45 protein-coding genes and 1 CRISPR repeat array are annotated in these 53,376 nt (G+C 37.6%); of the genes, 30 read left to right on the forward strand and 15 right to left on the reverse strand.

What is annotated here, in order from left to right; translation table 11 throughout:
* Window positions 1-69 precede the first annotated feature (69 nt).
* The 5 genes from VB694_RS00395 to VB694_RS00415 form a co-directional block, all read right to left on the reverse strand.
* Window positions 70-651, reverse strand: coding sequence for a CPBP family intramembrane glutamic endopeptidase (locus tag VB694_RS00395; RefSeq protein ID WP_323358533.1), 582 nt, complete (start codon window positions 649-651; stop codon window positions 70-72).
* A gap of 164 nt (window positions 652-815) precedes the next feature.
* On the reverse strand, window positions 816-1,853 hold the full coding sequence (locus tag VB694_RS00400; protein ID WP_323358534.1) for a DUF3326 domain-containing protein: 1,038 nt from the start codon (window positions 1,851-1,853) through the stop codon (window positions 816-818).
* 163 nt (window positions 1,854-2,016) lie between these two features.
* Window positions 2,017-2,199 (reverse strand): hypothetical protein, encoded by a 183-nt coding sequence (locus VB694_RS00405; protein ID WP_323358535.1) that lies wholly within the window; start codon window positions 2,197-2,199, stop codon window positions 2,017-2,019.
* Between the two features lie 239 nt (window positions 2,200-2,438).
* Window positions 2,439-2,756, reverse strand: coding sequence for a 2Fe-2S iron-sulfur cluster-binding protein (locus VB694_RS00410; RefSeq protein ID WP_323358333.1), 318 nt, complete (start codon window positions 2,754-2,756; stop codon window positions 2,439-2,441).
* Window positions 2,757-2,891: 135 nt separating this feature from the next.
* Entirely contained in the window at window positions 2,892-3,815 is a 924-nt protein-coding gene (locus VB694_RS00415; protein ID WP_323358334.1) for a hypothetical protein, read from the reverse strand.
* 436 nt (window positions 3,816-4,251) lie between these two features.
* Here VB694_RS00415 and VB694_RS00420 point away from each other — a divergent pair, with 436 nt between their 5' ends.
* A complete protein-coding gene (locus tag VB694_RS00420; RefSeq protein ID WP_323358335.1) occupies window positions 4,252-9,015 on the forward strand; it encodes a diguanylate cyclase domain-containing protein in 4,764 nt (1,587 codons plus the stop codon).
* Between the two features lie 50 nt (window positions 9,016-9,065).
* On the opposite strand, the gene VB694_RS00425 is transcribed toward VB694_RS00420, so the two are convergent.
* Entirely contained in the window at window positions 9,066-9,938 is an 873-nt protein-coding gene (locus tag VB694_RS00425; protein ID WP_323358336.1) for a WYL domain-containing protein, read from the reverse strand.
* Between the two features lie 144 nt (window positions 9,939-10,082).
* Between VB694_RS00425 and VB694_RS00430 the strand changes: the two genes are divergently transcribed.
* The 16 genes from VB694_RS00430 to VB694_RS00505 all read left to right on the forward strand — a co-directional run bounded on the left by VB694_RS00430 (window position 10,083) and on the right by VB694_RS00505 (window position 28,752).
* A complete protein-coding gene (locus tag VB694_RS00430; RefSeq protein WP_323358337.1) occupies window positions 10,083-10,334 on the forward strand; it encodes a DUF433 domain-containing protein in 252 nt (83 codons plus the stop codon).
* 55 nt (window positions 10,335-10,389) lie between these two features.
* Window positions 10,390-12,813, forward strand: a complete 2,424-nt coding sequence (cas10d, locus tag VB694_RS00435) for a type I-D CRISPR-associated protein Cas10d/Csc3 (protein WP_323358338.1) — start codon at window positions 10,390-10,392, stop codon at window positions 12,811-12,813.
* Complete coding sequence (locus tag VB694_RS00440; RefSeq protein WP_323358339.1) at window positions 12,810-13,232, forward strand: hypothetical protein; 423 nt, start codon at window positions 12,810-12,812, stop codon at window positions 13,230-13,232. Before cas10d ends, VB694_RS00440 begins: the two co-directional genes overlap by 4 nt.
* Window positions 13,229-14,182: a type I-D CRISPR-associated protein Cas7/Csc2 gene (cas7d, locus tag VB694_RS00445; protein ID WP_323358340.1), complete on the forward strand. Its 954-nt coding sequence runs from the start codon at window positions 13,229-13,231 to the stop codon at window positions 14,180-14,182. The genes VB694_RS00440 and cas7d overlap by 4 nt, the downstream gene beginning before the upstream one ends.
* A 3-nt stretch (window positions 14,183-14,185) precedes the next feature.
* Window positions 14,186-14,977 carry a type I-D CRISPR-associated protein Cas5/Csc1 gene (cas5d, locus tag VB694_RS00450; RefSeq protein WP_323358341.1) on the forward strand — a complete coding sequence of 264 codons (792 nt, stop codon included), beginning with the start codon at window positions 14,186-14,188 and terminating at the stop codon, window positions 14,975-14,977.
* Window positions 14,978-14,981: 4 nt separating this feature from the next.
* Complete coding sequence (gene cas3, locus VB694_RS00455) at window positions 14,982-17,396, forward strand: type I-D CRISPR-associated helicase Cas3' (RefSeq protein WP_323358342.1); 2,415 nt, start codon at window positions 14,982-14,984, stop codon at window positions 17,394-17,396.
* 80 nt (window positions 17,397-17,476) lie between these two features.
* A complete protein-coding gene (gene cas6 / locus VB694_RS00460; RefSeq protein WP_323358343.1) occupies window positions 17,477-18,295 on the forward strand; it encodes a CRISPR-associated endoribonuclease Cas6 in 819 nt (272 codons plus the stop codon).
* Window positions 18,296-18,403: 108 nt separating this feature from the next.
* Window positions 18,404-19,012: a CRISPR-associated protein Cas4 gene (cas4, locus tag VB694_RS00465; protein ID WP_323358344.1), complete on the forward strand. Its 609-nt coding sequence runs from the start codon at window positions 18,404-18,406 to the stop codon at window positions 19,010-19,012.
* Between the two features lie 90 nt (window positions 19,013-19,102).
* Window positions 19,103-20,107, forward strand: a complete 1,005-nt coding sequence (gene cas1d, locus VB694_RS00470) for a type I-D CRISPR-associated endonuclease Cas1d (protein WP_323358345.1) — start codon at window positions 19,103-19,105, stop codon at window positions 20,105-20,107.
* Between the two features lie 102 nt (window positions 20,108-20,209).
* Window positions 20,210-20,482, forward strand: coding sequence for a CRISPR-associated endonuclease Cas2 (gene cas2 / locus VB694_RS00475; RefSeq protein WP_323358346.1), 273 nt, complete (start codon window positions 20,210-20,212; stop codon window positions 20,480-20,482).
* Between the two features lie 227 nt (window positions 20,483-20,709).
* Window positions 20,710-23,389: a CRISPR direct-repeat array (repeat unit 37 nt; unit sequence ATTGCAATTTCTATTACTCCCTATTAGGGATTGAAAC).
* A 20-nt stretch (window positions 23,390-23,409) separates the two neighbouring features.
* Entirely contained in the window at window positions 23,410-23,766 is a 357-nt protein-coding gene (locus VB694_RS00480; protein ID WP_416233454.1) for a response regulator transcription factor, read from the forward strand.
* A gap of 277 nt (window positions 23,767-24,043) precedes the next feature.
* A complete protein-coding gene (locus VB694_RS00485) occupies window positions 24,044-24,829 on the forward strand; it encodes a hypothetical protein (protein WP_323358348.1) in 786 nt (261 codons plus the stop codon).
* A gap of 166 nt (window positions 24,830-24,995) precedes the next feature.
* Window positions 24,996-25,787, forward strand: a complete 792-nt coding sequence (locus tag VB694_RS00490) for an aminotransferase class IV (protein ID WP_323358349.1) — start codon at window positions 24,996-24,998, stop codon at window positions 25,785-25,787.
* A gap of 113 nt (window positions 25,788-25,900) precedes the next feature.
* Complete coding sequence (ftsH3, locus tag VB694_RS00495; protein WP_323358350.1) at window positions 25,901-27,742, forward strand: ATP-dependent zinc metalloprotease FtsH3; 1,842 nt, start codon at window positions 25,901-25,903, stop codon at window positions 27,740-27,742.
* Between the two features lie 118 nt (window positions 27,743-27,860).
* A complete protein-coding gene (locus tag VB694_RS00500) occupies window positions 27,861-28,106 on the forward strand; it encodes an AbrB/MazE/SpoVT family DNA-binding domain-containing protein (RefSeq protein WP_323358351.1) in 246 nt (81 codons plus the stop codon).
* 502 nt (window positions 28,107-28,608) lie between these two features.
* Window positions 28,609-28,752 carry a hypothetical protein gene (locus VB694_RS00505; protein WP_323358352.1) on the forward strand — a complete coding sequence of 48 codons (144 nt, stop codon included), beginning with the start codon at window positions 28,609-28,611 and terminating at the stop codon, window positions 28,750-28,752.
* Between the two features lie 105 nt (window positions 28,753-28,857).
* Here VB694_RS00505 and VB694_RS00510 read toward each other — a convergent pair whose 3' ends face one another.
* Entirely contained in the window at window positions 28,858-29,493 is a 636-nt protein-coding gene (locus VB694_RS00510) for a hypothetical protein (protein ID WP_323358353.1), read from the reverse strand.
* 312 nt (window positions 29,494-29,805) lie between these two features.
* Between VB694_RS00510 and VB694_RS00515 the strand changes: the two genes are divergently transcribed.
* Both VB694_RS00515 and secA read left to right on the forward strand, forming a co-directional pair.
* Window positions 29,806-30,348, forward strand: a complete 543-nt coding sequence (locus VB694_RS00515; protein ID WP_323358354.1) for a cytochrome C — start codon at window positions 29,806-29,808, stop codon at window positions 30,346-30,348.
* A gap of 282 nt (window positions 30,349-30,630) precedes the next feature.
* Complete coding sequence (secA, locus tag VB694_RS00520) at window positions 30,631-33,420, forward strand: preprotein translocase subunit SecA (protein WP_323358355.1); 2,790 nt, start codon at window positions 30,631-30,633, stop codon at window positions 33,418-33,420.
* Between the two features lie 124 nt (window positions 33,421-33,544).
* On the opposite strand, the gene VB694_RS00525 is transcribed toward secA, so the two are convergent.
* Together VB694_RS00525 and VB694_RS00530 are read right to left on the reverse strand one after the other, a co-directional pair.
* The gene (locus tag VB694_RS00525) at window positions 33,545-33,874 is read right to left on the reverse strand and encodes a type II toxin-antitoxin system PemK/MazF family toxin (RefSeq protein WP_323358356.1); all 330 of its coding nucleotides are present in this window, start codon (window positions 33,872-33,874) and stop codon (window positions 33,545-33,547) included.
* On the reverse strand, window positions 33,862-34,122 hold the full coding sequence (locus VB694_RS00530; protein ID WP_323358357.1) for an AbrB/MazE/SpoVT family DNA-binding domain-containing protein: 261 nt from the start codon (window positions 34,120-34,122) through the stop codon (window positions 33,862-33,864). The genes VB694_RS00525 and VB694_RS00530 overlap by 13 nt, the downstream gene beginning before the upstream one ends.
* 179 nt (window positions 34,123-34,301) lie before the next feature.
* On the opposite strand from VB694_RS00530, the gene VB694_RS00535 reads away from it, so the two are divergent.
* From VB694_RS00535 to VB694_RS00555, 5 genes are read left to right on the forward strand one after another with little or no spacing between them, the layout of a single operon-like run.
* Window positions 34,302-34,538, forward strand: coding sequence for a hypothetical protein (locus VB694_RS00535; protein ID WP_323358358.1), 237 nt, complete (start codon window positions 34,302-34,304; stop codon window positions 34,536-34,538).
* A gap of 30 nt (window positions 34,539-34,568) precedes the next feature.
* On the forward strand, window positions 34,569-34,757 hold the full coding sequence (locus VB694_RS00540; RefSeq protein ID WP_323358536.1) for a PIN domain-containing protein: 189 nt from the start codon (window positions 34,569-34,571) through the stop codon (window positions 34,755-34,757).
* Window positions 34,758-34,785: 28 nt separating this feature from the next.
* Complete coding sequence (locus VB694_RS00545; RefSeq protein WP_323358359.1) at window positions 34,786-35,103, forward strand: helix-turn-helix transcriptional regulator; 318 nt, start codon at window positions 34,786-34,788, stop codon at window positions 35,101-35,103.
* A 39-nt stretch (window positions 35,104-35,142) separates the two neighbouring features.
* Window positions 35,143-35,319: a hypothetical protein gene (locus VB694_RS00550; RefSeq protein WP_323358360.1), complete on the forward strand. Its 177-nt coding sequence runs from the start codon at window positions 35,143-35,145 to the stop codon at window positions 35,317-35,319.
* 17 nt (window positions 35,320-35,336) lie between these two features.
* On the forward strand, window positions 35,337-35,576 hold the full coding sequence (locus VB694_RS00555) for a UPF0175 family protein (RefSeq protein ID WP_323358361.1): 240 nt from the start codon (window positions 35,337-35,339) through the stop codon (window positions 35,574-35,576).
* Window positions 35,577-35,613: 37 nt separating this feature from the next.
* On the opposite strand, the gene murJ is transcribed toward VB694_RS00555, so the two are convergent.
* From murJ to VB694_RS00570, 3 genes are all read right to left on the reverse strand, one after another.
* Window positions 35,614-37,218: a murein biosynthesis integral membrane protein MurJ gene (murJ, locus tag VB694_RS00560; RefSeq protein ID WP_323358362.1), complete on the reverse strand. Its 1,605-nt coding sequence runs from the start codon at window positions 37,216-37,218 to the stop codon at window positions 35,614-35,616.
* Window positions 37,219-37,351: 133 nt separating this feature from the next.
* Window positions 37,352-37,858 carry a pentapeptide repeat-containing protein gene (locus VB694_RS00565; RefSeq protein WP_323358363.1) on the reverse strand — a complete coding sequence of 169 codons (507 nt, stop codon included), beginning with the start codon at window positions 37,856-37,858 and terminating at the stop codon, window positions 37,352-37,354.
* An 82-nt stretch (window positions 37,859-37,940) separates the two neighbouring features.
* Window positions 37,941-39,446 carry an LCP family protein gene (locus tag VB694_RS00570; protein ID WP_323358364.1) on the reverse strand — a complete coding sequence of 502 codons (1,506 nt, stop codon included), beginning with the start codon at window positions 39,444-39,446 and terminating at the stop codon, window positions 37,941-37,943.
* 425 nt (window positions 39,447-39,871) lie between these two features.
* On the opposite strand from VB694_RS00570, the gene VB694_RS00575 reads away from it, so the two are divergent.
* The 6 genes from VB694_RS00575 to VB694_RS00600 all read left to right on the forward strand — a co-directional run bounded on the left by VB694_RS00575 (window position 39,872) and on the right by VB694_RS00600 (window position 50,150).
* The gene (locus tag VB694_RS00575) at window positions 39,872-40,936 is read left to right on the forward strand and encodes a mannose-1-phosphate guanylyltransferase (RefSeq protein WP_323358365.1); all 1,065 of its coding nucleotides are present in this window, start codon (window positions 39,872-39,874) and stop codon (window positions 40,934-40,936) included.
* Between the two features lie 344 nt (window positions 40,937-41,280).
* Window positions 41,281-42,927 carry an AarF/ABC1/UbiB kinase family protein gene (locus tag VB694_RS00580; protein WP_323358366.1) on the forward strand — a complete coding sequence of 549 codons (1,647 nt, stop codon included), beginning with the start codon at window positions 41,281-41,283 and terminating at the stop codon, window positions 42,925-42,927.
* Between the two features lie 156 nt (window positions 42,928-43,083).
* Window positions 43,084-44,757 (forward strand): AAA-like domain-containing protein, encoded by a 1,674-nt coding sequence (locus VB694_RS00585; RefSeq protein ID WP_323358367.1) that lies wholly within the window; start codon window positions 43,084-43,086, stop codon window positions 44,755-44,757.
* Window positions 44,758-44,768: 11 nt separating this feature from the next.
* Window positions 44,769-48,290, forward strand: a complete 3,522-nt coding sequence (locus VB694_RS00590; protein ID WP_323358368.1) for an AAA-like domain-containing protein — start codon at window positions 44,769-44,771, stop codon at window positions 48,288-48,290.
* A gap of 48 nt (window positions 48,291-48,338) precedes the next feature.
* The gene (locus VB694_RS00595) at window positions 48,339-49,319 is read left to right on the forward strand and encodes an ATP-binding cassette domain-containing protein (RefSeq protein ID WP_323358369.1); all 981 of its coding nucleotides are present in this window, start codon (window positions 48,339-48,341) and stop codon (window positions 49,317-49,319) included.
* A gap of 42 nt (window positions 49,320-49,361) precedes the next feature.
* A complete protein-coding gene (locus tag VB694_RS00600; protein ID WP_323358370.1) occupies window positions 49,362-50,150 on the forward strand; it encodes an ABC transporter permease in 789 nt (262 codons plus the stop codon).
* An 11-nt stretch (window positions 50,151-50,161) separates the two neighbouring features.
* On the opposite strand, the gene VB694_RS00605 is transcribed toward VB694_RS00600, so the two are convergent.
* The 3 genes from VB694_RS00605 to VB694_RS00615 form a co-directional block, all read right to left on the reverse strand.
* Complete coding sequence (locus VB694_RS00605; RefSeq protein WP_323358371.1) at window positions 50,162-50,440, reverse strand: hypothetical protein; 279 nt, start codon at window positions 50,438-50,440, stop codon at window positions 50,162-50,164.
* 273 nt (window positions 50,441-50,713) lie between these two features.
* A complete protein-coding gene (locus VB694_RS00610) occupies window positions 50,714-51,580 on the reverse strand; it encodes an Rpn family recombination-promoting nuclease/putative transposase (protein WP_323358372.1) in 867 nt (288 codons plus the stop codon).
* 57 nt (window positions 51,581-51,637) lie between these two features.
* Window positions 51,638-53,344, reverse strand: coding sequence for a serine/threonine-protein kinase (locus VB694_RS00615; RefSeq protein ID WP_323358373.1), 1,707 nt, complete (start codon window positions 53,342-53,344; stop codon window positions 51,638-51,640).
* Window positions 53,345-53,376 lie beyond the last annotated feature (32 nt).

Here is a 53,376-nt window from a genome sequence, read left to right on the forward strand (position 1 = left end):
CAGGAGTCAGGAGGTAAATATTTATTTCTTCCCATCTCCCCATCTTTACTGTCACCTACTACACACCTACTACAATTGCCGAGTTTTCCACAAATAGCTAGATAACCAATTTGTGAGGATATGAGCTATTATTGGCACTAACAAGTTGCCACTCAATAGGGCGCTATATCCCAAGATGATCCCGATAATTGTTGCCCAAATTACATAAGGCCATTGTTCGGCACCACTGAGGTGTAAAACTCCAAAACAAAGGCTGGTAACAAGAACGGCTACATGATCCGCACCTAAAGCTGGTAGCATGACACCGCGAAATAACAATTCTTCACTTAACCCAGGTAATAACCCTAGCCAGATCAAATCTGGTAACACTAAAGGCTTGAGTACAAGTTCTAGGTAATAATCTGCGCTTTTACGATAGCGAGGGGAAAAGCGATAAGCTAAACCACTGAAAACAGTAATAATTATCCCTAATCCTACTCCTAAAAATAAATCTTGAGGATACCAATACAACTTAAACAGGGGAAAGTTACCAAAGCGCAACCACAGCTTGGCGGCTATCCATAAAATAATCGCTGTCGCACCCATAGCTACTAATACTTGAGTGCGTGAGAGTTGAGGAATTTCTGGTTCTTGTTTTTGTTGTTCAACCACAGGCGTTTCAATAATGGGGACTGGGGACTGGTGACTGGGGACTGGGGATTGGGGATTGGGGATTGGGGATTGGGGATTGGGGATTGGGGATTGGGGACTGGGGGCTGGGGATTGGGTAAAATTCATCAACTCCTGCCTTTTGCCTTTTGCCTTTTGCCTTTTGCCTATTCTCTGACTAATGACCAAGGATTAATACCTGCTTTGTGAGCGACTAATATACCTACTGCTTCTACATAAGAGTTTACCTGTATAGATTTGATTCCTAACGCTGGGGCTGGAACTTGGATTAAAGTTTTATTTTCTGCAACTGTAATTATTTGGCATTGCTTCTGGCTTAAACTCAATAAAGTGCTGCTACCACAAGCGTTTGCAGGTACTATAACAGCATCAACTTGATCTGCCCAGATATCTGCTGGTAAAGAATTGATCAATTCTCTGTTGACGATAAACTGGGGAGCGCGGCTTAAACCGACAAGGACGCATGGTAAAAAAGTATAACCTAATTCTTCGGCGGCGGAACGGGGGGATAAATGGGGATCTGGGGATGCTGCGGCCAGGGCGGGAGCATGGGCGCAAGGAATTTGAAAGTTTCGCACTAATAGATGGCTAATTACGGCTTCTGCACCTGCTAGGGGGTCTACTCCTTGACCATGACGGTAATTTTGCGTTGCTTGTTCATCTATATTATCGGGGAAACGGGCAACAACTGCGATCGCCTCTGCTTGCTCTTTTTTAATCAATATTTTCGCTGCTCGCAATAAACTATCTGGGTTGCCAATTGTTCCCCAACTTGCGCCAGATGATGACATACGTAATTCTACGTTTAATGGGGCATCGGTAATTACATGATTTGTAATATTTAATCCTAATGTGGCTCTGGCTGCATCTGCGGCTTGTAGGTGTCGCAGCATTAATTCTGGTTCTATTCCTTGGTCTAAAAGTAAACCTACTCGGTTACTATGCACAGGTCGTAAACCCCATTCCCCATCGGCAAATTTATCCAAACCATATCCTTCCACATAGAAGGAGTTAGGAATATTCCAGTATAAACTTGCTCCGTTGAGGACGTTGGGATGAGTAATTAGGCGATCGCATACTTGTGATATAACTCTAGCTACAGGTAATGCATCACCGGCATAACCGCCAATGGCTGCACCAATGCCGGTTGGGATAATTAAAATTGCTGTATATGGGCGTTGCATCATGGCAGTATAAATTATATTATGCCTACGGCACGCTGCACGTTAACGAAGTTCCTCTGAAAGAGGCACGCGCAAAGGCATAAAGTAGCAAAGGCGCAAAGTTGCAAATTTTTAATTTCTTTTATGCTCATTTAGCAACGCCTTAGTTTTGAGGATTTAGCAATTATTCAGCATTTCCTGTAGTTACTACAGCTTCTACTGTGGCTTTTTTCTGTGCTGTATCAACAGAAGTAACAGCCCAGCGCAGGGGTTCACCTTGTTTTTTCAGTTCAGCTTCAATGGCTTTTTGTAATTCTGTGGGTGTTTCTTGTAAGTCGATTTCGGCAGTAATAAAATGAGTAGTCATGATGGTAAAATCTATAGTATGGGTGATTTCTAGAATACAGCTATTTTTTGATAATTGGTAATTGGTGATTGAGAAAAATTGATTACCCATTACGTAAGTATTCAGCTATAGCAATCGTTCATACCCAGATCCCCGACTTCACCAGATCAATTTATCATTTATGGACACAATAAATAAAAGAAGTCGGGGATCTTAATGCCTTACCTGAATTCTTACCCCATTACCCATTAGCCAATTTACTAATCTTTACCAAATTGCTTCTGATAAACTATGTCTTCTTTTTCTGTCTCAACTTTTAAATCAGAACGGGGTTTAGCTACACAAAGTAAGACATAACCTTGTTTTTGCAATTCTGTACTTACACCCATACCATCAGTTTGGTCTACAGTTCCATAAATAAGCTGACCAGCACAAGTAGTACAAACACCAGCACCACAAGAAGTTGGCAAATCTAAACCAGCTTTTTGAGCAACTGAGAGGATAGTTTCGGTATCGGGAACTTGTAAGGTATAAGTTGTACCTTGGTGGTCAATTTCAACGGTGTAAGTGTTAGACATATATAACAGCAGAGTCTTCCAACGGATCAATTAAATGATTTATTTTATCTGATAATATACTATTTTTACAAACGATTATACAATTTTGGATCTTAACTTTTGGATTTCAAATCAGTTTCTAGGTCTAGATTGGTGTCAATTTATGATATTACTGTTGATTACAAATCCTGATGATGATGAGTCTTGACTCCTAAAAATCACCATTTCATTACCAACAACTGGACTACGTGCAATTAACCTATTTTGAGAATCAACAAGTTGTAAATGAGTGAAATCTAGTTCTTGAGAACGTTGTAATATATCCGCTGCTAATTGTTGTTGTTGAGATGATTCTAGAGTGTACCAATCATCACTAATTGTAATTATTAAATCACTGCTACGCAAATTGGCTTTAATAGATTTTATCAGGTTAGCAGAAATATTTTTATCTCCGTTAGACTTTAAGGGAACAGTAATTTCCCCCAGTTGATTTTCAATAGACGCAATTAAAGCTTGTTCTGGTGTTAGTTCTGGTTCTGGTGTGGGTATTGGTTGCGGTTCTGGGATTATTTCTGGTTCTGGTATTATTTCTGTTGTGGGTATTGGTTGCGGTTCTGGGATTATTTCTGGTTCTGGTGTGGGTATTGCTTCTGGTAGTGTAGTTAAACTGGGTGTAAGTATAGGAACTTCCTCCACTGGGGGAAGAATTGCTACCTCAATAGGTTTAGAAGTAAATATAAATGTAGATGTCCCAACTATTACCACTGCAACTACAACTAGAATTCCCGTTAAAACTGAATCTGATATATTATTAGAAACATTTGATGGTAAAAACAAGCGTAATGTCTGCAAAAATCTATCCCATCCCAATAAAAGCCTTTCTAAAAAATTAGGCTTTTTCTCAGTAGTAGGTGGTGGTGCTGTCTCTAGTTTGACTACAGTATTTTCTAAAACCCCAATTGTTCCCCGCAAAAATTGAATAATTGTTACTTTCCAAATTGGTGGAGTTTTCTGGTAGGGTGGTGGGGAAGGTGGCATTGTTTGCTCATTCTTTGGTTTCCGTCGTTTGTCTTGTGACATGGAACTTTTGCTCAGATTAATGAATCAATGTCAGGAGTCAGTAGAGGTGTTCCGGGGAACGTCTCTTGAGAATTCATAATGCTTTCTATTGTGCTATTTATTGAAGTTATTGATTTTTGAAACTTAACCACCATTAATTAAAATGTGATATGTAAGTATTCAGCTATAGCACTTGTTGATACCCATAACCCCGACTTCACCAGATCAATTTATCGTTTATGGAGATAATAAATAAAAAGAAGTCGGGGATTTTATCCTCACCTGAATTCTTGCTGTGCTATGACACTGCCTACCTTAATTTACTTAGATTATTATTATATTAATTGAATCATTTAACGTGAATTTTTTGTTACATTCAAGACTAAAAATAACAAATTAAAAATATAATTAAGAAAGAGTTAAGCCCTGAAACTGAGTAGAGTGGGTGGAAGAACAGATGAAAAATCAATTGCCTTCTCAACAAGCAGTGTATCAAGGCGACCTGCTCAGTCACATCACTGAGCGCATTTCTCAAACCTTAGAACTGCCAGATCTTTTAGCGACAACTGCGGCAGAAATACGTAGCTTTTTAAGTATAGATAGAGTTAAAATTTATCGTTTTGAAGTTGATGGTAGTGGTGAAGTAGTTGCCGAATCCATAAATGCAGACCGCCTACCTTCCTTACTAGGATTACACTTTCCCGCCAGCGATATTCCACCGCAAGCAAGAGAAATGTTAATTACAGCCCGTCAGCGGATAATTGTAGACGTGGCATCTGAGCGAAAAACCACCAGCCGGATCAAATCACCAGGATATCTAGAAATTCATAAACAGGAAGATATTCGCTACAAACCAGTAGATACTTGTCACCTGCAATATTTGAAAACAATGGGTGTGGCAGCTTCCCTATCCATGCCAATTTTGTACCAAAATCACCTGTGGGGTTTAATGGTAGCACACCATAGCCAGCCTAGACCCTTTACAGAACAAGAATTACAGATTACACAACTTTTAGTAGACCAATTATTAATTGCGATCGCTCAATCAAACCTATTTACACAAGCCCGACAACAAGCACTGCAAGAAACAGCTATTAGCCAAATTAAAAACTGGCTGGGTGCTTCCTTAGACAAAGAAGAAATCCGGCAATCAGTCCTCAAACACATTGTCACCACCTTGGGTGCTAATGGAGGTAGACTCTACATCAGAGCGGATATGGCTGAACGTCCAGCGCAGACATACATTTGGGGAGAACAACCAAATCATAACTTAATTGAAGAGAGCAATGTTTGGCAAAACTTAATGGGATGGCAGGGTGTACTAGCATTCAGTCATCGGCAACCTTCAGAAGTCATGAGAACCTGGGAAAAAACCGAGTGTTCCATCAATCAACCTGGTGCAGTCTATTCCTACAGCATCGCTGACTTCTACCAAGATACCCGACTCAAAGCCCTAGTTACTGCTTTTGAAAATACTCAAATCAAATCCTTGCTGATTGTACCCTTGCAATATCAGCAGCAGTATTTAGGTTGCTTAACACTTTTCCGCCCGGAGATTGAGACAGAAACCTTATGGGCAGGACGTTCTCACCCCGATGATCGCAATTTACGCCCCCGTGAGTCCTTTGCAGCTTGGCGAGAAATCAAAACCGGACAGGTACAACCTTGGAGTGCAAGCGAAATCAAATTAGCTCAATCCTTTGGACTACATTTGTATATTGCCGTCATGCAGCAACGGGTAGAAAATTTGCTGCGCCATCACACCTCCTGCGATCTCCTCACAGGCTTACCAAATCGGCTATTATTTGACGAACTGCTGGCTTTGTCACTGGTGAATATTCACCAACGGGGGGGAATGTTAGCAGTGCTATGTTTAGATTTGGATCGATTCAAAAGAATTAATGATAGTTTAGGTCATGCAGTAGGGGATTTGCTCTTGCAAACCGTAGCCGAACGCATCAAAACTTGTTTGCGACCAGAAGATACAGTAGCTCGTTGGGGAGATGACGAGTTTACCTTACTCCTACCACACATTAACTGTGCCGATGATGCTACCAAAATTGCTGAAAAGCTATTAGATGTCATTGCCCAACCCTTACAAATAGATAAACAAGAACTGCATATCAGCGCCAGTATTGGTATTGCCCTAGCACCCTACGACGGCGAAGAAGCCGAAACCCTCCTCAAACACGCAGATACTACTCTTAACCGCGCCAAACAACAGGGAAAAAATAATTACCTGCTGTATACAGCTACCATGAACGCCACCTCTTTCGAGCGATTGGTGTTAGGGAATAACCTTTATAAAGCCCTGGGTAGACAAGAATTACTCCTGCACTACCAACCGCAAATAGACTTAAAAACTGGTCAAATTACAGGCATGGAAGCCTTACTGCGTTGGCATCATCCAGATATGGGGCTAATTTCCCCAGCCCAATTTATCCCCATCGCCGAAGAAACTGGATTGATCTGTGATATTGGTGAGTGGGTATTGCGCTCTGCTTGTATTCAAAATCGCCTCTGGCAGTTAGCTGGACTCCCACCGCTACGGGTGGCGGTTAATCTTTCTGCTCGTCAGTTCCAGCAACCCAACTTGGTGAAAACCATTACCCAGATTTTACAGGAAACTCAACTAGAACCCCAATATCTAGAACTGGAAATTACGGAAAGTCTGTTAATGCAAGATGTGGATTTTACTGTTGCGGCTTTGCGAGAACTCCAGGCTTTAGGAATTCACATTTCTATGGATGATTTCGGGACTGGTTATTCTTCCCTGAGTTTGCTGATGTATTTTCCTCTGAGTAGTTTGAAAATAGACCAGTCTTTCATCCGCAACTTAACCAAAAGTTCCAGCAACGCCGCAATTATCACTTCTGTAATTTCCCTGGGACATGGACTTAATTTAACTTTGGTGGCTGAAGGAGTAGAAACTTTAGAAGAATTAGAATTTTTGCGTCTGGCTAACTGTGATACCGTCCAAGGCTTTCTATTAAGTAAACCCCTGAGTGGGGAAGCCGCTACCAAATTTCTCTTGGAAAAATTCCCCCCAAATACCAAACATCTTCTTAGTCCTAGTGTTGACTCTCCTCCCGTTAATCCCGTCCCCAGCAACGAAACGCAGCGGTTAGCCGCACTCAAAAAATATCAAATTCTGGATACTCCCGACGATGCAACCTTTGATGATATCACCCGCTTGGCGGCAAGGATGTGTCAAACTCCCATTGCTTTTATCAGTTTAATAGATGAAGAAAGACAATGGTTTAAGTCTAAACTGGGGTTAAATATTACGGAAACTCCGAGAGCGATCGCATTTTGCGCCCACACCATCTGTCAAAATGATTTTTTAATCGTCCCTGATGCTTTAGCTGATCCGCGATTTGCAACTAATCCTCTAGTAACATCTCATCCCAAATTGCGTTTTTATGCCGGTGCGCCCTTGGTGACAAATGATGGTTTTGTCTTGGGTACTCTCTGTGTTGCAGATTATATACCCAGGGAATTAAACCCGGAACAGCAAGAGACACTACAAATTCTGGCTATTCAAGTCATGAATAAGTTGGAATTGCACCGGCACCAAATTGAAAAATGCCATTTAAAACAGCAGTTAGATGACGCTCATGAATTGGAAGGACGGCAACAAGAATTAGCAAAAACAATCACCGGATACCAGCAAAAAGAAAAGGAATTACTTGAGCGCCTCAATTTAGCCCAGTTAGCTTCTCATATCGCCAATATTGTCGGTCAACATCAAAAGTTATCGGCGCTGTTGCAAAAGTGTACAGCAATCCTGACGCAATATTTGGATATTGCCTATGCCGGCATTTGGTTGCAAAATCCAGTCAGCAAGACTATGGATTTAGCAGCTAGTGCCGGATCATCTGTATATTTTTATGCGGTTGATTCCTCTCATCGTCTTCCTATCAGTGAGTTTAAAGTAAGTTGGATTGCTCAAAACTCTCAGTTATTCCAGACTAATCAGATACTCAACGAATCAGATTTGAGGGATAGGGAATGGTTACAGCGAGAACAGTTACAGGCTTTTGCTGGCTACCCTTTAGTGATAGATGATTCTGTAGTCGGGGTGATGACAGTATTTAGCCGTCAACCGCTATCCCAGGGGTCTATAGCTCAATTAGCTGCTATTGCTAATGATATTGCCCGTTGTGTAGAACACAAACACACGGAGGAGTTAGTGAGACTACAAAATCAACGGGAAAGATTAGTAGCCAGTATTACTCAACGCATCCTTCAGTCTTTGGATCTCGATGAGATTATGAATACGACTGTGAAGGAAGTACGGCAATTTTTGCACACTGACCGCGTAATTATTTACCGCTTTAAACCAGACTGGACTGGTGTGGTAGCAATGGAATCTGTGGCCAATGGCTTTAAGCCAATTCTCCGTAGTTTGATTGATGAGCCATGCTTTAGAAATGTTTATGTGCCTCAGTATCGCCAAGGACGGGTGCGAGCGATTGATGATATTTATACTGCCGGGATTAATAAATGCCATTTGGATTTACTGGCTGAGTTTCAGGTTAGAGCTAATTTGGTAGTACCGATTGTTCAAGGTGAAGAGTTATGGGGGCTACTAATTGCCCATCATTGCAGTGGTCCGCGTCATTGGCGACAACTGGAAGTTAGCTTGTTGAGTCAGTTGGCTACTCAGGTGGCGATCGCTATTAAACAATCTGAATTATATCAACAGGTGCAACGTCAGGCGACAGTCGATGGCTTAACCCAAATTTCTAACCGTCGCCGCTTTGATGAATACTTCCATGAAGTTTGGCAGCAGATGGAAGATATACAAGCACCTCTATCAATCATTCTCTGCGATATCGATTTTTTCAAATTTTACAATGATACTTATGGACATCCGGCTGGTGATGATTGTTTGCGCCAAGTTGCTGCTGCTATCAACAAAGCCGGAAATCGTCCTGATGATTTAGTGGCTCGTTATGGCGGTGAAGAGTTTGTAATTGTGCTACCTAATACCTCTGCATTAGGGGCGCTGCAAGTAGCAGAACGCATTCGCTTTGAGGTGAAAGCTTTACAAATTACTCACGAAAAGTCTCTTGTTAGTCAGTATGTGACTCTCAGTTTAGGAGTTGCTAGTATTATTCCCGATGCTAATTCTTGTCCTGCGGCTTTAATTACTGCTGCTGATGAGGCTCTTTATCTGGCTAAAGCTCAAGGACGTGATTGTTTACGGTTGTATTGAGTGCGGTATTTTTACCCATCCCAACCTCACCTCAACAGCTTATATTGATATTAATTTGTGGATAATGGGGTCAAGTCATAATTTTGACTCATGTTGATGAGTTTTTCTTTGATTTGCGATCGCACGGTTTCCGGTGAAACTACAATACAATCAGAGGAATATTGCATGATTTCTCTGATAAACCAAAATGTATTTGATACGCTCCTAATTACTCGCTTCACTTTTGGTTTATCTGGTATCCATTCCACTTTTTTATCTTCTGGTTTAGTTTGATAGGCAAAAGCTAAGTTGTTTAATAGGTGCATTTCCACATCTATTTGATCTAAGTTATTAAGCCATTTTCCCGTAGTTTCCGTAACTGCCGCTTCATTAATTCTGTCTAAACGGAAACACCAGTTATGTTTTAATTCTGGGACATCATGATTATCTCTTGTTTCTTGACACCAGCAATCAAGATATTGACGCTTTTCATGGAGAGCAATTTTTGCATATCTAATTGTAAAATTAAATACTTGTTCGGAAGCATCTTGATAAGCCAGTTGAAATGGCTGTTGACGCAAAATATAGTGATCTAGTTGTAACCGCCAAGATGAGGGAGAATTATTGAGAAAAGCTTCAATTTCCTTGCGTAAAGGTACGGATAATTCACTACGCTCAAGTAACAAATTGGCGATGATTTCCGCTTGTTCAATTTGTCCAATGTCTGTTAATGCAGCTATACAACGATGTAAGGCACGGATACGGGAATCTTGCCAGTCATGATTTTTACCAACAATTAACTGACGTTGAGCTATGGCTTTGATGAGTTTGGAGATATTGGGATCTTCTCCCCACATCATACCGAATTCGAGAGCGATCGCTTCTAGTTCGGCTTTGTCCCGTTCTGATACTGACAGGGTAATAGATTGACCTTTGCGACTCATTTTGTACGGACACTTTATACTTGTTTTCTCTTGTCAACTTTTATTTTCAATGTCATTATAGATTTTAGCAACGAGTTACGGACAGTTTTTAAATCAATAACCGAATATAGAATAGTAAAAAGGGGTAAATAGGGAGCAGGAATAATGAACGAACAAATATTACTAGAAAGAATCACATTTAACCCCCAAATTTTTGGCGGTAAACCAATAATTCGTGGTCGTCGTCTAGCTGTTGAACATATTTTAGGAATGTTAGCAGCAGGAGATACTATCGAAACTTTATTGGAAGCATATCCCTGGTTAGAACGGGAAGATGTACAAGCCTGTTTAATCTATGCACGGAGATTAGTTGGTCATGAAAGAGTTGAACCTTTATTGATAGAGTCTCCAAGATGAAAATACTGCTAGATACTAGCATTGTTATATAAAACGAGGTCATAAAAGCAAAACTATGTCAGAATATCTACAATTTTTAGGACTAGAAGATCAATCAATTTTAACTCTATTTATTGAAGAGGTTGCAAATAAAGGACTTCAACAATACCAACAAATAATTCAATGGGGAGGACATCAGGGACAATCACTCTACAATCATGTTGTATCAGGTGTTTTTCTAATTCACTCTTTGGAAAAAATCCTTCAACTATCTACAGAGGAATTAAAAGTTTTAACTATTGCTTTTTGTATTCATGATTTAAACAAAAGCTATGGAGGTACAGAAACAAGCTACGGTAAAATTGCAGTACCAGAGAATGTAGTCAAAGAAATCGAAAAAATTGGATATGATAGCTTTTTCTCGGATTGGCGTGATTATGTTGAAGACATTACAGAAATAATTCGTGGTCATTCGGGACATAACAGTGTTCGTGGAGATTCTTTAGATAGACGTTCCGATAATACACAGCTTAGTAAAGCAAGACTTATAGAACTATGTAAAATTATTCGTGCTGCGGATGTTGCTGATTTATCTCAGGGATATTCGGAACGCAAACATAAACAAGATTTTTTGAGTCATATCAATAGTTTTACTCAACGACAATATTGTTTAATAGCACATCAAGTATCAGAGCAACGAGGAATTTTTACGAATATTATCCATAATCAGGTAGCAGATTTTTTAGCTACAAAATTTCAAGCTTCACCAGTATTTTTGTACCCACAAGGTACTCATTATTTAGTCCCTGTGAATAAAAACTTGAATTTAGAAGAAAGTGACATTGTGAAGATAGGTCAATTAGTTGAACAAAAAATTATACAAATGAAGTCTGAGGAATGGAGTAAGTTTATTGAAAATGGGAATCAAGGTATAAAAATAAAACAAGAAATACTTAAATTGGGAATTTCATATTCAGAAATTTTCGGACACATTAATACGTTAATTCAGAAAAAGCAATATAAATTAGATGAAAAAGAAAAAGAATTACGAAAAAAAATGCTGGAAAAAAACTCCGAATCAGCAATTCAATATTGGATAGACCAGTCACGAATCATGCCAAATAGCCAGGATATGATGCGCTTAGGTGAACTGTTAAAGACTTTTTATATTTTTCTAAGTGATCACTGTAAAAAGTTAATGCCAGGAGTAAATAAAGGCAAAAATGACCCTTGGTTATACCTTTATCAAATATTAGATATTAAAGACTATGAACAATATGAACCTTTAGATGCAAGGTATGATAGAGCCTATGTAATAGCAAAACTTTGTACTTTAATTTATGACGAATTATTAGTTCTTATCATAGATAAATCTAATCAATTATTACCCATAAAAGAAGAAGAAAAAACAGCTAATATATCAAATATTCAAATCAGCCCCATAACCTCTTATGTCACGAATAATATTACATTTGATTTTTGTGCTTTTTCAAACACGAAATTTATTGATTACCTAAGTCAATACTGCCAGAGAAATCATCAACAGTCTTGTTATGCCAGTTCTCCATATCCTTCTTCAAAATGGGAGTCTGGTTATGTACCTAAAGGTATTAAAGTACAACAATTTTCTAATCGTCTAACGGGAGGAAGTCAAAGTGAACCTAAAAGATATATTGATCCAATTGTTCAACAGCAATTTTCTATTGAAAAATTAAACTATAAATCTGGAGGAGATAAATTTTTATATTTACACATCATGCCATATTCGTTTATGACTGCTCCCTTTATTGAAAGTATGAAAAGTATTTTTCAAAAGTTAAGGACAGAAGATACATCAGCAATTAGTCTTTCTTTAAAGGAATGTATGGATTTTTTTAATAAACACCAATATTATGTACTTCCTATCAAGAGAGGGAATACTAATGGTATTTTAGTTCCTAATTTTTCAGAGGTAATTGGTAATGTAATCTCTCTTCCTGTAAGTATGATAGGAGATAATAAAACAGAAAAATACCTAAATACTATCGAATACGTTCTCATGATTCATAAACATTTTGGAGTGAAAGTTTTGTTAAGTGAATCTTCAATTCCTATTTTAAACCTAACTGAATACAGCGAAATTGATATTTTTTTAGATGGAGTACCTTCAAGCTTGCGTGGATTGATTCCGTCTGAAAAAATACGTTTTCGACGTAACTGCGATAAAGAAGCTAGAGATACGGGGGATATTTTGTGGGAAAGACTTTTAGGGATTCGTGGAATGTATGATCTATTATGGACTGATTCTAAAGAAAACGAATTAGTAGCTATGGCTACATCATTTACGCGATCAGAAAATCACATCTTTTTTGTAGTTGACCGTTTAATTGAGAAAAAGGCACAGTTTATGAGTAAGAAAAATAAGCAGAAAAAAATAGACAAGGATAGTGTTGCATTAAGATTAACTAAACAACTCAAAGACCACATGGAACGAATTAATAGTGTTAGGAGTTATGTATGAGTTCAGAAAATCTGATTGTATCTGAAGTTCTCAAGGAGTTAGCTAAAATAGGCTGGAAAGCAAAAATCAAAGGTAAAGCACTTGTTAGAAGTTCCTTGATGATGCCGTTAAATAAGATATTTGATAAGTTAAGACGGCAACAACAAATACCTGATCTAGAAACACTTAGAGCAGCTACAATTACAGAAATATTTACATATTTGGAACGCACTGCTAATCCTAATTTTCGACCTCCAGGTAGAGAAAAGCGTGAGCAAGTAGAGCTATTTGTAGATCTTTTTTTTAACAAAATACTCTACAAAATTTATCAAGGTAAACTTACACGTTTAATGATAGACGAAAAAGATATCAAAGCTGCTTACCTGTTTTATATCAGAAATGAAATTACACCAAAAGAAGAAAAAGAGGAGTCTGAATGATGAGTATTTTGACAAATGGAAAATACGCTAATTTTTTACTGGATCGTTATCATGAATATCCTCAAGGAAAATATGTTAATTTAATTTTGATTCGGAAAACAGAATCAGAAGCTATTTTCCGCACAGAAGGAAGTGGAGAACCTTTATGCCGCGAGTTTGTTAATGCTGGGTTACAAAAATGTAAAACTGACCCAATTCAAAGAGTTGTCATTACAAAAAGAAAGCAAACCGCAGTTGAAAGACGTACAGGTAGAGAGGATTTACGTAAGCAAAATTTACTGTGTCTGACTGATGATGGTGCTATACATCCAGATTCAATAGATGGCTATATCTACGGTTATGCCGTTGGACAAGGTGGCGCACAAAAGTCTCGTGTCATCACAGAAGATGCGTTTTCTGTTTTAACTACTAGTCAGGTTGTAGATACTCGTACATCTAATGCTCTTTTTGAAACAGGAACAATGCGAGATGCTCAGGGAAAACAATCAGAAAGTTTATTTAATAGTGAGTATGTACGTCCCGAAACTCATTTTTTAGACATTGAAACCCTCAAAGATGTTACACCTGATGAATTGTTCTATGTCTTGGGTAATATTCTACGTAGTAGTCGCTATGGTGCTGTTTCTTCCCGAATTGGAAAAGTAAAAAATACTGTTGCTCAAGTTGTTTTCAGCGATACTGAAATATTTAGTACATTGGAACTAACTCAGCACGTCTATGATGCTTTACTTGGAAACGATAAAGACACAGAATTAGATTTTCCTTTAGCAGATGATCAACTACTAGCAACGGTCAAAAATTCATCTGAAGAATTAATAAAACAAATAATTGGTCAGTATGAACTAATGACAGATACCGACCAAAATTCATTAATTGAAGAGGTCAGGAATATTTACCGAAAACCAGCCGAGTTCCTACAGCGTCTTGCTAACTCATATAAAGGAGGTTGACCTATGTTGGTTTACCGATGCCAACTAACGCTCTGGGAAAATACATTTTTTAGTAGTAGGGAAATCAATGACCTCTACTTAACAGAACCTCTGATTGGTAATTATGCTTTGGCCTATGCACTCGGTTTAGCTCAATCACCCTACAAAAATAGAGGAGAAATCTATTATTACGAGCATTTGAGCCAACTAAATGAGAAAGAAATTTATATTACACCAGCTACAATACCAGAAGGAGAAGAACCTAAATTTTCATTTTCTCAGTTCAATTCTATTCCTGATGGTTATTGGTATGCAATGGGAAAAAATTGTTTAGTTCAAAGACCAGATGGTTTTGATTCTGAGTATGACACCAAGAATAAGATTTGGTACATAGTTGATAGAAAAACAGGTAAAAGAAAAAAAGAAAAAGCCGTTAATTATCCCCAAATTGGATTTATCAAAATGATGGGTATTGGCACAACACTAAACTTTTTTGTTGTGTCTAACGAGGATTTATCTTTACCTCGATATCTACGGTTAGGAAAATTTATGAGTAAAGCCAAACTAACCGTTACTCTCAACCGAAATCCTTTGGTAGTCAGCCGCCAGTATCAAAAAATAGGATATTTACTCAATCCTCTAGACTTACCAAAAGAAGTTCAAATTATGAGCTTTGATACGTATAATATTCATCCAGTACCGTTAATTCGTAACGCTATTCTAACTGGAGAATTTATAGACTTGAGCAATGATGTATATCTGCCAATTGGTATGAGATTTGGTGTGGATTTTCTGCAACCATCAAAAGGAATTTAAAATCATGGAATCAATAACAATAGATTTAGAACCTCATTATGAAATTTTGGCTGATCTGTCTATAGTACCGAATGAAATTTTGCAAGTAATTCCCAAGCCACTTGAGCATCAAATACAGACTTACCAGTTACAAAAAAAATATGACCTAATTCTCAATACTTTTCCTACAGGAACTGGTAAAACAAAAGCAACTTTGCTGTATTTGTTAGATAACCGAGATGTCAATACTTTATTTATTGCACCTACTAACGAATTAATTAATCAACACAGAGAAGATGTAGAAGAGTTTGTTAAAGCTGCAAATTTACCTCATATTGTATGCGAAGTGAACGCCCATCTTCTGCGTGGGATTGATCCAGATAATAATCTTTTTCGACAAGGAGAAAGGTTTTATCGTTTAATGAAGAATCCATTGGAATTTGCTGAACAATTAGGAATTCCAGAAAATAAGCGTAATTATCGCTGTCCTGTAATTATCATTACTAACCCTGATTTATTTTACTACGCTATCTATTATTGTTATAATAATCTGGATAGGCGTAATGTATTTGAGGCAATTTTCGCCTTTTTTCAATACATTATTATTGATGAGTTTCACTACTATAATGCAAAACAATTAGCCAATTTTTTGTTTTTTATAGCTTTTTCACTAGAATTTGGTTACTTTCAAGATGAAAAGCGCAAGGTATGTTTGTTGTCAGCAACACCAGATGCACAAGTATATAAATATCTTGAACGTGTAGCATCACAAGGCTTAAAGTGGAAATCAATTGAACCTGAGTTTGTAAAAGCCAATCATCCCCGTGCAGTCAGAACTTTAGCACCTATAAAACTAACTTTTATAGGATGTAGTGAACCAACAGATTTATTAGCTCAATATACACAAGAAAAAGCTGATGAGATTAAATTAAGGCTTGAAAATTTACTAGATGGAGCATTAATCACTAATTCTTTAATTGATGTTAACAGAACAATTACTAATCTAAGATCAATTGGTTTAACAGCAGATAAAGATTTTGGTCGTATTACTGGAGCTATTTCATCAAAAGAACGTAAATCTTCTGCGAAAAAGCAGTTAATTATTGCTACACCAACAGTAGATATTGGTTATAACTTTAACAAACAAGCAAAGAATCGTCAAAATATTGATTTTATTATCTTCACTGCTAGTTATACTGATGACTTTTGGCAAAGATTAGGTAGAAGTGGAAGAGTTTTAGGTAAAAAACAGGAAAATTTTATATCTGAAGCTATTGCTTTAGTAAGTACAGAAACATTTTTGAAAATCAAGGATTATGTATCTGGATATTCAAATCAAATCAACAGAGAACAGTTAAGAGATATAATTTTAAATTCTCATGCTTTTCCTCAAAAACCATTTTTACATGAATACATAAGCTCATACGCAATTCTGGAATCTTTCCGTCCTTTATATGAACTCAGAAAACAAATGCGGCATCCTGAACGGATAGAAGAGGTTTTTGAACTCGTGCGACAATTATTTGCTCCAAATAGTAAAAAGAGCTATCGCCACTATCTTTATCAATTATCTAGATTTAATTCTCTGCAAGCATCTATTTCTTCCTTCAAGGATTCTAAGAAAGGAGATTATACAGATATGATTATCCGAGAATTCCTCAATGTAGCTAATTATTGGTACACTTCTAATGAAGATATTGACATTGATGAAAATACTTTTTCTACATTTAAGAAAAGCCTAGCATTGGGAAATAATAAGTCTCAGGAAGCCATAAAAAAATACGTTTTAGAAGAATTTCATGCGTTATCTAGTTTGTTTAGCTTTAGAGATTCATTTCAATCCTTAAACTGTGCTATTTATGACCCATACCATATTATTACTGATAATAATAATATTATATATTATGAACTATTTCATCTACTCAAGTATTATGATCTGACTTGGTATAAATCAGTTCAAGATTTTCAATCAGGTGTTATAAATTCTTCACCACTGCAACCTGCTGACTTATATTGTCGAGTAGATAGACATAGAGATAAATCAGAAAATCTAATTATATCTTTCAGTTTAAATACTGAACTTAACCAAGAATTTTTTAAACGACGTTATTGTAATAAACCTCTTGCTATTCAAGGATTTAAAATGATAGCTTCTCGTCTTGATGGTTCAATATTCCCTTTGTCACCAAAGCTGACTGAAGCTATTCAGGAAAAATATATTACCTGTTTATTAGTACCAGAACAAGGAGGAAGTGCAGGAGAAATCCAAGGAAGAACAAGAGATATGCAAATACGCTTCCCCTCCATTTTGGTAACTTTTTCAGACTCTACAACTGCTAACTATAAAGGCATACTCGGTACAAATTCATATTTGGTCGGTTCAAGAATTCAGAAGTACCTTTATGCTTTAGAAAAGAAAACAGAATTTTGGATTGCTTAAGTCTTTGATTAAAAAAATAATGATATTACTAAATTATTACCAATTTTTTCTTTTACAAATTGTCTCTCGCTGTAAAAAATATGCCCCATAGTCTCATCCTCAATATCACCCCCCAATCTCCCATCTACCCCAATTTCCTCAGCGGTAGACATTATCACGCCTTATTCCTTAACCTAGTGAGTTCTGTTGATAAAAAATTAGGCGACTACCTCCACGAATCAAACGCGGATAAAGCTTTTACCCTCTCACCATTACAGATACAAAGCAAACATAAAACCCCATTTAATACCTTGCAATATACCCATCAAAACCCTATTCCCGCAGGTACTTCCTGTTGGTGGCGTATTTCCTTATTAAATGACAACTTATTCAGTCAACTCACACCTTTATGGTTGAATATTAACCCCGAACAACCTTGGCATTTGGGTTCAGCTAACTTATATATTACTAGCATTCAAGGTACACCTCAAATTAACCAACCTTGGGCTAATGCTTGTAGTTACAACCAACTTTATCAACAAGCAAGCGAACAAGAACGTAATCTTAATTTCATCTTTTCTACACCTGTAGCTTTTCGTCAAGGTGCTTTTGATAATGTTCTTCCAACACGAGAATCTGTATTTAATAGTCTGCTGAGTCGGTGGAATAAATATAGCGGCATTGAATTAACTAATCTTACCCTTGAATCAATTTATCCTAGTGCTTTCAATATCAAAACTGAGGTTATTAGCAACTATGAAAATAAATTTATTGGTTGTTTAGGTGAAATTAGTTATCGCATTCTTGGCAATGTAGAAGCAACGGCAATTAAACAAATTAATGCTTTGGCTGATTTTGCTTTATATGCAGGAATAGGACGTAAAACAACAATGGGAATGGGCATGGTTAGAAGAAAGTAGGTTGGGTTGAGGAACGAAACCCAACGTTATCAATCAGATTATTAACGATTTTGTTGGGTTGCGCTGTCGCTTAACCCAACCTACAAATGAATCAATTTTTTAGAACTTATGTTGACTCAAAATATCAATCCAGAAGATTACGTAAATATTGCCTCATTAAACCAATATTCCTACTGTCCTCATCGTTGTTGGTTAATTCATTGTGCAGGTGAATTCATTGATAATCAATACACGATTGAAGGTACAAGTTTACATGAACGAGTTCACACAGTTGGGGAAGTAAATCGGGATGAAACTTGGCAGATACGCGCTATTTATTTGAAGTCAGACCAATATCAATTAATTGGTAAATCTGATTTGATTGAATTTGAAAATGGTGAATTTTACCCTATTGAATATAAAAGAGGACGTAAAGGAGAATGGGATAATGATGAGTTACAAGTTTGCGCTCAAGCTTTGTGTTTGGAGGAAATGACGGAGAAAAATATCAATACTGGCTATATCTATTATGCTCAAACTCATCAACGTAAATTAGTAGAAATTACCTCAGATTTACGAAATAGTACGATTGCAACTATTGAAGCTGTACAAATGTTGTTGTTTACAGGTGCAATGCCTAAAGCTGTAAAAACAAAACGCTGTGATGGTTGTAGTTTATATTCTCGATGTTTACCCCAAGCTGTTGATAAAGTTGGGCGTTATCAAGAAGCACATTGATCAGTTTTTAATTGATGCAAAAAACCAAAACATTTCTAAAACTCTTTTTACTGTCACCTGTCCACTATCACCTATTTTGAGGATTTAATCATGGGTACTCTTTACATCACACAAGATGATGCTTTTATCGGTAAGGTTGATGAACGGATTAATGTGAAGTTTGAAAAGAAAATACTTCAGGATATTCCATTTATTCATCTTGAAGGTGTAGTTGTTTTAGGACGAGCAACTATTTCGCCAGCGGTTGTTTTTGAGTTGATGGAACGCCATATTCCTCTATCTTTTATCAGTCAAATTGGTCATTATTTGGGACGGTTAGAACCAGAAATGACTGGTAATATTTTCGTTCGCAAGGCACAATGGCAAGCAGCAGGAGAAACACCTCAATCTATTCATGCTGTTCAAGGTTTTGTTAGGGGAAAATTAAAGAATTACCGTCAAACTTTGATGCGTTATCAGCGTGAATTCAATGATGTTGATTTATCCAAAAATATTACTCGTATTGAACAGGTAATTGATTCGATTAAGTCAACTGAAAATATTAATTCTTTGCGTGGTTTAGAAGGTTCTGGTAGTGCGGCTTATTTTGGTTGTTTTGATCAATTGATTCGTAATTCCCAATTTTCTTTTACTAAGCGTGTACGTCGTCCTGCGACTGATCCGGTTAATTCTTTACTCAGTTTTGGTTATTCTTTATTGCGTCATGATGTCCAAGTTGCTGTGAATATTGTCGGTTTTGATCCATATTTAGGATACCTACATTTTGATCGCTATAATCGACCTTCTTTAGCTTTAGATTTGATGGAGGAATTTCGCCCTTTAGTGGTAGATGCTGTGGTTTTATCTATTTTGAATAAGCAATTATTAACACCGGCAGATTTTATCACTGAACCGTTAAGCGGTGCTGTTTCTCTGACTCCAGAAGGACGCAAAACTTTTTTGACTTTGTACGAAAAGAAAAAAATATCGGAGTTTAAACATCCGGTTATGGGGCGTAAATGTAGTTATCGAGAAGCTTTTGAATTGCAAGCGAGATTTTTAGCTAAATATTTAATGGGAACAACTGAGAAATATCCTCCTTTGTTTTTGAAATAGCTATTTAGGTGACAGGTGACAGTAAGAAGGTAAGAGATAAGAGTTGATTTTTCCCAATTACCTATCACCTATCACCCATTACTAATTACCAATTACCAATTTATGAATGTTATTGTTTCTTACGATATTTCTGAGGATAAACGCCGGACTAAAATCCATAGTATTCTCAAGTCCTATGGTCAATGGGTGCAGTATAGTATTTTTGAATGTGAGTTAACTGATACTCAATATGCTAAACTGCGATCGCGTCTTAATAAACTCATTAAACCGGAAACGGACAGTATTCGCTTTTACTTCCTTTGTGCTTGCTGTTTTGGTAAAGTAGAAAGAATTGGTGGTGAACAGCCCCGTGATGGGACGATTTTCTTCGCTTAATGCGCGGATGGGTGGGTGTAAAAAATCGAGGTGAACAAAAAATGCCTGAAATCATCTCTATACAAAGCTTTCATGGATTTTATGAGGTTCACCTATCCGCGCACCTTACACAGCAAGGGTTTCAGCTATTTTATCTCTTGACACTTTTTCTGAAATGGACTATGATCAAACCATCCGCGCAACTGAACCTTGAAAACTACATATATATAGGCTTTCAGCCTCCCGCTATTGCAATTTCTATTACTCCCTATTAGGGATTGAAACAACTACAAAACTAGCAACTGAAGCATCAGCGATCGCCTATTGCAATTTCTATTACTCCCTATTAGGGATTGAAACCTCTGTAATAGTCTGCTACCTGCTTAGTTTGTCTATTGCAATTTCTATTACTCCCTATTAGGGATTGAAACAGGTAAATCAATTCCTAACATCCCCTTATAGTACGAACGAATTGCAATTTCTATTACTCCCTATTAGGGATTGAAACTACTCGAAGGATGCGAGCGATCGCACCATTGAATTAATTGCAATTTCTATTACTCCCTATTAGGGATTGAAACTTTAATTCTGCTTCTAGCTCGGCGATACGAGAAGATTGCAATTTCTATTACTCCCTATTAGGGATTGAAACCTGTAAAAATTCAGGATTCTGTAGATGCACCTGAATTGCAATTTCTATTACTCCCTATTAGGGATTGAAACGGCTTAGAGTTCGAGAAGGCATCCAGAAACCTTATTGCAATTTCTATTACTCCCTATTAGGGATTGAAACGAAATGTGATAAGCGATTACTAGATATTCTTCTCCTATTGCAATTTCTATTACTCCCTATTAGGGATTGAAACACGACCTTCAGAAATTTCTACATTTGATTGGGCTGGGTGATTGCAATTTCTATTACTCCCTATTAGGGATTGAAACAAGAACCGGGCAGGAGGAAAGAAAGCTAGCTTTCCCTATGATTGCAATTTCTATTACTCCCTATTAGGGATTGAAACGTCTGGAATAGAACATCGGCAATAGATTTAGGCAGCACATTGCAATTTCTATTACTCCCTATTAGGGATTGAAACACAGACTACTCTGCTTGCTCTCAAATCGCCCTGCTTATTGCAATTTCTATTACTCCCTATTAGGGATTGAAACGCTTTCATCTAGAAGGAAAGAAACTATTTCCCCATTGATTGCAATTTCTATTACTCCCTATTAGGGATTGAAACGTAACCCAAATCCCGTATCAACTTACGGTAAATCTCTGATTGCAATTTCTATTACTCCCTATTAGGGATTGAAACGCTAATGATACTGGAGTTACTGTACAGACAGATAATATTGCAATTTCTATTACTCCCTATTAGGGATTGAAACTATTTGCCTTCACTGCCAAGCTAAAACGGGAAATTGATAATTGCAATTTCTATTACTCCCTATTAGGGATTGAAACCAAAAAGTTGAAGGGGAAGTCTCCACCGCAAAATCAATGGCATTGCAATTTCTATTACTCCCTATTAGGGATTGAAACAATCTTGAGCCGTAACTTGATGAGAGACTACTACATTGCAATTTCTATTACTCCCTATTAGGGATTGAAACCCGCCCCAGGACGGCAACCCATCGCTAGGCATAACATTGCAATTTCTATTACTCCCTATTAGGGATTGAAACTCAATCTTTATCACGTCAGGGCTAATGCAATCATTTATTGCAATTTCTATTACTCCCTATTAGGGATTGAAACGGCTTCTGTTAAATCGGTGATTTTTTCTAATGCTAATTGCAATTTCTATTACTCCCTATTAGGGATTGAAACCAATCTTATCTCGCTGGTAAAGGTGGAACATATCAGCTAAAATTGCAATTTCTATTACTCCCTATTAGGGATTGAAACAAACGTGGCGCTAGGTATTCATGCAAAAGTTGTAAAATTGCAATTTCTATTACTCCCTATTAGGGATTGAAACAACGCCAAAGGTAGACAATTCACATCCTCTGATAATTGCAATTTCTATTACTCCCTATTAGGGATTGAAACCCGCTATTAATTTGGTTGACTTGGAATTGTTGAGCATTGCAATTTCTATTACTCCCTATTAGGGATTGAAACGCTAAAGGTAGCTTCCAACTGATCAGCATATTCTTAATTGCAATTTCTATTACTCCCTATTAGGGATTGAAACACCTTCTGGGCTGATACCCAGTTCTTTGGCGACTTATTGCAATTTCTATTACTCCCTATTAGGGATTGAAACGCGATCGCTCTACATAAAGCAAGCCTCATCAAATCATTGCAATTTCTATTACTCCCTATTAGGGATTGAAACGAGGATTTTTCTGATGATGACGGGGGTGAAGATTATTGCAATTTCTATTACTCCCTATTAGGGATTGAAACGATTAATTGGATCGTCAGAGAAAGAACTCAAGGAAATGAATTGCAATTTCTATTACTCCCTATTAGGGATTGAAACAAATCATTTAAATAATGTTATCATTGTTTCAACAATTGAATTGCAATTTCTATTACTCCCTATTAGGGATTGAAACTCAACTTCTTTGATTACCTCTACAGGTACTTATTGCAATTTCTATTACTCCCTATTAGGGATTGAAACCAAAGGTACAGCCAGCGCGAACCGATAAGCACCGGGAATTGCAATTTCTATTACTCCCTATTAGGGATTGAAACCTGAATAGCCTTTAAATTGCCGCTGTAATAATCTTTATTGCAATTTCTATTACTCCCTATTAGGGATTGAAACAAAACACCAAATCCCACAAAATTAGTTGAAAAAGTTAGATTGCAATTTCTATTACTCCCTATTAGGGATTGAAACCTTTGGCAACTGGATTATTTGTGGTTTCAGCAAATTATTGCAATTTCTATTACTCCCTATTAGGGATTGAAACCAAACGCCATCCATTCAGGTATGTTTACTCTCTATTGCAATTTCTATTACGGTTATTTGATCAAAGGTGCATCAATTGATGAATTAGCGGATGCTGTGCGATCTTCTGCTGCTGGTTTGTGTAAAGTAGCATCAGAGGCTCTTGGAGCATTATTTCAACAACCTAAATCTTTATCTCAACCTGTCTATAAATTGACTAAACGACAGGAAGAAGTGTTAGCATTATTGAGTGTAGGATTAACTAATGATGCGATCGCTCAAAAGTTGAAACTAAGTCCTTCTACTATTAGACATCATGTGACACAGATATTGCATAAATTAGGGGTAGAAAACCGCACTGAAGCCGCAACCACAGCAGTGCGAGCTAGATGTATGTAATTGCTTAACGGGTGACAAGGGTATTGAAGCTGAGATATGGCAATAATTTGAGAAGAAAATAAGGGGGTAAACAAATAGGGGCAAGGAAGCCCCAAAGAAAATAAAATGTTACCATGATTTAGCTGTGAACTTAATCGCTCTCAAGCCTCATAAACGCCTCTTTTATCAACGCATTTTTCAGGATCTATCCCTTATGAAACAAGCTGTTTAGCCATCTTTTCACTCGTTAAGCGCGAAATATACCGTAATTAACAAATGTAATTTTCACTATTTTAATATGTTGTTATCTCGTGAATTTCTGATCACTCCTTTGGTAGCTTGTTTCTGCATCTTGGGAATTAGTTTAAGTCAAGTTCCACGATTGCAAGAACTTCTTAGCAGCCAAAAATCTATGTCTATAGAAACCCTAGAAAAAGACCAACAAAAAGAAGGTTTACGTCTGGGTTTACTCCAACAGATGCCCAGTTTTAGTTATGATAACTTGATTGCTGATTGGGTATATATAGATTTTTTGCAATACTTTGGTGATAATGAAGTTAGAGAAAAAATTGGTTATTCGTTAAGTCCAGAATTTTTTGAAATTATACTTAAACATGATCCTAAATTTCTAGAAGCCTATCTTGGTCTTTCTGTCAGCAGTTCTTTATATGCCGGAATGCCAGAAAGGTCTATTGCTTTAATGGATAAAGGTTTAAAATCCTTATCTCCTAAACTACCAAAAAAATCTTATTACATCTGGCGTTATAAAGGCACAGATGAGTTATTATTTTTAGGTGACTCCCAAGCTGCAAGTAAGTCTTTTCTCACAGCAGCAGAATGGGCTGGTAAATATGATGATCAAGAAAGTAAAAATATAGTCTCTATATCCCAAGCAACTGCTAAATTCCTCAAGAGAAACCCTGATAGTAAGTTTGCCCGTATTGCTACCTGGACAATGGTTTTACAAAATAATGTAGATGACAAAACTCGCAAACGGGCAATTAAAGAAATTGAAAATCTAGGCGGTAAAGTCGTTATTAATGATGATGGCGTACCTGCTATAACTTTACCTGAAAAAGATTAAGCTTATTGGTAATTGGTAATTGATAATTGGTAATTGGTAATTGGTAATTGGTAATTGGTGAAAATTAAATTAATTACCCAGTCCCCAGTCCCCAGTCCCCAGTCCCCAGTCCCCAGTCCCCAGTCCCCAGTCCCCAGTCCCCAGTCCCCAGTCCCCAGTCACCTTTATGTATTGGTATTGTGGTAAATTAATCGAATCGCAAACACTGGAATTAGATATTAATGATCCAGGTTTAATTTATGGGGCGACAGTTTTTACAACATTGAGAATATATGATCATTCCCTTGATCATAGTTTAACTAACTGGAAAGCCCATTGTTCACGGTTGCAATTAAGTTTACAAGCCTTTGGTTGGACAGAACCAGACTGGAATTTTGTGCGCCATGGCGCACAAACTCTTTTACAATATTTTACCGTGATCAGAATTACTATTTTTCCCGATGGTCGAGAATGGATCACAGGTAGACTATTACCAGAAAACTTGACAGAAAAACAAAATAATGGTATTATAGCTGCCCTTGCTAAATCAGAATTTGCTCGTTCTCTCCCCCATCATAAAACAGGCAATTACTTGAGTCCTTGGTTAGCGAGAAATATTGTCCAGGCTGCAAAAGCTGAAGAAGCGATTTTAATAGATAGTGATGGAAATTGGCTAGAAACCAGTACAGGTAATCTTTGGGGTTGGAAAGATGACAGTTGGTGGACACCACCATTAGCAGTGGGAATATTGCCAGGAATAGAGCGATCGCACATCATCAACCATCTGCAAAAGCTAAAAATCACCGTTCAGCAACAACCTTGGACACCACAGCGAGTCAAAGAATTAGAAGCGATCGCCTACACTAACAGCGTTGTCGAGATAATTCCCATCCATACCGTACATCAGCCCACAGGCTCGTTAGAATATAATCCTAAGCATCCTTGTTTTTTAGAACTTAAAGGATTATTTCTACCATGACAGGAACGCCATTTTGGTATATCTTAAGATAAGTTAACATAATTCTCATAAAGCCCTCTCTTATTTTAGAGACCTTACACTAACGCCCAAAATATACAGGAGGATAGACCTCAGTGAATAAAAGATGGAGAAATGCGGGGCTGTATGCACTGCTTTTTATTGTTGTTATCGCTTTAGGGACTGCGTTTTTCGATAACCAACCCCCCCAAGTAGAAACATGGCGCTACAGTGAATTTATTCAACAAGTTGATCAAGGCAAAGTAGAAAGAGTTAGTCTGAGTTCAGATCGTTCCACCGCAGTAGTTACACCAAAATACGACCCCAATAAAAAGCGTGTCACTTTGGTTAACGATCCAGATTTAATCAATACTCTGACAACTAAAGGTGTTGATATTGCTGTATTACCCCAAACCGACGAGGGATTTTGGTTTAAAGCACTCAGCAGTTTATTTTTCCCTGTATTACTTCTAGTTGGTTTATTTTTCTTACTCCGTCGCGCTCAAAGTGGACCAGGTAGCCAAGCCATGAACTTTGGTAAATCTAAAGCCAGAGTGCAAATGGAACCCCAAACTCAAGTAACCTTTGGCGATGTTGCGGGTATTGACCAAGCCAAGTTGGAATTAAACGAAGTTGTAGACTTTTTGAAAAACGCCGATCGCTTTACCGCCGTTGGTGCAAAAATTCCTAAAGGTGTATTATTAGTTGGACCTCCTGGTACTGGTAAAACCCTCCTCGCACGTGCGGTAGCTGGAGAAGCTGGTGTACCCTTCTTCTCAATCTCCGGTTCAGAATTTGTGGAAATGTTCGTTGGTGTGGGTGCTTCCCGCGTCCGCGACTTATTTGAACAAGCTAAAACCAACGCTCCCTGTATCGTCTTCATTGATGAAATTGACGCAGTAGGTCGTCAACGGGGTGCAGGTTTAGGTGGTGGTAACGATGAACGGGAACAAACCCTCAACCAGTTACTCACCGAAATGGATGGATTTGAAGGTAACACTGGTATCATCATCATTGCTGCTACCAACCGTCCTGACGTACTAGATGCAGCTTTATTGCGTCCTGGTCGTTTCGACCGTCAAGTTGTCGTAGACCGTCCCGACTACGCTGGCCGTAGTGAAATTCTCAAAGTTCACGCACGGGGTAAAACCTTATCCAAAGATGTGGACTTGGATAAAATTGCTCGTCGTACCCCTGGTTTCACCGGTGCAGATTTATCTAACCTGTTGAACGAAGCCGCAATTTTAGCAGCACGTCGCAACTTAACCGAAATTGCGATGGATGAAATTAATGATGCTATTGATCGCGTATTAGCTGGTCCAGAGAAGAAAGACCGCGTCATGAGCGAAAAGCGTAAAACCTTGGTTGCTTATCACGAAGCTGGTCACGCTTTAGTTGGTGCGTTGATGCCTGACTATGACCCTGTACAAAAGATTAGCATTATTCCCCGTGGTCGTGCTGGTGGTTTGACTTGGTTTACTCCTAGCGAAGACCGCATGGACACTGGTTTATATAGCCGTGCATATTTGGAAAATCAGATGGCTGTGGCTTTAGGTGGTCGTTTAGCTGAAGAGATTATCTTTGGTGAAGATGAAGTTACCACAGGTGCTTCTAATGATTTGCAACAGGTAGCACGAGTTGCTAAACAGATGATAACTCGGTTTGGGATGAGCGATCGCTTGGGTCCCGTTGCTTTGGGTCGTCAGCAAGGTAATATGTTCTTAGGCAGAGATATTATGTCTGAGCGTGACTTCTCCGAAGAAACAGCCGCCGCAATTGATGAAGAAGTCCGTAAATTAGTGGATGTAGCTTACATTCGTGCGAAAGAAGTGTTAGTAAATAACCGTCACATTTTGGATCAAATCGCCCAAATGTTGATTGATAAGGAAACCGTTGACGCTGATGAATTGCAAGAAATTCTCGGTAATAATGATGTGAGAACTGCTGCTTTTGCATAGTAGTTAATCAGTTTTTAAGGTTGGGGTATTTCTGGGTTTTCTGGAAGTACCCCAATTTTTTTATTCTCACGCAGAGGCGCAGAGAGGTTTGTTATCCTTAAAGTAAGGAGGTTAAGTCATGACTAGCGCAACAATTACCACAAAAGGACAAGTGACTATACCTAAAAAAATTAGGGATTATCTGAATTTGGATACAGGAAGTAAGGTTGATTTTGTGATTGATGAAAATGGCATAGTTAAACTTATTCCCTTGAATATACCTATCAAAAAATTATCTGGGATTCTGCATAGAGAAGGGATGAAGTCTGCAACTTTAGAAGAAATGGAACAAACAATTAGTGAGGCTGCAAGTGATTGGACTTGATACTAATATTTTAGTACGCTACCTCCAAAAAGAGTCTGGACTTGTTCCTAAATAATTAGAAATTTATTGACTGGTTAATTTTTTCTTTGTTTATATTTTTCTTGTAATTCGATATAATATTTAATTAATTTCTGTGGATCGTGCTGATTATTTTCAGAAATTTGATGACGAATTTCTCGAATTTGTTGCAATACGGAATCATCAATAGTAATCATTATTCATTATCCATTAATTCTAAAGGTGTCACTAGTACAGGAACATACAAGCCTAGCATAACATTAACTCGTCTAATATGTCCAAATTTGTTGGCGTTAGCTGGCTAAGCTGCGATCGCACCCCATCATCCCCAAAAATCGCTCTCTTTCTTCTCCCCTTGAGCCTAAAATCGCATTTTTGTGTAAACAAGGCGCTATTTGGATCAATACCTTGTTTATTCCATGCTTAACTTAATAAAATTAGGTTAAAATCCGAATATTAGGATTTTAGGTATAAAAACCACACTATGGCGAATGATGAGCATTTAGCGATACTAAAGCAAGGTGTAAAAGTTTGGAATAATTGGAAAGGTAAAAATTTAGAGTGTGATAACAATCCCGATGAAGTAGTGCAGGATTTTTTCCACATGATAGAAATTGGATATTCTTAAAATGCTGAAAAAATATTTTTATCATCTATATATTCGGGATATTTTATAGATGAGATACTGAATTTTAGATAATTCAGAATTATTTGGAATTAACCTTTTTTAAACTTACAAACTTTCAGTATCTACACCCATAGTCTGAAGCTTTGGCAATAATTTAATCAGAAATAAACCAGTAATGCCACTGTAAGTTAATCCACTTACCATACTACCTGCTAGTGTAGCCGAAACCAAAACAGGAATCAGCGTTTCTAAACCGCCCCTAAATATATTCTGAGCAATAACACCAGCGAGAATACAAGCTAATGCTCCCGTACCTGCGCCCACTGTAACACCAATAGAATTGGCAATTAACCATTTAAGAGTCTTATTTTTCTGCCATTCCATAGTTAGTGCTTGAGCAAAACTTAGGGAAATTATGCCACTGACTATGCCTAAAATTGAGCTAATAATGGCATTAGACGTAATTACAAGTATTAGTCCACCTATGCCACAACCAATGCTGAAACCAACAGTTGTGGCTAATATCCATTTAGCAGATACCTGATTCCGTAAAACCAACTTTTGGGCAATACCCACACATAAACCACCCAATCCACCACCCCAAAAACCTGAAATTGCAGATAAAGAAGTGTTTATTGCCAGTAAACTAGAAAACAAACCCAGGAAAAAGCCAATAACAAAGCCAATAGTTGTGGCAAATACCCACCACCAAAATTTCGATCCCAGAATTGGGGTTGACATAAATTTTCTACAAATAAAAAATGATATTTTTGAATTTTAATACTTTTTGTTGTCAAGACAAATAGCATCACCCAGAAATTATAGCGTTCGTTGTGTTTAATTATGAGGATAAAATTGGCAACAGATTTTTTACAGAAAAATGGATTCCACTTTTGAAAATAAATGATAAAACTTGTAAATGAATAACATATCATGCCACAATTTTTGATAAAAAATGTCTAAATATGAGGTATACACAGATTTCCCAATGATGACGTTTTTAATTTAATAGATAAAATAGCATACAGTATTTACACTAAAGTAACTAGTTCTATGTTAAACACGATTAAACACAAATCATCTCATCACCGACTCAAACGCCAACTTCTAATTGTAATGTTGGTAATTTTCGCTTGGAGTATAGCCATAGGATTTATACTAGGTTTAGCCACCAGCACCCACGCAGCTAACCCCAGCCCCTCAGTTGGTACGGTTGATGTAGTGCCGATACAATACCAACTCGGGCAAGAATTATATCTAGAAAACTGTGCTACCTGTCACATTGGTATACCACCAGCAGTATTTCCCACCCAAACTTGGAAAAATCTACTAGAAGATTCCCAGCACTATGGCGCACAGCTTAAACCTTTAGTTGATCCGCAACGCCTTTTAGTGTGGAAGTACCTTTCTACTTTCTCTCGTCTTCACCTCCAAGATGACTCAACACCCTATCGCCTCAAGGAGTCCCGTTATTTCCAAGCCTTACATCCTGGTGTCAAATTACCAAGACCTGTGCAAATAAGCAGTTGTGTCAGCTGTCATCCTGGTGTAAATGATTATAATTTCCGTAAACTGACAGCAGAATGGGATCAGTAAATTCGTAATTGGTAGTTATTCCTCCCTAGTCCCCAGTCCCCAGTCCCTAGTCACCTCTTCTAGTGGCAAAATGATACTATTAGAGAAGTTTAACTTTAATATATAAGTTAAAACCAATCATTTAAATCTGTGATTGGTAAGTTTTCATTTCGTTTTTGAGTTAATTCTCATTTTCCACCCACCCATAACCAAAACGGCTGGGTTGAGTTAAACGTCTATAATCATATAGCTATTAGCTAAACCTTTAATCCTATCCCTCTTGATTTAGTTCCATAAACTGCCATGCTAAAATTTTTGTTGGGCGATCCCAACGCTCGTAAACTTAAAAAATACCAACCTGACATTACAGAAATTAACCTGTTAGAGGAAGAAATTCAAGCACTTTCCGATGATGAGTTAAAAAGTAAAACTACTGAGTTTAAACAACGTCTAGCTAAAGGTGAAGTTCTCAATGATATCTTGCCAGAGGCTTTTGCCGTTGTCCGGGAAGCAGCGCGGCGAGTGTTGGGATTGAGACACTTTGATGTCCAATTACTGGGTGGAGTGATTCTGCATACTGGGCAAATTGCCGAAATGAAAACTGGTGAAGGTAAAACCTTGGTGGCTACTTTACCAAGTTATTTAAATGCCTTGACAGGTAAAGGTGTACACGTCATTACTGTTAACGATTATCTAGCCCGTCGGGATGCAGAATGGATGGGGCAGGTACACAGGTTCTTGGGCTTGAGTGTGGGTCTAATTCAAGCGACAATGACCCCAACGGAACGGAAGAAAAATTATGACTGTGATATTACATATATCACCAACAGCGAGATCGGTTTTGACTACCTGCGGGATAACATGGCTACCTCTATGGCTGAGGTGGTGCAACGTCCGTTTAATTATTGCGTCATTGACGAAGTAGATTCAATTCTAGTTGATGAAGCACGAACACCGCTGATTATTTCTGGACAGGTGGAAAGACCAACAGAAAAATATTTGCAAGCTGCGGAAATTGCTTTGACTCTGCAAAAAGATGAACATTACGAAGTTAATGAAAAGGATCGTAACGTTCTTTTAACTGATGAAGGTTTTGCAGAAGCAGAAAATCTGTTGGGTGTAACAGATTTATTTGACCCGGAAAATCCTTGGGCGCATTTTGTCTTTAATGCGATTAAAGCTAAGGAATTGTTCCTCAAGGACGTGAATTATATTGTCCGCAATGATGAAGTTGTGATTGTGGATGAATTTACAGGTCGGGTACTTCCAGGAAGACGCTGGAGTGATGGTCTGCACCAAGCTATTGAAGCTAAAGAACACGTAGAAATTCAGCCAGAAACTCAAACTTTAGCGACAATTACCTATCAAAACTTATTTTTGCTTTATCCCAAGTTGGGGGGAATGACGGGAACTGCAAAAACGGAAGAAGTGGAGTTTGAAAAGATATACAAACTCGAAGTAGCGATTATTCCTACTAACCGCATCAGAAGACGGGAAGACCTGTCTGATATGGTGTTTAAGACGGAATTGGGTAAATGGAGAGCGATCGCTAAAGAATGTGCCGAAATGCACGAAAATGGTAGACCTGTGTTAGTGGGTACAACCAGTGTCGAAAAATCTGAACTTCTCAGCCGACTCCTCAAGGAAATAGAAATTCCCCATGAGTTACTCAACGCTAGACCGGAAAATGTAGAACGGGAAGCGGAAATTGTCGCCCAAGCCGGACGCAGAGGGGCTGTAACTATAGCCACTAACATGGCGGGTAGAGGTACGGACATTATTCTGGGTGGTAACTCTGAATATATGGCACGGTTGAAATTGCGGGAATATTTTATGCCCCGTATTGTTAGCCCTGAAGATGAAGATACTTTTGGGATGCAAAGGGCTTCTGGACTACCAACCGGTCATGGTGGTGGACAGGGTTTTGTTCCTGGTAAAAAGGTGAAAACTTGGCGGGCTTCCCCGGAAATTTTCCCGACTCAGATATCAAAGGAGACAGAACAGCTATTAAAAGAAGCGGTGGAAGTAGCGGTAAAATCTTACGGTGAACGCAGTTTACCTGAGTTGGAAGCAGAAGACAAAATAGCTGTAGCAGCGGAAAAAGCACCCACAGATGACCCTGTAATTCAGAAGTTGCGAGAAGCTTATCAGCGCATTAAGCATGAGTATGAAGAGTTTACCAGCACTGAACATGATGATGTGGTAAATCGAGGCGGTTTGCACGTGATTGGTACAGAACGCCATGAATCAAGGCGGATTGATAACCAGTTACGCGGACGGGCGGGAAGACAAGGCGACCCTGGAACGACAAGATTTTTCCTCAGTTTAGAGGATAACCTATTACGGATATTTGGGGGCGATCGCGTTGCCGGCTTGATGAATGCTTTCCAAGTAGAAGAAGATATGCCTATTGAGTCGGGTATGTTGACTCGCAGTTTGGAAGGCGCACAGAAAAAGGTTGAAACTTATTACTACGACATCCGTAAACAGGTGTTTGAGTATGACGAGGTAATGAATAACCAACGTCGTGCTATTTACGCGGAACGTCGGCGGGTGTTGGAAGGTCAAGATTTGAAAGAACAGGTAATTAAGTACGCGGAAAAAACGATGGATGACATCGTTGATTATTACATCAACCCTGATTTACCTTCGGAAGAATGGGAATTGGAAAAGTTGGTGGATAAGGTGAAGGAGTTTGTTTACCTGTTGGCTGATATGCAGGCCAGTCAGTTGGAGGATATGGGAGTACCGGAAATTAAGGCTTTCCTCCATGAACAAGCGCGTATTGCCTATGATATGAAGGAGGCGCAAATTGACCAAATTCAACCGGGTTTAATGCGTCAAGCGGAACGGTTTTTTATTCTCCAACGCATAGATACTTTGTGGCGGGAACATCTGCAACAAATGGATGCTTTGCGTGAGTCGGTTGGTTTGCGTGGTTATGGACAAAAAGACCCGCTGATTGAGTATAAGAGTGAGGGTTATGAGTTGTTCTTGGATATGATGGTGAATATCCGCCGTGATGTGGTTTATTCGCTGTTTATGTTCCAGCCACAGCCACAGCCTACTGTGCAGACTTCTGAGATGGTTTAAGGTTTTTTTCACGCAGAGACGCAGAGGCGCAGAGAGTCGTTTTCTGCGTCTTTTGTTTTAGGAGAAATGAACCACGAAGGAGCGAAGAGCGCGAAGGAAGAGGAGGAAGAGGAGGGAAAGTAATTTATTCTGCGAACATTTCCGCTAAGATATCCAAGACTGCTTTTTGTTCTTCTATGGTAATTTGACCTAGAAGTTTGATTAGTCGAGTTTTATCTATTGTGCGAATTTGGTCAAGTACAATTTGTCCTTCTTTTCCTTGAAATTGACAGGTTACTCTTGTGGGGTATGGTTGCCCTTTTGTTGTCATTGGTGCAACTATTACGGTGGAAAGATGATGGTTGATTTCGTGGGGTGAGATTATTAAACAAGGGCGTGTTTTTTTAATTTCACTGCCAATGGTAGGGTTAAGATTAACTAGGAAAACATCAAATCTGTTAACTACCATTGCCATTCTGTTTCATCCCATTCTGTTGTATTGATGTCATCTAATAAGATATCATCGCCTTTTTCAGCCATTTCTATAAATGCTTGTTCCCAACCTTTTCTTACTTGTTCAACTGGGCGAATAATTAGATGATTTCCTTGAACTTCTATTTCTACTTCTGAGTTAATACCGCTTTGTTCTAATAGGGTTTTAGGTATGCGTAACCCTTGCGAGTTGCCGATTTTGACTATTCGGGTTTTTCTTGCTGTACCCATTTTATGTGTTTGGGGATAGAATGGTAGTTACATTGTAATTACAATAATGGAAAGAGTCAAGTGTAAAGCCGGAAGTAACTGTGTAAAATTCTGGAATTTCTTAAGATATATTTCACTTTTATACTGATAATTTTGTATTATATATAATTAATACCAGTTAAATCTAACAATACTAAATAATGCGTATTACTAGACTTAAAATCAAAAACTTTCGTGCCATCACATCCCTGACATTAACAGAATTGGGTGATGTTGTTATAATTGCCGGTTCTAATGGTATTGCTTTCTTTGCTGATGAAATAGCAGTCAAAAATAACTTTGCACAAGCTAATGAAGTTTTCATTCCCAGTATTGCCGTCGGGGAATTGTGTTATGGTGCAAGAAAATCTGGACGTTCAAAAGAAAATCTAGAATGAATTGAAGAATTTATCGCTAATAATACTGTAATTGACTGTAATATAGAAACATCACGAAAATACGGTGAGATAAAAAATCAGCTACGTTTAAAAGGTCGTCCGTTACCTGAAAATGATATTTGGATAGCTGCAATAAGTCTTCAATATAATCTAATTTTAGTTACACGCGATGCTCATTTTCAGGAAGTTGAAAATTTACAAACAGTTTCTTGGATATAGCACGCAAATTGGTAATAAAAAAATAATCATGACAGAAGAGATTGAAATCAAAACCAGTATCGGTAACGTATTTGCAGATTTAGATTTACCCAACCCAGATGAAATGCTAGTAAAAGCTGAACTAGCACGAAAAATCAGTAATGCTATCACTGCACGTCATATCACCCAAGCAGAAGCGGCTGAATTATTAGGAATTGATCAGCCAAAAGTTTCTGCTTTAATGAGAGGAAGACTGACAGGTTTTTCTCTGGAAAGAATGTTTAGATTTCTCAATACATTGGGAATTGATGTAGAAATTACAGTCAAACCTAAATCTAGAAATAATGCACGGATAACAGTAGTTTAATTTGTGCTTCTGAAAATTCAAAATTCAAGGAAGAAATATATGAATACTTTAGTGAAAGAATTATTAAGCACATTTGATAGTTTACCAGAATCCGAAAGACTAGAAATAGCTGGGGAAATTTTGAAACGGGTTACAAATTTAGACTTTCCACCTTTATCTGATGAAGATTTAGTGTGGAATGCTGAAGAACTTTTTTTAGAATTAGATCAATATTAAAAATATAGTAATAGCTTATGAGTTCCATTAATTCACAATTATCATCTGATTTAATTAACGAAGGTGAGCAAGCTATTCGTCAAAAATTGGCATTACAATTGTATGATCAAAATATCTTTACTTTTGGTCAAGCGCGACGTTTAGCTAATTTGTCTGTTTGGGAATTTCAGCGACTTTTAGGAACAAGAAAAATTGAACGATATTATACTGAAGTTGATTTATTGGAAGATGTAAATACTATTCAAGCAGGTTTTTAAGGCGTAACCAGAAATAGAATTCCCATTGTAGCTAAATCTACCTCTTCAGAAATTTCTGCCGCATCTTCACCACAAAACTATTAACCTCCGGTATTCTCATCATCCCAGCAATAACCGCAAATACAAAAATTCCCACTGCACCAGAAACACACAACTCAACTATTAAAACAACTAAACCCTTATTTCCCAAAACCTGCTGACAACCAACCAAAGTCCCATAACTTGCAACTCCAGCAACAACGCTACCCGCAGTTAAACCCAGAATTGGTAAACTCCATTCCCGCAAAGGTAAACCGTTCAATTTACGATTTAACAACCACAATAACATTAAAATTGAACTGCAATTTACCCCAACTGTAGCTAACACCAAACCAGGCGCACCAAAAGGTTTAACTAAGATAAAATCTAAAACAGCATTGAGTAAAATATTAAAAGTGCTAATTCTAAAAGGTGTTTGTCCATCACCTAAAGCATAAAATACTCTTACTAAAACATCACGCCCTAAATAAACAAACATCCCAATACCATAGGCAACTAATAAAGAAGAAACTAACTCTGTAGCTTCTTGTTTAAATGCTCCCCGTTGATAAACTACCTGCACAATTGGCTCAGATAAAGCTATCATTAACGCCCCTAAAGGTAGCATTGTTACCGCAGTTAATAACAGTCCTTGACGAATGCGTAATTTTAAATCAGGCCAGTTTTCTGGTTCAGCTAATTTGGCAAATATAGGTAATAAAGGTAGTAAAATAATATTAGAAATAATTCCTAATGGAGTTTGTACTAATAAATTGGCATAGTTAAAACCTGCGGCTGCACCTTTAATTGGACTGGCAAAATATAAATCTGTTGCGACATTAATCGGCATCATTCCCGAAGAAATTGTTGCCGGAGTCATGATTTTAATGACTTCTTGAACAGCAGGAGATTTAAAATCAAATCTTAGTCTTAATGTTCCTAAACCTAACCGCCACTGCACAATTAATTGCACTGACCATTGCAAAATCGCACCAGCTAAAGTTCCCCAAGCTAATACCATGCCACCGATTAAAGCAAATTCTGGCTTGATGATATCTTTGCCATATTGCAAAGCCAAAATCCCAATACCTGCAATTACGGTAACGCTAGATAATAACGGACTAATTGAAAGTAACCAATATTGATTTGCTGCGTTGAGAGTACCAAAACCAATGCCAATTAAACCGGAAAATAAGGCCATAGGAGCCATTATTTGCAGTTGACGAATGGCAATTTCTCTCGTGGCAGGTTCTAAACCATAACCAACTATATCAATGATTGGTGCTGCCAAAAAAATCTGAGCAATTGTGACTAACAACAGTAACCCACCAACTATGGTTGTTACTGTTTCTACTAGAGGTGCAGATTCTTCTCGTTTACGTTTGGCTAAAACGCTAACAATGGCACTATGTAATGGTCCATTGACACCACCGAGTAAAATTAACAAAAAGCCAGGGATAATATAGGCGTAACTGTATGCAGTAGCAGCAGCACCAACACCGAAAACAGCCGCTATGGCTTGTTGTCTAATTAAACCAAATACTTTACTAATTAATGTGGCTGCGGCAACAATACCAGCAATACCAGCGAAAGAACGAGAGGGTTTTTGATCTTGTTGTGTCACGAATATCAGTTATCAATTGTTATTAGTCGTAGGGGCGAAGCATTCAGGCGATAAATGACCGATTTTTTCTCAAGGCTATTTTCTGAATGCTTCGCCCGTACATTAAAAAAGTATTCGGAGAATAGCTTTTCACTCACCTACAACCCAAACTATCTTTTGTAGAAACACCAGTTACAGGATTAACACCATCAGCCCGTTCACACAATAGCGAAACCTGATAACGGTCAATTAAAGCATCTGTAAAATCAGCACCAGTGATATCTGCATCAAAAAAGCGGCTACGGGTTAAAGTAGCTTCTGTGAAAATAGTATTCTTGAGATTAGCACCATCTAGGGTAACACGATCAACTAAAGCACCTGTTAAATTAGCATCTTGTAAATTTGCCTTTAATAATACACCTTTCGTTAATATGGCGTTAGTTAAATTCGCACCTTGAAAGTTTGCCCCGCGCATTTCTGCGGCTACAAAATTTTCTCCTGTTAAATCAATGTTAGAAAAGTCACGATTTTCTAAAGAGGCGTTGTTATAGTTAATAGTGTTGGTTTGAGCGAAGGCAGGTTTAGGATTGATAATTATCCACAACCAAGCTAGAAGCAAAATCAATATTAAACTAAAAAATCTCAACAAAATCTTTTTCATAAATTTATAGTTGGTCATTGGTCATTGGTCATTGGTCATTGGTTAATGTTTTAACTAATGACTAATGACTAATAACTAATGACTATTTCCAATCTTTACCAATGCGAATTGTGAGGTCAGATTCTAAATCGCCATTTGCGGAAATGTCAATTTGACCTAATCCTAAAACTTCTTGCAATTCTACTCCTGGTTGTGGGTTTCCTTTCTGAACAATTATCTGCGTTTGGCGTTGGGTATCAGGCCAATCGGGAACAGTGTAAATATTTGTAAAACCTTTTTCTTTGAGATAGGTAATAACTTTTTCCGTTAACTGAGGTTGATTGGAAGCATTTTGAATAGCAACTTTGAGGCGAGAAACAGGACGTAAATCTGGTTTAAGCCCAGGTATATTCACCCCAACATAATTATTCAATAAGCTTTGTTGTCCAGTGAGATTCAACCAATAGCTATCAGGGTCTTTACTAAATTTGCTAAACGTACCAGGTAGCATGGCCATTTGGAAATTATCCCGTTCTACATTCACGGAAAAATTCGCTAATGCCATCATTTCTTCCATTTTCAGATTGGTGTCAAAATACTTTCGCATAATGCGAGTAATTTGGGGCAACCTGGGTAAAACTGTGGGACTATTTAAGCGTTGAACCAAAGCTGTGATTAGTGCCTGTTGGCGCTGCACTCTTGGTATATCGCCTACATTGGATTCCCGGAAACGGGCAAACAATTCTGCTTGTTCACCGTTCAAAGTTTGCCAACCGCTCACTAAATTCGCCGATAAACTAGCGGAATTATCTTGATAATTCATGGCTTGAGGTACAAATACATCTACCCCGCCTAATTGATCAACTAATTGCCGCAAGCCGCTGGTAGAAATACGAATATAGCGATCTATGGGAGCATTGCTTAAAGTACGACTAACTACCCGTGCGGCTAATACTGGACCACCTTTGGTATTAGCTTCAGATACCTTAGTTAATCCTTCTTGTGGCAGGGAAATCATTGTCCCTCTGGGAATAGAAAGCACACGAATAGATTTATCGCTGGGATTTAGCCTGACTAGCAACATGGTATCGCTGCTACCAGCAAAACTTTCTGGGGAACCGTCAACAGTACCCTTAACTGGTTCAATTCCCATGACTAAAATATTCATGGGTTTTGATAGTTGATACTGAGAAAGTTTATTCCATAAATCCCCTGGTACTTTTACTTGGTCTTTACTAGTAGATCCAAAATCATCATCTTTAGCTTGATCTAAATTACTCCACAGAGGAGTCCACAGTGCCAAAGTTGATACTAGTAACCCAGATAAAATAATCCCCACAACAAAAGTTAATATCCACAATAGCCAGCGGGGCATTGTTAACCCTAAGCGATCATAGAGTTCATTAGGAATAGCACCTACTGACTCGACGACGTTAAGCGGATTATTTGCTGGCTGTTTTGCTTTAACCTCTGTTCCCGATGCTGGTATTGGGGTCGGTATGACCTGATTTTCTACCCGTTGAAATTGCTGTGGTTTTCCCTCTTGATCTAATGCTGTTGTTTGTTGAGGTATGACTTGATTTTCCGACCATTGAACTTGTTTTATCACAATTATCTCCCCACTCAACCACTCCCTAAAGGTATGTTAATGCAAGCTACAAATTTTGCCAGATTTTTATTGAGATTTTTAAGCTATTGCTGTTCTCTACTTTAAACTAAGTCATAAATCTTACATTTGTAAGGATGGTGATTTATCAGTAGAGACAATCCAAAATCCCAAATCTCAACAAGATGAACGAATAAATGGCTTACACTTACGTCAGGAATACAGGATTAATATTAATACAGCATCTTGCAGGTAAATAAAGTACAAAATAAATTTTCTTGATTATGTACTAAGAAAGTTTTACCACTGACTGCTACTGTAATCTGCAAATTAATCTTGTTAATCCTTTAATCTTTCAATTATGATCCAAAATCCCAAATTGAATGAATGTACACTGGTACTGTTCTGCAATAGGTGTATATAACAACATGAGCAATTTACTGATCCCTGTAATTCTGGCTGGCGGTAAAGGTGAGCGTTTTTGGCCTCTCAGTCGCCGGCACAGACCAAAGCAATTTTTAAGTCTCGATGGCAGTTCTAGAAGCCTACTACAAGCTACCGCTGATCGGTTGCTAACACTTGCAGGTGGCTGGGATCACTTATGGGTGATAACTTCTAGCCAAATCGCTCAAGGAGTACGAGAACAATTACCCGATCTGCCAGAGCTTAATTTGCTGATTGAATCAGAGGGTAGAGATACAGCTGCTGCCGTGGCTTGGACAAGTTTAGAAATTAAAAAGCGTTATGGAGAAGATGCTGTCATTGGCTTTTTTCCCGCTGATCACTGGATTGCAGATCAAGATGTGTTTGCACATACATTGAGTGCGGCTACGCAGTTAGCGACTAGCACAGCAGCGATTGTCACTTTGGGGATCAAGCCTACTTTTCCATCAACTGGTTACGGCTACATTGAACAAGGTGAAAAAATTGGTAGTTTTAATAACTTGCCAGCTTATCACGTCAACCGCTTTACTGAAAAGCCCAATCTGGAAACAGCTGAAACTTTTTTATCAACAGGACGGTTTAGCTGGAACAGTGGTATGTTCGTCTTTCGGGCTGGGGTGGTTCTGGAAGAACTACGTATCCATGCCCCAGAAATTATCGAACCTTTAGAACAACAAGGCCCTGATGTTTACCCCCAGTTGCCTAAGAAGAGTATAGATTATGCTCTGATGGAAAAAACAAGTCTAGCATACGTTTTACCAGTGGAGTTTGGTTGGGATGATCTGGGTGACTGGAATGCGATTGAACGTCTACTCAAACAAGAAGATAATCCTAATGTAGAATTAGCTACCCACGTAGGGCTAGATACCCAAGGGGCAATTGTTTATGCCTCCAATGCAGATGATGTAGTTGTGACGATTGGGTTAGAAGATGTAGTGATTGTGCGCGATCGCAATGTTACCCTGGTAGTTAAAAAGGAACGTACTCAAGAAATTAAGCAAATCCTTAAAACCCTGCAAAATGATCCCCGATTTACGGACTTGCTGTAAAAGTTAACACCCTTGGTAGAGGCTCAACAGTGCTGTTTTCAATTATAACTAGACTGCCCAATTGTATTCTGTGACATTTAGGTTGATCAACAGTATTTAGTCCAGGATGGGGACTGGAGATTGGGGACTGGGGACTGGGGACTAGGGACTGAGGACTGAGGACTGGGGACTGGGGACTGGGGACTGGGGACTGGGGACTGAGGAGTTTTTCTCAATCACCGAATCCCCAATTACCAATCACCTAATCCCTAATCCCTAATCCCTAATCCCTAATCCCCAATCCCCAATCCCCAATCCCCAATCCCCAATCCCCAATCCTCAATCCTCAATCCCCAATCCTCAAAATGTTCTTAACTCAAACTGTGCCTCGACAACGTGAAATTATTGAAGTAGTCCTCCGCAATGGTTGGGACTATATGCGAAGGTTACTGACTGGGGGCAAAACTGATCAACCCCAACTACCTACACCTGCGGTCTTAAAAAATATTTTGGTGGATTTGGGTCCGGTTTATGTCAAACTCGGTCAGCTACTTTCTACTCGGCCAGATTTATTAAGTGCGGCTTACATTGAGGAACTGTCAAGTTTACAAGACGAAGTACCACCAGTTCCTTGGTCAGAAGTAGAAGTAGTGATCCGTAAACAGCTAAAACATTCACTAGAAGAAACTTTTATTACAATTAATCACATTCCAGTAGCTGCGGGATCAATTGCCCAAACCCATCGCGCTACTTTAACCGATGGACGGGAAGTAGCCCTGAAAGTGCAACGTCCGGGAATTGATGAAACTATTATCCAGGATATTGCTTTAATTCAAGGTCTCGCCGATTTGGTAGCACGGACAGATTTTGGACAAACTTTTGATATTAAATCTATTGCTGAGGAATTTACTAAAGCCTTAGAAGCAGAAATAGATTTTACACGAGAAGCTGGCTACACCGACCAACTACGCCGTAATTTATCCCAGAGTCCTTGGTATGATACGACACAAATTGTCGTTGCCGAAATTTACTGGCATTTAACTACAGAAAAGTTACTGGTGATGCAGTGGTTAGATGGAGTACCTTTGCTTACCGCAGATTTAAGTATTAACGATAATGGTCAAGACCTGATCACTAAACGCAAAGCCGTCACTACTTTACTGTTTCGGGTCTTTTTTCAGCAACTATATATTGATGGTTTCTTTCATGCTGATCCCCATCCTGGAAATTTGTTTTATCTCACAGATGGACGTGTTGCTCTTTTAGATTGTGGCATGGTGGGTAGACTTGATCCCCGCACTCAGCAAATATTAACAGAAATGTTGTTGGCAATTGTTGATTTAGATGCTCAAAGATGCGCTCAGTTAACTTTGCAACTCTCAGATTCTGCTCAACCAGTTATTTTATCTCGGTTAGAAAATGATTATGAGCGAATGCTGCGAAAGTATTATAATATCAGCCTGACTGAGATCAATTTCAGTCAAATAATTTATGAAATTTTACAAATTGCCCGCAATAATAAAATTCGCTTACCCAGCAATATGGGTTTATATGCCAAAACTTTAGCAAATTTAGAAGGGGTAGCGCGTACCTTTAACCCAGAAGTTAATTTATTTGATGAAATTAAACCATTAATTACAGATTTGTTTCGTCGTCAGTTATTGGGAGATAGTCCTGTACGTTCACTTCTCCGTACTGCGTTAGATATCAAAAGTCTCTCTTTACAATCTCCCCGGCAAATTGAATTATTATTAGACCGTGTAACATCCGAAACTCTACAATGGAATTTATCATTAAGAGGTTTAGACGGTGTACGCCGGACAATGGACGATGCTGCCAACCGTCTATCTTTTAGCATCTTAGTAGGGTCGCTGATCATGGGGGCAGCAATTATTTCTACTAGAGCTACAACATCCCAATTATCTTATGTGAGCAGTGTGTTATTTGCTGCTGCTAGTTTATTAGGTCTATGGTTAATTATTAGTATTTTACGCTCAGGACGTTTGAAGTAAATAAATAAATTCAGCTAAGTGAGCAGATCTAGATTGCAATTGTTAACTTTTCTATCTGATTTTCACAAGAGGCTTAACATAACCGCAGATTACTTAGATAATTATACTTAAACAATTAATGTAATTACATTAATTTACGTCAGAAAATAAATATTCATGTTAAATCAACCAACTATTTTCCAGATGGTGAAAAATATCCCTTTACCAGGTGATCCACTGCCATCCAATTCCCGATTTTATATTGAACGTCCTCCAATTGAAAGCGATGCTTATACAGAGTTGAACAACCCTGGGGGGTTACTCCGCATTAAAGCATCTTCTAATATGGGCAAGAGTTCCTTGATGTTACGGTTAATTGACCAAGCCATGAATCAAGGATACTCAATAGTTACCATAGATTTTAAACAGGCAGATAGCGAAATTTTTGTGAGTCTTAACAAATTTTTGCGCTGGTTTTGTATTAATGTTGCGCGTCAGTTGTCCCTTGCACCCAATCTAAATGATTATTGGGATGAGGAGATTGGTAGTAAAATTAGTGCTTCAATTTATTTTGAGGGGTATTTATTAGAACAAATTCAGAGTCCATTAATTTTGGTGTTAAATGAAGTAAATTATATTTTTGAACATCCGCAAATTGCTCAAGATTTTTTGCCTTTATTAAGAAGTTGGCATGAACAAGCTAAACAAACTGAAATTTGGCAAAATTTGCGTCTGGTAGTAATTCACTCTACAGAAGTTTATATTCCTTTAAATGTCAATCAATCTCCCTTTAATGTGGGGTTAGCCTTAAAAATTCCCGAATTTAATGGGGAACAAGTAACAGAATTTGCTCAAAGAAACGAACTGAATTGGTTTGATAGTAGTGCTGTCGAACAATTAATGCAGCTTGTAGGTGGACATCCTTATTTAATTCATTTAGGTTTATATCATCTTCAGCAACAAAAGATTTCTTTTCCAGAACTCCTAGCAACGGCTATTAGTTATAACGGCATTTATAGCAATCATTTACGGTGTTTGTTGACGAGATTACACAGTAATTCAGAATTATCTAAAGCTTATGATCAAATTATAAATTCCCAACAATCTACCCACATATCTACAAATTTAATTTATAAATTAGATAGTTTAGGGCTGATTAAATTAGAATGTGAAAACATTAAACCTGCTTGTGAAATGTATCGCTTATTTTTTCAAAAAGAGAATTTAATTGGAGAGATAAATAAAAATCATTATATGCGGTTACAAAACCTAGAACAAGAAAATGAAAAATTGAAATTATTAGTAAATGTTGATACACTGACTCAAGTTGCTAACCGGAGGTATTTTGATAATCGCTTCCAATTAGAATGGACAAGGATGAAAAAAATCCAAGAACCCATATCTTTAATATTAGCAGATATAGATAACTTTAAACTTTATAATGACACTTACGGACATCAAGCTGGAGATGATTGTTTGCGTCAAGTTACTCAAGCCATTGCTTCATTAATAAAACGTCCAGGTGATTTAGTCGCTCGTTATGGTGGTGAAGAATTTGCTGTAATTCTCCCACAAACAGACGCAACAGCAGCAATAATAATTGCTGAAGATATTAGAGAAACGGTAAAATCATTGAGAATTAAAATTCCTTTTTTAACTAAAAAAGTTCAAGAAACAAATATAACTAGAGTCACAATTAGCTTAGGAATTGCTTGTGTTATTCCTTTAGCAGATTTTTCTTTAAGGGAATTTTTTGAAGCGGCTGATCAAGCACTATATCAAGCCAAGCAGTTGGGACGCGATCGCACTATTTTAAGTTCCAAATTTAAATTTGGCTATTCTGAACCATAAATATTAGTATTATGAATAATTATACCTATCAAGTTGGTGGTAGCCTTACAAATAACGCTCCTAGTTATGTAGAAAGAGAAGCTGATATAGAATTGTATCAAGCTTTAAGACAGGGGGAGTTTTGCTATGTTCTTAACTGTCGTCAGATGGGTAAATCATCTCTATTAGTGAGAGCAAAACATCGTTTAGAACAGGAAGGATTTAAATGTACAACTGTTGATATGACTAATATTGGCAGTGAGAATATTACCCCAAGTCAATGGTATAAAGGTATAGTTGCCGATTTATGGAGAGGCTTTAAACTATTAGGTAAATTAAATTTAAAATTATGGTGGCAAGCAGGAGATGATATTTCTTTATTGCAAAATTTAAGCAGGTTTTTTGATGAGTTATTAATTCAGTTCCCAGAAGATCAACTCATTATCTTTATAGATGAAATAGACAGTATTCTTAGTTTAAATTTTCAGGTAGATGATTTTTTTGCCCTAATTAGATACTGCTATAATCAAAGAGCAATAGAACCAGAATACAAGCGGTTGACATTTGCAATTTTTGGAGTTGCTACCCCATCCGATTTAATTCAAGATCCTAAAAGAACACCTTTTAATATTGGTAAGGCTATTGAATTAACAGGATTTAAAATAGAAGATGTAGATTCTTTAATTAGAGGTTTAGAAGCATTTGCGCCTAATCCTAAAGCAATAATAAAACAAGTTTTATCTTGGACAGAAGGACAGCCTTTTCTAACCCAAAAAATATGTAATTTAATTACTGGACTAGAATTTAAAACAGAAGCTAAACTTCTTGATTTTATTGGAGGTAGTGAAGAATTTTGGATCGAGAATATTATTGATAATAAAATTATTCAAAATTGGGAATATCATGATGAACCAGAACATTTAAAAACAATCCGAGATCGGATACTTTATAATCAACAACTGGCTGGTAAATTATTGGGAATATATCAGCAGATTTTGCAAGGTGCCAAAGTACCAATTGATGAGAGTAGAGAGCAAATAGAATTGTTGCTTTCAGGTTTAGTAGTCAAAAAAGCAGGATTGTTAACTGTTAAAAATCGCATTTATGCTGAAGTATTTAATTTCAATTGGGTAGAAAAACAATTAGCTAATTTACGTCCTTACTCTCAAACTTTTGATGCTTGGTTAACTTCCCAACAAACTGATGAATCTCGCTTATTGAGAGGACAAGCACTAGCAGACGCTCAAGCTTGGGCTTGGGATAAAAGTTTAACAAATTTAGATCATCAATTTTTAGGTAAAAGTGCAGAATTACAACACCGAGAACAACAACTTATTTTAGTAGCAGAAAGAGCCAAAAGTATTGAAATTCAACTGCTTGAACAACAAAAAAATGCTCGCTTACAAAAATTTTTATTAGGAGTAATTAGTATAGCTTTTTTAACGGCTGTGGGTTTAGGAGGGATAACTTTCTGGTTATATCGTCAGTCTCGTCAGAGCGAAAGATTAGCAAAAATAAGTGAAATTGAAGCACTAACATCTTCATCAGAAGCTCGATTTAAGTCTCATCAAGGATTAGAAGCTTTACAAGATGCAATTAAAGCCAAAAGAGAATTTAAGGAGTTAAAAATTAATCATCCTGACCTGGAAAAACTAACAAATAATGTTTTGCGTCAAGCAAGTTATGGAGCGCAAGAATGGAATCGTTTTTCAGGTCATAATCTCAGTTTTATTTGGGATTTAGCCTGGAGTCCTGATAGTCAGATAATAGCACTTGCTAGTCGGGATCAAGTATGGTTGTGGCAGCAAAATGGCAAATTACTCCGTACATTTAAAGGACATAATTCCACAGTTTTGACAGTTGCTTTTAGTCCTAATGGTAAAATGATTGCTTCTGGTAGTATTGATAAAACTATCAAACTCTGGTCTTTAAATGGTCAAGAGTTGAAAACTATTTCTGTTAATGCACAAGTTCAAAGTATAGCTTTTAGTCCTGATGGTAAACTGCTGGCAATTGGCATGAATGATGGTAACTTAGGATTGTGGAATTTAGAAGCAGAAAAACTGACTATTATTAAAGCTCATAAACTCAATATTTATAAAGTAATATTTACTCCTGATGGTGAAGAATTAGTCACAGGTAGTTTTGACGGCACAGCAATACTTTGGAGTAGAAACGGGAAAAAATTAGTTACCTTTAATCGTGGTAAAGATGCTGTCAGAGGTTTAGCAATTTCTCCTGATGGTAAATTTTTAGCTACAGGTGGTAATAATAAAAAGATGGAGATTTGGAGTCTTGATGGTAGAAAAATAAACTCTTTTGAGGGACAATATTCAGTAATTGCTATTACCTTTAATCCTGATGGGAAAACTATTGCTGCTGCCAGTTGGGATAAAGTAGTAAAAATGTGGAGTCTGGATGGTAAAGATTTAGGAACTTTGGAAAGACATCAAGCAGCAATTTGGGCGATCGCGTGGAGTCCTGATGGTAAAATTTTAGCCACAGGTAGTTTAGATAGTAGTGTTAAACTTTGGCAGTTAGAAAATCCTTTAATCACCGTTTTAAGAGGACATCAACTCAACTTAACACAAGCTGCCATTAGTCCTAATGGTAAAATCATTGCTACCACAGGTTGGGATTATGTCATTAATCTTTGGCAACCTAATGGTACATTACTTAGAAGTCTCAAAGGACACGAAAGTGGAGTTACCTCTGTTGTCTTTAGTCCTGATGGCGAGTATTTAGCGACTGCCAGTTATGATAAAACTATCAAAATCTGGAACATAGATGGCACTCTGATAGAAACTCTACCAGGACACACTGCACCAATCGAAAATATTGCCTTAAGTCCTGATGGTCAACTTCTCGCTTCTGTTGGTAATGATCAAACCCTGCGACTGTGGAAAAGAGATGATCAAAAACCATTCAGTTTTCAGTTACAAAAAACAATTTCCGCACACAAAGAACCTATTTTTGGTGTGCATTTTAGTCCTGATGGTAAGTTGTTAGCAACTGCTAGTTTAGATAAAACAGTAAGTTTATGGAATAGGGAAGGTAAACTCCTAAATACCTTAAAAGGACATAATAACCAAGTTTTTGATGTTGCCTTTAGTCCCAATGGTGAATTAATTGCATCGTTAAGCGATGATCGTACTATCAAATTATGGCAACGTAATGGTCGGTTCTTAAAAACATTAGTCCAGTCAAAAGCCAGATTGAACAGGCTCAAATTTAGTCCAGATGGACGAATGATAGCTGTTGCCAGTGAAGATAACACAATCAATCTCTGGAATCTTGATGGTACACCAATAATTAGCCTATTTGGCCATCGTGGGCTGGTGTATTCCTTATCCTTTAGTCCTGATGGTAAAAGTTTAGTTTCTGTCAGCAGCGATCGCACCGCAATTATCTGGGACTTACCCCGAATTTTTGCCCTCAATGAATTAGATTATGCTTGTAATTGGATCAGGGATTATTTACAGAATAATCAAGAATTAGCAAAAAATGATTCCCCTAGAGAGAAGCTTTCTGATCGCCATCTGTGTGATCCTTAAGTAGGAGGTAGAAACTCAAAAGCAGAAAGTAGAAGGAAATATTTTTTTATGTCAATAATCATAGCAGAAAACCTCAGTAAATCCTATCCAGTAGCTATTAAAGATCCGGGCATTCGTGGAACTATCAACCACTTTTTTCGCCGTACATATCGCAATATTAATGCTGTTCAGGATGTTTCCTTTAGCATCGAACCAGGGGAAGTAGTGGGATTTTTAGGGCCTAATGGTGCTGGTAAAACCACAACTTTAAAAATGCTCACAGGCTTAATTCATCCCTCTACTGGAAAAGTCAAAGTTGCTGGACAAATTCCCTTTCGTCGTCAAGAAGCATTCTTGCAAAAAATTACCCTCATCATGGGACAAAAACAGCAATTAATTTGGGACTTACCAGCAATAGATTCCTTAAAAATCAACGCCGCAGTTTACAACATTTCTGATCAAGAATTTCATCGACGAGTTGGTGAATTAACAGAAATGCTATCTCTAGAAAGTAAGCTTAACCAACCAGTCCGAAAACTTTCATTAGGTGAAAGAATGAAAGCAGAACTGTTAGCTGCACTTTTACACCGTCCCCAAGTTTTATTTTTAGATGAACCAACTTTAGGGCTAGATGTTAATGCTCAAGTAGGAGTAAGGGACTTTTTACGAGAATACAATCAACTCTATCAAGCAACGGTATTATTAACAAGTCATTACATGACAGATATCACAGCTTTGTGTCAACGTGTCCTCGTAATACACCAAGGAAAATTAATGTATGATGGTAGACTAGATGGACTCTTAGAAAACTTCGCACCCTACCGAGAAATTTATGTAGAATTAGCTCAACCATTACCCGCAGAAAAACTGATGTCCTATGGTGATATTCAACTTTTAGAAGGTCGCTCAGTGCGGTTTATTGTCCAGAGAGAAGCACTAACTAGCACCGTATCACAAATTTTAGCTGATTTGGATGTGGTAGATTTAACAGTCACTGAACCACCAGTAGAAGAAGTAATAGGTAGAGTTTTTCAATCTGGTGTTGTTTAAAAGGGAATAGGAAATAGTCAAATTTAAATAAAATATCTATCTATGAAACAAACTTTCAAAAAAATCCTGACTTTACTAACAGTATATTATGCCTATATGCTGGAATATCGCTCAGAACTAATATTATGGGTTTTATCTGGTTCTTTACCAATTATTCTCATGGGTGTATGGATAAAAGCGTCAGAAGAGGGAGACTTTGGTCTTCAGCCTGTAGATTTTGCTCGTTACTTTTTTGCTGTTTTTCTGGTTAGACAACTTACCGTTGTGTGGGTGATTTATGATTTTGAAAAAGAGGTAGTAGAAGGTAAACTATCACCCCGACTATTACAACCTATAGACCCAGTATTTCATCATCTAGCTACTCACATATCTGAAAGATTTGCGCGGATACCTTTTGTCTTTCTATTAATAGGATTATTTTTTCTATTATATCCCCAAGCTTTTTGGTTGCCGAGTATATCTAATTTATTCTTATTTATCTTAGCTGCGTTTCTGGCTTTTGCATTAAGATTTTTAATTCAGTATACCTTTGCTATGTTCGCTTTTTGGACAGAAAGAGCTACAGCATTAGAAAATTTTTGGTTATTGTTTTTTCTGTTTTTATCAGGTCTGATTGCACCTTTAGAAGTCTTTCCAGAAGCTGTGCGAAACGTGGTTATGTTTACACCATTTCCCTATTTAATTCATTTTCCTGCCAGTATTTTGGTGGGTTTACCAGTAGATTTAACCAGGGGATTTTTATCCATTCTAGGTTGGTTACTCATCTTTTTAGGTGCAAATCGCTTATTATGGCGTGCAGGATTAAAGCAGTATTCTGGAATGGGAGCATGAATAATTGATAATTAAGAGTTTTCAGGTTCAATGATTTCATTTGGTGGTATCTGAATACTTTGAATTATTGCTTGTAATTCCTCTAGAGTATTTACAGTGAGAACGCCTTTCTGAATAGTTCTTAAAATTTCTAAATCATAAATTTGTGCTATTTCTGGCATTAGTTCCAAACCTTCAGCACCGAATTTAATATCTAAAGCCAACTCAATTCCTGACAGCCTTTCTTTTAGCCGTCCTTCTTCTCTACCCTTGTGCATAATTTCTTGATAGAAGAAAGATTTTTCTAACACAATTATCCTCCACCTGATAGTTTATTTAAATCTAACTTCCTCATATTTTGCTACATCATCATGATTGCGAAAAGAAAAATTTATAACTATGATTATTTTTTATGGTGGTCAATCTTACATCTTGCACCAGGCGACTGGAAGTCACGGCTATACATACAAAACCCACCTGCGTCGGTTTCAAACCCTTGATTTTCCGTGAGTCCGTGCAGACGGACTTAGTTTGTATAGCAGTGATTTCCAATCACCTGGGCTTGGTGCTGAAATTTTAGCAGTTTAATTTCTCTCCATAAATTCCCGCAATTCATCAATATTATTTACAGTCAGAATGCCCCTTTGAATAATTTTCAACTTCTCTAAATCAGAAATTTGTGATATTTCCGGCATTAGTTGTAAACCTTCTTGACCGAATTTTATTTCTAAACTTAGTTCAATGCCTGAAACTATACCCCGTTTTTCACCTCTTTGTTCACCTCGTTTTTCACCTTCTTTTAAAATCTGCTGATACCAGGGAGACTCGCTTAATACCACCATATCCCACCTCATGATTTGCTGAACTAAAACGCTATCTAATACGAAGGTAGCAAAAAAAGCCATGACTGTTTCTAATTGGCTTAATTGTTCATCTGCACGGAGCATTTGTAATGCTTGTCTGACTATCGCTTCTTCACCACCACCTTTGAGAATTGGTACAAAGGGAAGTAGTGAAGGAATAGGTTGACTCAAGGCTATTTCTACATCTACTTCCCAAAGATTTATCACCCGGTAGTCTTGACGCGCTTGTAAACCAGCAAATTCTGATTCGTAGCGGGTAGGAATTTCTTCTTCGTTCTCTTTGAGAATGTTAATTAATACGGGGTAGGTGGGAAGATTATATTTTTCCTCCGCTAATGCTGTATAAGCCCGCATTCGTTTGGGAATTTCTGGCTTATATCTTAATTGTAACTCGTTGAGTACCAGAAATTCACCGTATTTTGGACTGTTAGCTTTAACTAATACATCGCTTTCCCGGCTTATCCATTGAAATTCTGAATTGATGATTTCTCCGGTGATAATGTCGGGTATTTGTGTCACCCATTTTACCCAATTTTCGGGGGCTAGGCTGATTAGTTTTTTGGTACTAATATCTGCTTTTTTGACCATAAGGTTAATAAGATTTATTTCACGCAGAGGCGCAGAGAACGCAGAGTAAGAGAGATGTTACAAGTTACTAGGAATTGTCTTGAATCTATCTGCTGAACCAAGAGAATAATCTTCTAATTTAAAATCAGCAAATGGCTTTTTTTCTAATCTATCTCTTAATGCTTCATCTAATATTACTCCTTCAGCTTGTTTCTTAACTCCAATGATAATTATACTGCGTTGATAGGCGGTTGAATCTTGACTTGCTTGACAATCTTTTCTCTGAAATTGTCCCAGGTTTAATAAGCGATAACCTTTGACGCTAGTTGTGTTACTAAATATCTTTTTGGCTAAAAGTTGAATTTGCTTGGAACGTTCTAAAGCTCGATTTTGTTCTGCTGTTACATCACCTTCACAGGAAGCTGTTCCTACAGAAATAATCTCGCTAGGGTTTTCCATTATTCTCTGGATACCTTCTTCTTCTAATTTGGATTTTAAAGAGTCAAGGTTAATAATTTCATCATTATATTTAATTTGATAGGTGCTGCCTAATTGCCATTTATATTCTACTGATAAAACTGCTATATTAAATTCTGCTACTCTCCCTTGACTATCTTTCCCTTCTTCATACGGAAAATAATCAACGTTGCCTTTTTTAACTGGTGCTTGTCCATAGTCAGCCGGAAGCACAGTAAATTTGTTATTTCGGTTTGCTAGTGCTGCTGTCCACAGTAATAATAAGGAAACAATTAACGCAGTGAACAAGGCTAATAATGGTAATTTCTCAGGTTGTTTTTTAGGTGCTTTAACTGTTTGGTTGGTGGTTGGTTGTTTGAGTATTTCTGTGGAAAATCCACCGACTACATTTACTGTTGCTGCGTTACTTACTGTCAATGGATTTTCTAAATCTGTCAATTTATCTAATATTTCTCTGGCATTTTCAGGACGTTTATTAACTTCATTTGCCATTAACCAATCAACAAAATTTAATAGCGATGGTGAAACATGATTTGCTAAATGTCGCCATTTTAAAACATCCAAATGAGTATCATATAATTGAGCCGGTTGGCATCCCGTTAATAAAAATACAAAAGTGCGTCCTAAAGCAAAAAAATCTGATTGGGGTAAGGCTTGACCATTCATTTGTTCTCTGGGACTATAACCAGATGAGGAAATGGATGTCATACTGCCATTATTGGCTATATAGGTTTTGGTAATTTCCCTGGCTGTGCCAAAATCAATTAATACTAATTGTCCATCTGGACGAATCATTATATTTGATGGTTTAATATCTCGATGTAGATATTGTTGGTTATGTACTAATAATAAAATTTCGGCTAATTTTTTTAACCAAGCTATAGCTTGTCCTTCAGAAATGGGGCGGTTTTGTTGTTGTTTTAGCCATTGTTCTAAATTCGGTCCTTCGATTTTTTCCATCACCATACAATGCAGGGTTAAACCTGCTCTGGTTTGATATTGAAAGTACCCTTCGGCTTGGGGAATACCAGGATGATGTAATTGTTCTAAAATATTTACTTCTTGCTGAAATAATGAGACGGCTTTGCTATCGTTTGCTAGTTCTTCTTTAAGGATTTTGAGGATTTTTGGTGTGTCTTTTTGGTAGGCTTCATAAACTTTACTAAATCCAGTTTTATCACTCAACAAACGCAGCACCCGATAAAGTCCTAATAATTCCAATTGAGAACCACAACTTTGACAAAAGCGGTTTTCATCGTTGTCTGGGTGGTTCGCTTGAGGACAAACTGGGTTAATACAAAGGCTCATAATAGGTGACTGGGGAATTTAGAATGAAGAAT

Origin of the sequence: Anabaena sp. UHCC 0451, assembly GCF_034931405.1 — a bacterium.
Classification (GTDB): domain Bacteria; phylum Cyanobacteriota; class Cyanobacteriia; order Cyanobacteriales; family Nostocaceae; genus RDYJ01.

Bases quoted from the DNA above. Each gene is read 5' to 3' on its own strand.
- VB694_RS00400 (WP_323358534.1), bottom strand. From the start codon at position 1,853: ATGCAACGCCCATATACAGCAATTTTAATTATCCCAACCGGCATTGGT.
- VB694_RS00405 (WP_323358535.1), bottom strand. From the start codon at position 2,199: ATGACTACTCATTTTATTACTGCCGAAATCGACTTACAAGAAACACCC.
- VB694_RS00410 (WP_323358333.1), bottom strand. From the start codon at position 2,756: ATGTCTAACACTTACACCGTTGAAATTGACCACCAAGGTACAACTTAT.
- VB694_RS00415 (WP_323358334.1), bottom strand. From the start codon at position 3,815: ATGTCACAAGACAAACGACGGAAACCAAAGAATGAGCAAACAATGCCA.
- VB694_RS00420 (WP_323358335.1), top strand. From the start codon at position 4,252: ATGAAAAATCAATTGCCTTCTCAACAAGCAGTGTATCAAGGCGACCTG.
- VB694_RS00425 (WP_323358336.1), bottom strand. From the start codon at position 9,938: ATGAGTCGCAAAGGTCAATCTATTACCCTGTCAGTATCAGAACGGGAC.
- VB694_RS00430 (WP_323358337.1), top strand. From the start codon at position 10,083: ATGAACGAACAAATATTACTAGAAAGAATCACATTTAACCCCCAAATT.
- cas10d (WP_323358338.1), top strand. From the start codon at position 10,390: ATGTCAGAATATCTACAATTTTTAGGACTAGAAGATCAATCAATTTTA.
- VB694_RS00440 (WP_323358339.1), top strand. From the start codon at position 12,810: ATGAGTTCAGAAAATCTGATTGTATCTGAAGTTCTCAAGGAGTTAGCT.
- cas7d (WP_323358340.1), top strand. From the start codon at position 13,229: ATGATGAGTATTTTGACAAATGGAAAATACGCTAATTTTTTACTGGAT.
- cas5d (WP_323358341.1), top strand. From the start codon at position 14,186: ATGTTGGTTTACCGATGCCAACTAACGCTCTGGGAAAATACATTTTTT.
- cas3 (WP_323358342.1), top strand. From the start codon at position 14,982: ATGGAATCAATAACAATAGATTTAGAACCTCATTATGAAATTTTGGCT.
- cas6 (WP_323358343.1), top strand. From the start codon at position 17,477: ATGCCCCATAGTCTCATCCTCAATATCACCCCCCAATCTCCCATCTAC.
- cas4 (WP_323358344.1), top strand. From the start codon at position 18,404: ATGTTGACTCAAAATATCAATCCAGAAGATTACGTAAATATTGCCTCA.
- cas1d (WP_323358345.1), top strand. From the start codon at position 19,103: ATGGGTACTCTTTACATCACACAAGATGATGCTTTTATCGGTAAGGTT.
- cas2 (WP_323358346.1), top strand. From the start codon at position 20,210: ATGAATGTTATTGTTTCTTACGATATTTCTGAGGATAAACGCCGGACT.
- VB694_RS00480 (WP_416233454.1), top strand. From the start codon at position 23,410: ATGTTTACTCTCTATTGCAATTTCTATTACGGTTATTTGATCAAAGGT.
- VB694_RS00485 (WP_323358348.1), top strand. From the start codon at position 24,044: ATGTTGTTATCTCGTGAATTTCTGATCACTCCTTTGGTAGCTTGTTTC.
- VB694_RS00490 (WP_323358349.1), top strand. From the start codon at position 24,996: ATGTATTGGTATTGTGGTAAATTAATCGAATCGCAAACACTGGAATTA.
- VB694_RS00500 (WP_323358351.1), top strand. From the start codon at position 27,861: ATGACTAGCGCAACAATTACCACAAAAGGACAAGTGACTATACCTAAA.
- VB694_RS00505 (WP_323358352.1), top strand. From the start codon at position 28,609: ATGGCGAATGATGAGCATTTAGCGATACTAAAGCAAGGTGTAAAAGTT.
- VB694_RS00510 (WP_323358353.1), bottom strand. From the start codon at position 29,493: ATGTCAACCCCAATTCTGGGATCGAAATTTTGGTGGTGGGTATTTGCC.
- VB694_RS00515 (WP_323358354.1), top strand. From the start codon at position 29,806: ATGTTAAACACGATTAAACACAAATCATCTCATCACCGACTCAAACGC.
- secA (WP_323358355.1), top strand. From the start codon at position 30,631: ATGCTAAAATTTTTGTTGGGCGATCCCAACGCTCGTAAACTTAAAAAA.
- VB694_RS00525 (WP_323358356.1), bottom strand. From the start codon at position 33,874: ATGGCAATGGTAGTTAACAGATTTGATGTTTTCCTAGTTAATCTTAAC.
- VB694_RS00530 (WP_323358357.1), bottom strand. From the start codon at position 34,122: ATGGGTACAGCAAGAAAAACCCGAATAGTCAAAATCGGCAACTCGCAA.
- VB694_RS00535 (WP_323358358.1), top strand. From the start codon at position 34,302: ATGCGTATTACTAGACTTAAAATCAAAAACTTTCGTGCCATCACATCC.
- VB694_RS00545 (WP_323358359.1), top strand. From the start codon at position 34,786: ATGACAGAAGAGATTGAAATCAAAACCAGTATCGGTAACGTATTTGCA.
- VB694_RS00550 (WP_323358360.1), top strand. From the start codon at position 35,143: ATGAATACTTTAGTGAAAGAATTATTAAGCACATTTGATAGTTTACCA.
- VB694_RS00555 (WP_323358361.1), top strand. From the start codon at position 35,337: ATGAGTTCCATTAATTCACAATTATCATCTGATTTAATTAACGAAGGT.
- VB694_RS00565 (WP_323358363.1), bottom strand. From the start codon at position 37,858: ATGAAAAAGATTTTGTTGAGATTTTTTAGTTTAATATTGATTTTGCTT.
- VB694_RS00575 (WP_323358365.1), top strand. From the start codon at position 39,872: ATGAGCAATTTACTGATCCCTGTAATTCTGGCTGGCGGTAAAGGTGAG.
- VB694_RS00580 (WP_323358366.1), top strand. From the start codon at position 41,281: ATGTTCTTAACTCAAACTGTGCCTCGACAACGTGAAATTATTGAAGTA.
- VB694_RS00585 (WP_323358367.1), top strand. From the start codon at position 43,084: ATGTTAAATCAACCAACTATTTTCCAGATGGTGAAAAATATCCCTTTA.
- VB694_RS00590 (WP_323358368.1), top strand. From the start codon at position 44,769: ATGAATAATTATACCTATCAAGTTGGTGGTAGCCTTACAAATAACGCT.
- VB694_RS00595 (WP_323358369.1), top strand. From the start codon at position 48,339: ATGTCAATAATCATAGCAGAAAACCTCAGTAAATCCTATCCAGTAGCT.
- VB694_RS00600 (WP_323358370.1), top strand. From the start codon at position 49,362: ATGAAACAAACTTTCAAAAAAATCCTGACTTTACTAACAGTATATTAT.
- VB694_RS00610 (WP_323358372.1), bottom strand. From the start codon at position 51,580: ATGGTCAAAAAAGCAGATATTAGTACCAAAAAACTAATCAGCCTAGCC.
- VB694_RS00615 (WP_323358373.1), bottom strand. From the start codon at position 53,344: ATGAGCCTTTGTATTAACCCAGTTTGTCCTCAAGCGAACCACCCAGAC.